The 57,671-nt window shown below is 59.4% G+C and carries 53 protein-coding genes (2 of these 53 running past the window's edge); 20 read left to right on the top strand and 33 right to left on the bottom strand.

The features are described 5' to 3' along the window. Positions 1-36, top strand: partial view of a DNA-3-methyladenine glycosylase gene (locus BTN45_RS22115; protein WP_004438534.1) — the end only. Its footprint begins 549 nt before the window's first position; the window shows 36 of its 585 coding nt (coding positions 550-585); its start codon lies beyond the left edge, outside the window; its stop codon occupies positions 34-36. On the opposite strand, the gene BTN45_RS22110 is transcribed toward BTN45_RS22115, so the two are convergent. From BTN45_RS22110 to BTN45_RS22100, 3 genes are all read right to left on the bottom strand, one after another. Continuing rightward, positions 33-191, bottom strand: a complete 159-nt coding sequence (locus BTN45_RS22110) for a hypothetical protein (RefSeq protein WP_004438532.1) — start codon at positions 189-191, stop codon at positions 33-35. The genes BTN45_RS22115 and BTN45_RS22110 overlap by 4 nt on opposite strands. A 230-nt stretch (positions 192-421) precedes the next feature. Then, positions 422-619: a hypothetical protein gene (locus BTN45_RS22105; protein WP_004438530.1), complete on the bottom strand. Its 198-nt coding sequence runs from the start codon at positions 617-619 to the stop codon at positions 422-424. Positions 620-792: 173 nt separating this feature from the next. Further along, the gene (locus BTN45_RS22100; RefSeq protein ID WP_037091219.1) at positions 793-1,806 is read right to left on the bottom strand and encodes a substrate-binding domain-containing protein; all 1,014 of its coding nucleotides are present in this window, start codon (positions 1,804-1,806) and stop codon (positions 793-795) included. Positions 1,807-2,076: 270 nt separating this feature from the next. Between BTN45_RS22100 and BTN45_RS22095 the strand changes: the two genes are divergently transcribed. The 6 genes from BTN45_RS22095 to BTN45_RS22070 all read left to right on the top strand — a co-directional run bounded on the left by BTN45_RS22095 (position 2,077) and on the right by BTN45_RS22070 (position 8,158). Further along, entirely contained in the window at positions 2,077-3,342 is a 1,266-nt protein-coding gene (locus BTN45_RS22095; protein WP_207591042.1) for an ABC transporter substrate-binding protein, read from the top strand. 63 nt (positions 3,343-3,405) lie between these two features. Beyond that, positions 3,406-4,380 (top strand): sugar ABC transporter permease, encoded by a 975-nt coding sequence (locus BTN45_RS22090; protein ID WP_004438520.1) that lies wholly within the window; start codon positions 3,406-3,408, stop codon positions 4,378-4,380. Continuing rightward, positions 4,377-5,210, top strand: a complete 834-nt coding sequence (locus BTN45_RS22085) for a carbohydrate ABC transporter permease (protein WP_004438518.1) — start codon at positions 4,377-4,379, stop codon at positions 5,208-5,210. Before BTN45_RS22090 ends, BTN45_RS22085 begins: the two co-directional genes overlap by 4 nt. A 10-nt stretch (positions 5,211-5,220) precedes the next feature. Then, a complete protein-coding gene (locus BTN45_RS22080; protein WP_207591040.1) occupies positions 5,221-6,249 on the top strand; it encodes an ABC transporter ATP-binding protein in 1,029 nt (342 codons plus the stop codon). Positions 6,250-6,304: 55 nt separating this feature from the next. Beyond that, positions 6,305-7,090 (top strand): ThuA domain-containing protein, encoded by a 786-nt coding sequence (locus BTN45_RS22075; protein ID WP_006698594.1) that lies wholly within the window; start codon positions 6,305-6,307, stop codon positions 7,088-7,090. An 18-nt stretch (positions 7,091-7,108) separates the two neighbouring features. Beyond that, positions 7,109-8,158 carry a Gfo/Idh/MocA family oxidoreductase gene (locus BTN45_RS22070; RefSeq protein WP_207591038.1) on the top strand — a complete coding sequence of 350 codons (1,050 nt, stop codon included), beginning with the start codon at positions 7,109-7,111 and terminating at the stop codon, positions 8,156-8,158. Between the two features lie 194 nt (positions 8,159-8,352). Here the strand turns inward: BTN45_RS22070 and queE are convergent, their stop codons facing one another. The 9 genes from queE to BTN45_RS22025 all read right to left on the bottom strand — a co-directional run bounded on the left by queE (position 8,353) and on the right by BTN45_RS22025 (position 16,604). After that, positions 8,353-9,108, bottom strand: a complete 756-nt coding sequence (gene queE, locus BTN45_RS22065; protein ID WP_207591036.1) for a 7-carboxy-7-deazaguanine synthase QueE — start codon at positions 9,106-9,108, stop codon at positions 8,353-8,355. Beyond that, positions 9,105-9,461 carry a 6-carboxytetrahydropterin synthase QueD gene (queD, locus tag BTN45_RS22060; RefSeq protein ID WP_004438504.1) on the bottom strand — a complete coding sequence of 119 codons (357 nt, stop codon included), beginning with the start codon at positions 9,459-9,461 and terminating at the stop codon, positions 9,105-9,107. The genes queE and queD overlap by 4 nt, the downstream gene beginning before the upstream one ends. Then, a complete protein-coding gene (gene queC / locus BTN45_RS22055) occupies positions 9,461-10,171 on the bottom strand; it encodes a 7-cyano-7-deazaguanine synthase QueC (RefSeq protein ID WP_004438501.1) in 711 nt (236 codons plus the stop codon). Before queC ends, queD begins: the two co-directional genes overlap by 1 nt. 151 nt (positions 10,172-10,322) lie before the next feature. Then, on the bottom strand, positions 10,323-11,456 hold the full coding sequence (locus BTN45_RS22050; RefSeq protein ID WP_004438498.1) for a Gfo/Idh/MocA family oxidoreductase: 1,134 nt from the start codon (positions 11,454-11,456) through the stop codon (positions 10,323-10,325). 23 nt (positions 11,457-11,479) lie between these two features. Continuing rightward, positions 11,480-12,244: a sugar phosphate isomerase/epimerase gene (locus tag BTN45_RS22045; RefSeq protein ID WP_207591034.1), complete on the bottom strand. Its 765-nt coding sequence runs from the start codon at positions 12,242-12,244 to the stop codon at positions 11,480-11,482. A 55-nt stretch (positions 12,245-12,299) separates the two neighbouring features. After that, positions 12,300-13,388, bottom strand: a complete 1,089-nt coding sequence (locus BTN45_RS22040) for an ABC transporter ATP-binding protein (protein WP_207591032.1) — start codon at positions 13,386-13,388, stop codon at positions 12,300-12,302. A gap of 5 nt (positions 13,389-13,393) precedes the next feature. Beyond that, positions 13,394-14,335 carry a carbohydrate ABC transporter permease gene (locus BTN45_RS22035; RefSeq protein ID WP_207591030.1) on the bottom strand — a complete coding sequence of 314 codons (942 nt, stop codon included), beginning with the start codon at positions 14,333-14,335 and terminating at the stop codon, positions 13,394-13,396. Continuing rightward, on the bottom strand, positions 14,328-15,230 hold the full coding sequence (locus tag BTN45_RS22030; RefSeq protein WP_004438488.1) for a sugar ABC transporter permease: 903 nt from the start codon (positions 15,228-15,230) through the stop codon (positions 14,328-14,330). Before BTN45_RS22030 ends, BTN45_RS22035 begins: the two co-directional genes overlap by 8 nt. A gap of 141 nt (positions 15,231-15,371) precedes the next feature. Continuing rightward, entirely contained in the window at positions 15,372-16,604 is a 1,233-nt protein-coding gene (locus tag BTN45_RS22025) for an ABC transporter substrate-binding protein (protein ID WP_207591028.1), read from the bottom strand. A gap of 221 nt (positions 16,605-16,825) precedes the next feature. On the opposite strand from BTN45_RS22025, the gene BTN45_RS22020 reads away from it, so the two are divergent. Next, positions 16,826-17,548, top strand: a complete 723-nt coding sequence (locus tag BTN45_RS22020) for a CPBP family intramembrane glutamic endopeptidase (RefSeq protein WP_207591026.1) — start codon at positions 16,826-16,828, stop codon at positions 17,546-17,548. Between the two features lie 58 nt (positions 17,549-17,606). Here BTN45_RS22020 and BTN45_RS22015 read toward each other — a convergent pair whose 3' ends face one another. Genes BTN45_RS22015 through BTN45_RS22005 form a run of 3 tightly spaced genes read right to left on the bottom strand, consistent with a single transcriptional unit; the run spans position 17,607 to position 21,744 of the window. After that, positions 17,607-19,037, bottom strand: a complete 1,431-nt coding sequence (locus BTN45_RS22015) for a mannose-1-phosphate guanylyltransferase/mannose-6-phosphate isomerase (RefSeq protein ID WP_207591024.1) — start codon at positions 19,035-19,037, stop codon at positions 17,607-17,609. Next, entirely contained in the window at positions 19,034-19,258 is a 225-nt protein-coding gene (locus BTN45_RS22010) for a hypothetical protein (protein WP_207591022.1), read from the bottom strand. The genes BTN45_RS22015 and BTN45_RS22010 overlap by 4 nt, the downstream gene beginning before the upstream one ends. A 56-nt stretch (positions 19,259-19,314) precedes the next feature. Continuing rightward, positions 19,315-21,744 carry a glucose/quinate/shikimate family membrane-bound PQQ-dependent dehydrogenase gene (locus BTN45_RS22005; protein WP_207591020.1) on the bottom strand — a complete coding sequence of 810 codons (2,430 nt, stop codon included), beginning with the start codon at positions 21,742-21,744 and terminating at the stop codon, positions 19,315-19,317. 399 nt (positions 21,745-22,143) lie between these two features. Here BTN45_RS22005 and BTN45_RS22000 point away from each other — a divergent pair, with 399 nt between their 5' ends. The 8 genes from BTN45_RS22000 (at position 22,144) to BTN45_RS21965 (ending at position 31,762) form a co-directional block, all read left to right on the top strand. Further along, on the top strand, positions 22,144-23,043 hold the full coding sequence (locus tag BTN45_RS22000) for a LysR family transcriptional regulator (RefSeq protein ID WP_081093338.1): 900 nt from the start codon (positions 22,144-22,146) through the stop codon (positions 23,041-23,043). A 160-nt stretch (positions 23,044-23,203) separates the two neighbouring features. Beyond that, positions 23,204-25,492 carry an NADP-dependent malic enzyme gene (locus tag BTN45_RS21995; RefSeq protein ID WP_207591018.1) on the top strand — a complete coding sequence of 763 codons (2,289 nt, stop codon included), beginning with the start codon at positions 23,204-23,206 and terminating at the stop codon, positions 25,490-25,492. A gap of 224 nt (positions 25,493-25,716) precedes the next feature. Further along, the gene (locus BTN45_RS21990; protein WP_207591016.1) at positions 25,717-26,556 is read left to right on the top strand and encodes a transporter substrate-binding domain-containing protein; all 840 of its coding nucleotides are present in this window, start codon (positions 25,717-25,719) and stop codon (positions 26,554-26,556) included. 187 nt (positions 26,557-26,743) lie between these two features. Next, positions 26,744-27,487, top strand: coding sequence for an amino acid ABC transporter permease (locus BTN45_RS21985; RefSeq protein WP_207591014.1), 744 nt, complete (start codon positions 26,744-26,746; stop codon positions 27,485-27,487). Next, positions 27,484-28,266, top strand: coding sequence for an amino acid ABC transporter permease (locus BTN45_RS21980; RefSeq protein ID WP_006698607.1), 783 nt, complete (start codon positions 27,484-27,486; stop codon positions 28,264-28,266). Before BTN45_RS21985 ends, BTN45_RS21980 begins: the two co-directional genes overlap by 4 nt. Before the next feature lie 12 nt (positions 28,267-28,278). Further along, on the top strand, positions 28,279-29,076 hold the full coding sequence (locus tag BTN45_RS21975) for an amino acid ABC transporter ATP-binding protein (protein WP_004438459.1): 798 nt from the start codon (positions 28,279-28,281) through the stop codon (positions 29,074-29,076). 4 nt (positions 29,077-29,080) lie between these two features. Continuing rightward, the gene (locus BTN45_RS21970; RefSeq protein WP_207591721.1) at positions 29,081-30,427 is read left to right on the top strand and encodes an MmgE/PrpD family protein; all 1,347 of its coding nucleotides are present in this window, start codon (positions 29,081-29,083) and stop codon (positions 30,425-30,427) included. An 18-nt stretch (positions 30,428-30,445) separates the two neighbouring features. After that, a complete protein-coding gene (locus BTN45_RS21965; RefSeq protein WP_207591012.1) occupies positions 30,446-31,762 on the top strand; it encodes an LLM class flavin-dependent oxidoreductase in 1,317 nt (438 codons plus the stop codon). 80 nt (positions 31,763-31,842) lie between these two features. Here the strand turns inward: BTN45_RS21965 and BTN45_RS21960 are convergent, their stop codons facing one another. Continuing rightward, positions 31,843-33,579 carry a PAS domain-containing methyl-accepting chemotaxis protein gene (locus BTN45_RS21960; RefSeq protein ID WP_207591011.1) on the bottom strand — a complete coding sequence of 579 codons (1,737 nt, stop codon included), beginning with the start codon at positions 33,577-33,579 and terminating at the stop codon, positions 31,843-31,845. A 318-nt stretch (positions 33,580-33,897) separates the two neighbouring features. On the opposite strand from BTN45_RS21960, the gene BTN45_RS21955 reads away from it, so the two are divergent. Next, entirely contained in the window at positions 33,898-35,151 is a 1,254-nt protein-coding gene (locus BTN45_RS21955; RefSeq protein ID WP_207591010.1) for an FAD-binding oxidoreductase, read from the top strand. Positions 35,152-35,201: 50 nt separating this feature from the next. On the opposite strand, the gene BTN45_RS21950 is transcribed toward BTN45_RS21955, so the two are convergent. Continuing rightward, positions 35,202-35,735: a hypothetical protein gene (locus BTN45_RS21950; protein WP_207591009.1), complete on the bottom strand. Its 534-nt coding sequence runs from the start codon at positions 35,733-35,735 to the stop codon at positions 35,202-35,204. Between the two features lie 66 nt (positions 35,736-35,801). Then, positions 35,802-36,026 (bottom strand): aa3-type cytochrome c oxidase subunit IV, encoded by a 225-nt coding sequence (locus tag BTN45_RS21945; RefSeq protein ID WP_004438441.1) that lies wholly within the window; start codon positions 36,024-36,026, stop codon positions 35,802-35,804. 413 nt (positions 36,027-36,439) lie between these two features. Between BTN45_RS21945 and BTN45_RS21940 the strand changes: the two genes are divergently transcribed. Next, entirely contained in the window at positions 36,440-36,979 is a 540-nt protein-coding gene (locus BTN45_RS21940; protein WP_004438438.1) for a TRAP transporter small permease subunit, read from the top strand. Between the two features lie 31 nt (positions 36,980-37,010). Beyond that, positions 37,011-38,492 (top strand): TRAP transporter large permease subunit, encoded by a 1,482-nt coding sequence (locus tag BTN45_RS21935; RefSeq protein ID WP_207591008.1) that lies wholly within the window; start codon positions 37,011-37,013, stop codon positions 38,490-38,492. A gap of 369 nt (positions 38,493-38,861) precedes the next feature. On the opposite strand, the gene BTN45_RS21930 is transcribed toward BTN45_RS21935, so the two are convergent. After that, on the bottom strand, positions 38,862-39,959 hold the full coding sequence (locus BTN45_RS21930) for a TRAP transporter substrate-binding protein (RefSeq protein WP_003510333.1): 1,098 nt from the start codon (positions 39,957-39,959) through the stop codon (positions 38,862-38,864). A 293-nt stretch (positions 39,960-40,252) separates the two neighbouring features. Here BTN45_RS21930 and BTN45_RS21925 point away from each other — a divergent pair, with 293 nt between their 5' ends. After that, on the top strand, positions 40,253-41,008 hold the full coding sequence (locus BTN45_RS21925) for a gamma-glutamyl-gamma-aminobutyrate hydrolase family protein (RefSeq protein ID WP_004438429.1): 756 nt from the start codon (positions 40,253-40,255) through the stop codon (positions 41,006-41,008). A gap of 81 nt (positions 41,009-41,089) precedes the next feature. Here the strand turns inward: BTN45_RS21925 and BTN45_RS21920 are convergent, their stop codons facing one another. The 14 genes from BTN45_RS21920 to BTN45_RS21855 form a co-directional block, all read right to left on the bottom strand. Further along, entirely contained in the window at positions 41,090-42,121 is a 1,032-nt protein-coding gene (locus tag BTN45_RS21920) for an ABC transporter permease (RefSeq protein WP_022563607.1), read from the bottom strand. 32 nt (positions 42,122-42,153) lie between these two features. After that, entirely contained in the window at positions 42,154-43,695 is a 1,542-nt protein-coding gene (locus BTN45_RS21915) for a sugar ABC transporter ATP-binding protein (protein WP_034498283.1), read from the bottom strand. Between the two features lie 237 nt (positions 43,696-43,932). Further along, positions 43,933-44,862, bottom strand: coding sequence for a sugar ABC transporter substrate-binding protein (locus BTN45_RS21910; protein WP_207591007.1), 930 nt, complete (start codon positions 44,860-44,862; stop codon positions 43,933-43,935). Positions 44,863-45,366: 504 nt separating this feature from the next. Beyond that, the gene (locus tag BTN45_RS21905) at positions 45,367-46,809 is read right to left on the bottom strand and encodes a M20 family metallopeptidase (RefSeq protein WP_207591006.1); all 1,443 of its coding nucleotides are present in this window, start codon (positions 46,807-46,809) and stop codon (positions 45,367-45,369) included. A 127-nt stretch (positions 46,810-46,936) separates the two neighbouring features. Continuing rightward, positions 46,937-48,481 carry an ABC transporter substrate-binding protein gene (locus tag BTN45_RS21900; protein WP_207591005.1) on the bottom strand — a complete coding sequence of 515 codons (1,545 nt, stop codon included), beginning with the start codon at positions 48,479-48,481 and terminating at the stop codon, positions 46,937-46,939. A 29-nt stretch (positions 48,482-48,510) separates the two neighbouring features. Beyond that, positions 48,511-49,353 carry a serine hydrolase gene (locus BTN45_RS21895; RefSeq protein ID WP_172965672.1) on the bottom strand — a complete coding sequence of 281 codons (843 nt, stop codon included), beginning with the start codon at positions 49,351-49,353 and terminating at the stop codon, positions 48,511-48,513. 13 nt (positions 49,354-49,366) lie between these two features. Further along, on the bottom strand, positions 49,367-51,001 hold the full coding sequence (locus BTN45_RS21890) for an ABC transporter ATP-binding protein (protein ID WP_207591004.1): 1,635 nt from the start codon (positions 50,999-51,001) through the stop codon (positions 49,367-49,369). After that, on the bottom strand, positions 50,998-51,816 hold the full coding sequence (locus tag BTN45_RS21885; protein ID WP_107340134.1) for an ABC transporter permease: 819 nt from the start codon (positions 51,814-51,816) through the stop codon (positions 50,998-51,000). Before BTN45_RS21885 ends, BTN45_RS21890 begins: the two co-directional genes overlap by 4 nt. Next, positions 51,813-52,757, bottom strand: a complete 945-nt coding sequence (locus tag BTN45_RS21880; protein WP_004438407.1) for an ABC transporter permease — start codon at positions 52,755-52,757, stop codon at positions 51,813-51,815. Before BTN45_RS21880 ends, BTN45_RS21885 begins: the two co-directional genes overlap by 4 nt. A 178-nt stretch (positions 52,758-52,935) precedes the next feature. Continuing rightward, on the bottom strand, positions 52,936-53,841 hold the full coding sequence (locus BTN45_RS21875; RefSeq protein WP_184287738.1) for a LysR family transcriptional regulator: 906 nt from the start codon (positions 53,839-53,841) through the stop codon (positions 52,936-52,938). Between the two features lie 104 nt (positions 53,842-53,945). After that, a complete protein-coding gene (locus BTN45_RS21870) occupies positions 53,946-54,890 on the bottom strand; it encodes an isoaspartyl peptidase/L-asparaginase family protein (protein ID WP_184287741.1) in 945 nt (314 codons plus the stop codon). Positions 54,891-54,934: 44 nt separating this feature from the next. Further along, entirely contained in the window at positions 54,935-56,473 is a 1,539-nt protein-coding gene (locus tag BTN45_RS21865) for a hydantoinase/oxoprolinase family protein (protein ID WP_207591003.1), read from the bottom strand. Then, positions 56,470-57,546, bottom strand: a complete 1,077-nt coding sequence (locus tag BTN45_RS21860) for a DUF917 domain-containing protein (protein WP_207591001.1) — start codon at positions 57,544-57,546, stop codon at positions 56,470-56,472. The genes BTN45_RS21865 and BTN45_RS21860 overlap by 4 nt, the downstream gene beginning before the upstream one ends. Before the next feature lie 116 nt (positions 57,547-57,662). Next, positions 57,663-57,671, bottom strand: partial view of an ABC transporter substrate-binding protein gene (locus BTN45_RS21855; protein WP_207590999.1) — the final stretch only. It continues 1,587 nt past the right edge of the window; only the last 9 of its 1,596 coding nucleotides appear in the window; the start codon falls outside the window, past its right edge; it ends in the stop codon at positions 57,663-57,665.

Genomic DNA, 57,671 nt, shown 5'->3' with positions numbered 1-57,671 from the left:
GTGAGCAAAAAATTCGAGTCACCCGATCCGGCCTAAAACACCTTCGGGGGCTCGTCGTTTTCGTCGGGATTGGGTGTGGGCACCTCGTCCGGCAAACGATCGGGCTCCGGCTCTTTGATCGGGGGGATGTCGGGCTGGGGTGGAACCGGCATCGGCGGTTCCGGATAGGGCTCAACCGGAATTGTCGTCATTGCGGTCTCCTGATGTCAGCGCCGCGGACCTCACGGAAGTCGCTGCTCTTGATCTATCGCGACACTGCGTTGCAACGCCGTCACTCAGACGGCGCAACACCCAGTTCGCCCATCGGTCATAAAGCCGGGAAGGTCCTCTGGATCAAGTTGCGTCGCCCTGCGGGTCGTAGAAAGGAAACGCAGGCGCGGTCCGTCCGTTCCGTTTTTTTTGAGGGAGACTTCGTGATCGCTCAGGCAAAACCGAGAGCGCCACGGGAAATGTCGCGATTCTCACAATAATCGCGTGAATGGGCTTCATGCCCGTGTTCGCGGGCCGTGGAACGTGTCAATTCCGGGCTCGTTACGTTGAGCAACGCATCGGCATAGGTGCCGGTCGCCTCGACGTCATCGATTACAGGCTGCTGTTGCGGTTTTAAAAATTCAAACATCCATCGTCCTCCATCGACACGTCCCTCAACGCGCCGGTCCGGGTCTCTGTTCCATGAACCCGATACCCTTCCGATTATACATGAGACGATGCTGTAGTATAGATGACGAAAGGCGAACGTTCTAAATCGGCGTTCACAAAATGGAGTGGAATCAGTGAGCTATGGCCCAAAGCTCAGGCAGGGCCGACCGATTCTCGCAAAATCAGCTCCACAGGCCACAGTTCCTGAACCTCGCGGACGGGGCGACCGCCGATGATCTGCAGAAGAAGGTCCGTCACCCTTATTCCCGCCATGCGCATGGGCGAGCGGGTGGTGGAAAGCGGCGGCATCATGCTTTCAGGCGTGAGGTAAGGAAACACATCGTCATGGGCGATGACGGAAACATCCTTGCCGATTGTCAGCCCCATCTGGGTCGCAGCACGGTAGACGCCCTGTGCCGTCATCATGGCACCCGCAACAAAGGCTGTCGGGCGCGGTGTCTGCTCCAGCAGCGAACGGGCAAAGCGGAACGCGGTCTCTTCGCTGAAGTGCTCGTTCATCATGAAGCGCGGATCGGGCGTAATGCCGTGGGTAGCCAGCGCCTCGCGGAAACCCTGTTCACGATCCCGTACGAAGGTTCGTCCGACCGGCCCATTGATGAGAGCTATACGCCGGTGGCCGCGCTCGAGAAAATGGATCGTCGGGCGATAGGTCACATCATGGTTGTCGATATCGAGCCAGGCATGTTCGAAGGGTGTCTTTGAGCGCCCGTGCACGATGAAGGGTACGCCGAGCCGGTTGAGCAGTGCGATACGCTCATCCTCCGGACGCGGTGAGTGCACGATAATGCCATCCACACGACCGCTCGCCGCCAGCCGGCTGAAAATAGCCAGCTCCTCATCGAGATTGTTGTCAACTGTCACGCTGACGAGAATGTCGGTCTCTTCCCGTTCCAGCCGGGTGGCCATGCCGCCCATGAATTCCGAAAAGAAATGTCCTCCGCCCGACCGGCCCATAACGACACCGATAGCGCCGGCCCTGCCGGTTGCCAACCGCACCGCGTTGGCATTCGGCAAATACCCGTATTTGAGCGCAGCCTGCATGACCCGCTGACGCGTTTCCTCACGCACTTCGGGATAGCCGCCCAGCGCTCTGCTAACGGTGGTGGGCGATAGGCCAACCTTTTCTGCGAATTCCTTGAGCTTCATATTTTTTTGCCAATTCGCCCCCTGCATGCGTCGCCGCTGCGGATTTTTCAAGTCGACAAAAATTGAAAACGATTTCAATTTCTTCCCACCTGAAACCTTACAGTCCATCATCTTGAAAGGCAAATGATGAAAATTTGCAGGCAAAAACGCCCGATTTTCGCTCGATTAGAAAGAGTATTGACAGATTGCCCGGCTTTTGCGAGCTTCCTTTTAGTCAAAAGCGCTTTCAATTTTGAGGACAATCGGGAGCGTCAACGGAGGAGTTTGACAATGAATATTTCCATGAAGACTTTGTTCCTGTGCGGCAGCGTACTTTCCGCCGCCGTTTCCGCGCAGGCGGCCGAGATTTCCATCGCCGCCAATTCCACCGGCAAGAACGTCGCATTCTTCAAAGAACGCATTGCGGCTTTCGAAAAACAAACCGGCCACAAGGTCAATCTCGTCACCATGCCATCATCCTCCAGCGAGCAGTTCAGCCAGTACCGGCTGTGGCTTGCCGCAGGTAACAAGGATGTCGATGTCTACCAGACGGACGTCATCTGGGCGCCGCAGCTTGCCGATCAGTTCGTGGACCTGACCGCGGCGACCAAGGATGTCATCGGAGATCATTTCCCCTCCATCGTCGCATCGCAAACCGTGGACGGCAAACTCGTCGCCATGCCGATGTTCACAGACGCGCCCGCGCTGTTTTATCGCAAGGACCTGATAGAAAAATACGGCAAGCAACCGCCGAAAACCTGGAAGGAGCTGAGCGAAACCGCGAAGGAAATCCAGGACAAAGAGCGTGAAGCGGGCAAGAAGGACCTGTGGGGTTTTGTCTTCCAGGGCAGCGCCTATGAAGGCCTCACCTGCAATGCCCTGGAATGGATTGCTTCCGCCGGCGGCGGCCATATTGTCGAAAGCAATGGCGATATCTCCGTCAACAATGAAAAGGCTGCTGCCGCCATCGAAACTGCCAAGGGATGGGTCGGCACCATCGCGCCGCAGGGCGTGCTTGCCTACAAGGAAGAGGAAGCGCGCGGCGTCTGGCAAACCGGCAACTCCGTCTTCATGCGCAATTGGCCCTACGCCTACGCGCTCGGCAATGGCGACGACAGCGCCATCAAGGGCAAGTTCGGCGTAACACCGCTCCCGGCTGGCGCCGAGGGCGAGGCACCGGCCTCAACGCTCGGCGGCTGGAATCTCGCCGTATCCAAATATTCAGCCAACCAGGAAGCTGCCATTGAGCTCGTGAAGTTTATCGCATCCAAGGAAACCCAGAAGATGCGCGCCGTTCAGCTTTCCAACATGCCGACGATCGCTTCGCTTTACGACGACAAGGATGTTGCGGCCGCGCAGCCCTTCATGCCGACATGGAAGCCGATCTTCCAGACCGCCGTCCCGCGTCCTTCCGCCTCGGCCAAGGTGAAATATAACGAGGTTTCGGCCAAGTTCTGGGGTGCGGTCCACAACACGCTCTCCGGCAACGGCACGGCCGCTGAAAATCTTGAGCTTCTCGAGGTTGAACTGACAGATCTCAAAGGCAACGGCTGGTAATCCGGCCCGCGCGGGAACGGTCTCGCCTGATCGTCTCCCGCGCCCCAACCGCGAGATATCCCCATGAACGACATCGCCCTTCAAAGACCGGTCACGGCATCCGGCACAGGTTCCGATCTACAGTCAGAACGCTTAAAATCCGCCTGGCTGTTCCTTGCCCCCACATTTCTCGTGCTGGCGCTGGTGGCGGGCTGGCCGCTCGTGCGCACCGTGTGGTTCAGCCTCACCGACGCCTCGCTCACCAATCTGGAGGGAGCACAATTCGTCGGCCTCAAGAACTATCTCACCTGGATCACGCTCAGCAGCGGCCGCACGATCTATCGAGGCCTTCTTGCAGATCCCGCATGGTGGGGGGCGGTTCTCAACACGCTGAAATTCACCATCGTTTCGGTCAGCCTCGAAACCGTGCTCGGCCTCATCGTCGCTCTGGTGCTGAATGCCGAATTCAAGGGACGCGGCCTCGTGCGCGCTGCCATTCTTGTGCCATGGGCCATTCCCACCATCGTGTCCGCGCAAATGTGGGCGTGGATGCTGAACGACCAGTTCGGCATCTTGAATGACCTGTTCCTTAACCTCGGGCTGATTTCCAACAAGATCGCCTGGACCGCCAACCCCGAGACCGCGATGATCGCCGTGCTTATCGTCGACATCTGGAAGACCACGCCCTTCATGGCGCTGCTCATTCTCGCCGGTCTGCAGATGGTGCCGAAGGACATGTATGAAGCGGCCAAGGTGGATGGCATCCACCCCGTCAAGGTGTTCTTCCGCGTCACCCTGCCGATGATCCGCCCTGCCCTGATGGTCGCCGTCATCTTCCGTATGCTGGATGCGATGCGCGTTTTCGACCTCATCTACATCCTGACGCCGAATAATGCCCAGACCCGCACCATGTCGGTGCTGGCGCGCGAGAATCTGTTCGATTTCGACAAGTTCGCCTATGGCGCCGCCGCCTCCACCATGCTGTTCCTCATCATCGCCTCGATCACGGTCATCTATATGTGGCTCGGGCGTGTCAACACCGATGGAGCCCAGCGATGACCTTGCCCAGCATCCTGAAGACCACCGCCTTTTATGCGCTGGTCGCCGTCATCATGGTGATTTCGGTATTCCCGTTTTATTATGCGATCCTGACCAGTCTGAAATCGGGCTCGGCGTTGTTCCAGGTTAATTACTGGCCGCGCGAATTTTCGCTCACCAATTACAGTTTCGTCATTGGCAACGGCACGTTCCTGCGCAATCTCGGCAATTCGTTGCTTGTTGCATCATCCGTCGTCATCTTGTCGCTGTTTCTGGCGGTCACCGCGTCCTATGCGCTGGCTCGCGTCCGCTTCAGGGGCCGCGCGTTGCTGCTGCTCACCATTCTGTCGGTTTCGATGTTCCCGCAGATTGCCGTTCTCGCCGGCCTGTTTGAACTGATCCGCTGGGCGGGCATCTTCAACACGCCCTTGGCGCTGATCTTTTCTTATATGATCTTCACCCTGCCTTTCACGGTCTGGGTCCTGACAACCTTCATGCGCGACCTGCCGATCGAAATCGAGGAAGCAGCCATCGTTGACGGTGCATCGCCCTGGGTCATCATCACACAAGTGTTCATGCCTTTGATGTGGCCGGCGCTCGTCACTACGGGGCTCCTCGCCTTCATCGCGGCATGGAACGAGTTCCTCTTCGCGCTCACTTTCACCTCATCGAACGAGCAGCGCACGGTGCCGGTCGCCATCGCGCTGCTGTCGGGCGGCTCACAGTTCGAAATTCCCTGGGGAACGATCATGGCCGCGTCCGTCATCGTTACCGCGCCCCTCGTCGTCCTCGTTCTGATCTTCCAGCGACGCATCATCTCCGGCCTCACGGCCGGCGGCGTCAAAGGCTAGGAGAAACATCATGACCACCATTCAATTGCGCGATCTTCGCAAATCCTTTGGCGCCTTCGATGTCATCAAGGGCATCGACATGGATATCCGCTCCGGCGAATTCATGGTTTTTGTCGGCCCTTCAGGCTGTGGCAAGTCCACGCTGCTACGCGTCATATGCGGGCTGGAAGAAATCACCGGCGGCACGCTCTCCTTCGACGGTGAGACAGTAAACCGCCTGCCGCCCGCCAAACGCGGCGTCGCCATGGTCTTCCAGTCCTATGCGCTATATCCGCACATGACCGTGTTCGAAAACATGGCTTTCGGCATGAAGTTGTCTGGCGCAGACAAAGAACAGCGCAAGAAGCGCGTCGAAGCGGCAGCGGAGATGCTGCAGCTCACGCCCTATCTGGAGCGCCTGCCGAAGCAGCTTTCTGGCGGCCAGCGCCAGCGTGTCGCCATCGGCCGCGCCATCGTGCGCGATCCGAAGGTCTTCCTGTTTGACGAGCCGCTCTCCAACCTCGATGCGGCGCTGCGCGTGGCCACGCGTCTCGAGATCGCCAAGCTGCATCGCTCGATGCATGACACGACGATGATCTACGTCACCCACGATCAGGTGGAGGCGATGACACTCGCCGACCGCATCTGCGTCCTGCGCGACGGTCGGGTCGAGCAGATCGGCACGCCGCTCGAGCTTTACGAAAGTCCTGTCAACACCTTCGTCGCCGGCTTCATCGGCTCGCCGAAGATGAACTTCCTGGCAGGCAAGTATGCGGAATCAAAAGGCGCAAAAACGATCGGTGTCCGGCCGGAACACATCACCATCGCCAGCGACGGCAGCGGTTGGAGTGGAGAAATCGTGCATTCGGAAATGCTCGGATCGGACAGCTACATCTATGTCGAGATCGGCGCCGGCGAGCCCGTTGTCGTACGTGAAGAGGGCGTGACCGGCCGCAAGGCGGGCGAGCGTATCACCATCGTGCCGGATACGGCGCAGATCCACCGTTTTGACGCCGAGGGCCGGGCCATTGCCCGCAACCCTGCTCGCGGCGCCGCCTGAACCTAACTTCCGCCGGGACAACCCAAGTAGCCGGCTTTCACCAAGGAGCATGAGAATGACCATCAACACCGTTGTATGGGGCGAAAATATTCACGAACACATCAATGAGACGGTGCGTTCGATCTATCCAAACGGCATGCACAACACCATCGCCGAAGCGCTGAACCAAAATCCCGAGATCAACGCCACCACCGCCACGCTGCAGGAGCCGGAGCACGGCCTTTCACAGGAGCGTATCGACAAGACCGACGTTCTCGTCTGGTGGGGCCACAAGGACCACGGCGCAGTTCAGGATGACATTGTGGAGCGCGTCGCCAAGCGCGTCTGGGAAGGCATGGGCCTCATCGTCCTGCATTCCGGCCACTTCTCCAAGCCGTTCAAGCGCCTGATGGGTACGCCCTGCGCGTTGAAATGGCGCGAGGCGGGCGAACGCGAACGCCTGTGGACCATCAATCCCCGCCACCCGATCGCCGCCGGCCTGCCCGAGCATTTCGAGCTGGAAAACGAGGAGATGTATGGCGAGCAGTTTTCCGTACCGGAGCCGCTCGAGACCGTCTTCATTTCCTGGTTCCAGGGCGGTGAGGTTTTCCGTTCGGGTCTCACCTGGCGTCGTGGTGCCGGCAATATCTTCTATTTCCGCCCCGGCCATGAAACTTATCCGACCTATCACGACGCCAATGTGCAGAAGGTCATCAGCAATTCTGTAAAATGGGCCTATAATCCGGTCGGCGCCCTGAAGAGTATTCACGACGCGCCGAATGTTCCCGTCGATAAGGCGCTTGAGCCTATCGAGGAACGTGGTCCCAAGCTGCATAAGGCAGGCGAAGCAGGTTACAGGTAAGGGCTTGGAGATACTGGCATGAGACTTCTCATTCTCGGAACCGGTGGCATGGCCAACAACCATGCCACATATTTCTCTCAGATCCCCGGCGTCGAACTGGTTGCGGCGGTGGATGTGGACGACGTGGTGGCACGGGCCTTTGCGCTGCGCCATAACATCCCGCTCTCTTTCACTTCGCTGGATGACGCCATTGCCTGGGGTGAATTCGATGCGGCGGCGAATGTCACGCCCGATGCCATCCATCACCCCACGAGCCTGAAGCTGCTTGCGGCGGGCAAGCACGTTTTCTGCGAAAAACCGCTGGCGGAAAACTACGCGAATGCCGCCGAAATGGCCGACGCGGCCGAAAAGGCCGGCCTCGTTGCCATGGTCAATCTCACCTATCGCAACGTCGCCCCCTTGCAGGCGGCGCGCGGGATGGTGCTGGCCGGCAAGATCGGCAAGGTTCGCCATCTGGAAGCCTCCTATCTCCAGAGCTGGCTCGTTTCCAAGGCTTGGGGCGACTGGATGACGGAGAGCAAGTGGTTGTGGCGGCTTTCCACCAAGCATGGCTCGAACGGCGTGCTGGGTGATGTCGGCATCCACATACTTGACTTCGCCTCTTATGGCGCGGGCAGCGATGTGCAACGCATCTTCACTCGGCTGAAGACCTTCGACAAATATGAGGGCAACAAGATCGGCGCTTACGATCTGGATGCAAATGACAGCTTCACCATGACGGCCGAACTGGAAAACGGCGCCATGGGCGTCATCCATGCCAGCCGCTGGGCGACGGGCCACCTCAACGAACTTCGTTTGCGCATCCACGGCGACAAGGGCGCACTCGAAGTCATTCACACGCCCGACTATTCCAGCCTGCGTGCCTGCATCGGCGAGGATGTGGAAAAGGCGATCTGGAAGACGATCGATGTCGATCCCGTGCCGACGAACTACGAAAAATTCGCCAAGGCCGTGATGGAAGGCGGCGTCGCCGATCCCGACTTCCGCCACGCCGCCAATCTGCAGAAGGTACTCGATCTGTCGATCATTGCGGATCGGGAGAGACGCGAGTTGGCCGTTTCGGCTTGATGTGCGAAAGTGCGGCGGCACAAGCCGCCGCATGGATTGCTGCGAAGGGCTCCTCGCTCTCCGTCACCCCGGACTTGATCCGGGGTCCAGCGCGATCAAGTCTTTGATCGCAAAAAACTCTTTTCACGGCGCAGACGCGCCTTGCCTGGATGCCGGATCAGGTCCGGCATGACGGAGGGAACTTATAACTCCCCTCAAACCCCGCGCTTGTTCCCCCACAACAGGACATGCAGCTGCGGCAGCACGCGGGCGGAAAACCAGCGATCTTCGCTAACCTTGTCCACCAGCCACAACATCCGGTCCATCACCCCATCGATATCGACACGCGCATCGTCGTCATCCGGCGGCGGCGGGGTGTGGTTGCCGGGCTGGAGGTAAACCGGCAAATGCGGGAAACGCGCGGATGCCGCTTTGGCATAGGCGTAATCCGCATCGTCAAAGACCACGATCTTCAGGGCCACCTGCGGCCCCTCGCCGGCAGCGGCAAGACAGTCTTCGAAAGCCTGCCAGTCCGTTCCCATGCCGCTCGATGGCGGCTTGGGGCTCAGAACCAGATGGTCGAGATCGGCAAACCAGTCTTTGGCGATACTGCCCTGCGTTTCCAGCGCGAAACGATAGCCTTCACCCTGCCCTTTTGCGATCAGCGACCCAAGCGGCTGGATGGCCGGATTGCCGCCAGACAGCGAGACCGTCAGCGGTACGCCACCGGAAAGCCGCCGCACCTCCTGCCAGATTGCATCGACCGGCATCGGTTTCCACGTGTCGCGATAATCGCTATCGACCGCGTGCAGCGTATCGCACCAGGAACAGCGATAGTCGCAGCCGCCAGTGCGAACGAAAACCGTCGGCAGACCGATCAGCAGACCTTCGCCCTGAATGGTCGGGCCGAAGATTTCACTGATGCGGATCGTGGTGTCCTTCGCTGCACTCTTTTGTTGGGCCGCCGTCATGGCCGGTATTCTGCCCAGGTCTTGGCGGTTTCGCTAACGCGGATGGCACTGGTTTCAGGCAGACGATCCTTGCACCAGTCATAGAAATGCTTCGCCAGGCATTCCGCCGTGACCCGGTCATGGCCGAGGACATCATTCAGGTGACGATGATCAAAATGATCGTCGATATAGCGCTTCAACGGTGCGAGCTCGTGATAGTCGCGCACGAAACCGTGCTCGTTCAGCTCTTCGCCTGACAGTTCCACTTCGACGATGTAATTATGCCCGTGCAGCCGATTGCACTGGTGATCCGACGGCAGGCTTTTCAACTGGTGCGAGGCGGAAAAGTGAAATTCCTTGGTGATGCGGAACATCAACGCACCTCCTGCGCCGCAAAAGCATGGGTCGCGGCCACCCAGAAATCCGGGTCCTCATAGTCTGTCGGATCGGTGACGCCGGCAAGATGGAAGGCTTCGCGCCGCTCCACGCAGGTGCCGCAGCGGCCGCAGTGACGCAAGCCGCCCTTGTAACAGGACCATGTTTCACCGAAGGGCGTTCCATATTTCGCGCCATCGGTCACGATGGCCGCCTTGGAAACGGTGACGTAGGGCGCAAAAAGTTTCACATCAGCATAGCCTTCAAGCGCATGCGCCTGCATGGCGTTGAAGCTGTCAATGAAGCCCGGCCGGCAATCCGGGTAGATGAAGTGATCGCCGCCATGAACGGCAATCGCCACTGCTTCCGCCTGTTGCGCGGCAGCCAGGCCGAAAGCGATGGTGAGCATGATGGCATTGCGGTTCGGCACCACGGTGGAGCGCATGGTCTCTTCGGCGTAGTGGCCATCAGGCACCTCCACATCGTCGGTCAGTGCGGAACCGGTGAGATGCGCGCCGATGGTTCTGATGTCGATGACATGATGCGGCACGCCGAGCCGTCTGGCGCAATCGGCGGCAAAATCCAGTTCCTTCCTGTGGCGCTGGCCATAATCGAAGGAGACGAGAGCTAAAAGTTCATGTTCCGCGGCGATTTTATGCGCAAGCGAAACGGAGTCCAATCCGCCGGAGCAGATGACGATGGTTTTCATAAGTTGGGATCCCTTGTTTTGACCGGGTGGGCTGCGACCGGATTACAGGGGCGGCTTTAAAGCAAAGCGGGGAATTTGTGAAGGCCCTAGCTGAAATCACGAAAAGCGGCAAAGTTACCTTCACCGCTTTTCAAGGAATGATCTTCCGTCCTCAGCGCAGCAACGCCTGCGCCTCCTCAATGCCGAGCGCGGCCGGCTGCGTGCAGGTCGTCGTCATCTCGATGAAACGGCCCTCTTCGCCGGACTTCAGGATCGACGTCATCACGTCGATACCGTGCAGGGAACGATCCAGCGAGCAGCGGGCGTCGCGCCCCTCCAGAATGGCAATCGCCATATCGGCAAGACCGGCCGTGCGGTAATTTGCACGCGGGCCGTTCGGGCTTTCCTGATTGGCGATGCCGAAGGGGTGCGCCCAGTCTTCCAGCGGCTGGATATTCTTGTCGCGACCGCTGGCTTCGACAACACCGCCGAAGAAATTCGGATCCGGCACGTAGATCGAGCCTTCCGTGCCATAGAGTTCCATATTGGCATGACGATGCGACCAGACATCCCAGCTCGCCGAAAGCGTGATCGTCGCACCATTCACGAATTCCAGTAGGGCATGGATATTTGTCGGGGTCTCGACAGGGATGACCTCACCGTTCAGCGGCTGGCTGGTCACCGTACGGGTCGGATTTGCCATCGAGGTGAGCGCGCCGACACGTTTCACCGGGCCAATGAGGTTGATAAGATTGGCGATGTAATACGGACCGAGATCGAGGATCGGCCCGCCGCCCTTGAGGAAAAAGAAGCCCGGATTGGGGTGCCACATTTCCATGCCGGGGCTCATCACATGGCATGTGCCCGACGTAATGCGGCCGACCTTGCCGTCATCGATATATTGCCGGGCAAGCTGATGCGCGCCGCCGAGGAAGGTGTCCGGTGCGCAGCCGACGGAGAGGTTCTTCTCGCGGGCGATGCGCCGCAGCTCCTCGCCCTCTTCCAGCGACAGCACCAGCGGCTTTTCCGAATAGACGTGCTTGCCCGCCTCGAGAATGGCTTTCGATACCGGAAAATGCGCGGCGGGGATTGTAAGGTTCACCACCACGTCGATTTCCGGGTTGGCGAGCAATTCCTCGATGGACTGCGCGACAACACCGAATTCTTCCGCTCTCAGTTCCGCTGCATTGCGGTTGAGGTCAGCGCAGGCGAGCACCTTTATGCCCTTGAAGAGCGGTGCCAGCGAAAAATAAGCAGACGAGATATTGCCGCATCCGATGATGCCGACGCCAAGATCTCTGGCCATGATGAAACTCCGAAATCTGAGACTTAATAGGTTTTGAACGACGCGATAGAACGGGTAATCAGCCGATCGATGTCTTTCGGGTTGTCGTGTTCGACCACGAAATGTTTCGTGGCGGATTTCGTCTTCAGCGCCGCGACGAGGCCTTTCCAGTCCACCGTGCCGTGGCCGACATCGGCCCAACCATCTTCATCCTTATTCTCCCCTGCGGGCGCGATGTCCTTCACGTGCACGGCGGTGATGCGCTTGCCGTAGCTTTCGATCCAGGCGAGCGGATCGGCATTGCCCCTGATAATCCAGGCGATATCCGCCTCCCATTTCAGGTCGGGGCCGCCGGCAAATATCTGCTCCTGCGGCGTCGAGCCATCGGCAAGCGTCTTGAACTCGAAGTCGTGGTTATGCCAACCGAAGACCAGCCCGGAATCCACAAAGGGCTTTCCGGCTTCCTGCAGGCGCTTGCCAAAGGCGAACCAGCCGGCGGCATCGTCAGGGCGCTGGTCGGGCATAAGGTAAGGGCAATAGATTGCCTCCACACCCAGAGCGCTGGCGATATTCAGCGCTTTTTTGGGATCGCCTTCAAGAAGATCGAGACCGAAATGACCGGTGGGCATGGTCAGGCCGTTGGCGTCCAGTTCGGCACGCAGACCTTTCAGGCCGGCTTCATCCAGCGAAGCATACATGGCGCCGTAACCTTCCACGTGTTTGTAACCCGCCGCTGAAAGCTTCTTCAGAATATCGGCAAAGGGTTGAAAATTACGGGCGCTGTAAAGCTGAAAACCGTGTTCTGTCATTGTCTCCTCCATAGAGATGTGGGTCTTGGGAATGTGTGGGAGTGGTCAGCGCCCTTTAGAGCCGTTCCTCGCCTTGCGCGTCGAACAGCGAGGCCATGGTCATGTCGAGGCCAAGGCGCACCTTGGTGCCGGGTGAAAACCGTCTGTGGCCGCCAACGCGCACGGACATGGTATGCCCGGCATGTTTAAGCCAGATCAGATTGTCGGCGCCCATCGGCTCCTCGATATCAACGATCGCCTCGTGCACCTCCCCGCCGACGATATCGGCATCAACGCGCACATGTTCGGGGCGAACGCCCAGAACCACCGCGCGACCGGCGACAAGCGGCGTTTCCGCATGATAACCGTCCAGTGCGAAAGTCACGCCATTGGTGGTGAAGACCACCTTGCCGTCTTTTTCGATCAGCTCGCCGCGCAGGAAATTCATCGAGGGCGAGCCGATGAAGCCCGCGACGAACAGGTTCCGTGGCTTGTTGTAGATGGTGACGGGGTCAGCCAGCTGCTGGATGACGCCGCTTTTCATGATGGCGATACGATCAGCCAGCGTCAGCGCCTCGATCTGGTCGTGCGTCACATAGATCATGGTGTTCTTCAGCGACTGGTGCAGCCGCTTGATTTCGACGCGAAGCTCCGAGCGCAGCTTGGCATCGAGGTTGGAGAGCGGTTCATCGAACAGAAAGACATCCACATCCCGCACCAGTGCCCGGCCGATCGCCACGCGCTGGCGTTGACCGCCGGAAAGTTCGGCCGGCTTGCGTTTCAGCAGCGGCTCGATTTGCAAGATGCCGGCTGCCCTTTTTACCCGGCGATCAATCTCCTCTTTCGGCACTTTGGCGACCTGAAGGCCAAAGGAAAGGTTCTTTTCCACCGTCATTTGCGGATAGAGCGCATAGGACTGAAACACCATGCCGATGCCACGATCCTTCGGTTCTTCCCAGGTAACGTTACGGTCCTTGATGAATATCTGTCCGTCGGTCGGCTCCAGAAGGCCGGCGATGCAGTTGAGAAGGGTCGACTTGCCGCAGCCGGAAGAGCCGAGCAGCACGAGGAATTCGCCGTCGTAAATATCGAGATTGAGGTCTTTCAGCACGGTAACGGCGCCGAAGGACAGCGAAAGATCGCGGATGGAAACGCTTTTGTTCATATAGCTCAACCTTTTACTGCGCCTGCAGCAATGCCGCGGACGAAAAGCCTGCCGGAGAGGAAATAGACGATCAGCGGCACGGCCCCGGTCAAAAGGGTTGCGGCCATGTTGACGTTGTATTCCTTCACGCCCTGCACGGAGTTGACGATGTTATTGAGCTGCACCGTCATCGGGTAATATTCCGGCCGCGTGAACACCACGCCGAACAGGAAGTCGTTCCAGATGCCGGTCACCTGCAGGATCATCGCCACCACGAAGATCGGCAGTGACATGGGCAGCATGATGCGGAAATAAATCTGCCAGAAATTGGCACCATCGATCCGCGCCGCCTTGAAAAGTTCCTCCGGCAGCGAGGCGAAATAGTTGCGGAAAAGCAGCGTCAGGATCGGCATGCCGAAGATGGTGTGAACGATGACGAGGCCGCTCAGTGTGCCGTAAATGCCCAGTTCGCGAAGCACGATAACGATCGGATAAATCATCACCTGATAGGGAATGAAGGCGCCGATGATGAGGATGGAGAAGAACAACTCCGATCCCTTGAACTTCCAGTTCGCCATGGCATAGCCACTGACGGAGGCGACGATGATGGAAATGACGACCGACGGCGCGAGGATGCGTACGGAGTTCCAGAAGCCCCGCGAAAGCCCGTCGCAATTCAGCCCTGTACAAGCATTCGCCCAAGCCTTGACCCAAGGCTCGAAGGTAATCTCCACCGGCGGTGCGAAAATGTTGCCTAGCCGGATTTCCGGCATGCCCTTCAGCGAGGTAACGACCATCACGTATAGCGGCAGCAGGTAATAGGCAGCAGCCACGAACAATGTGCCGTAGAGAATGATGTTGCGGCGGGAAAAGGTTTTCCTTGGCTTCTTGCCGCGCGGGCCGGAGAGCTCATTGGAAACCGCATCGTTGGCGGCAACAACCGTGTTCAATGTGCTGAGATTAGCCACGTTTCTTGCCTCCGAATTCAAGGTAGGCCCATGGAATGATGATGATCGCAACCGTCAGGAGCATCATAGTAGAGGCGGCAAAGCCCTGCCCCAGATTCTGCGCCTGGAACATGTAGTCATAGACATATTTTGCCGGGACCTCGGACGCGATGCCCGGCCCGCCGCTTGTCTGCGCCACCACGAGGTCGTAGACCTTGACGATGCCGCTGGCGATGATGACGAGCGTGGTGATGAAGACGGGACGCATCATCGGTATGATGATGAGGGTGTAGGTTTTCCACATCGGAATGCCGTCAACGCGCGTCGCCTTCCAGATGTCTTCATCAATGCCACGAAGACCGGCCAGCATCAGGCACATGACGAGCCCCGTGCCCTGCCAGAGCGCCGCGATCAGAATGCCATAGATAACGATCTCGGAATTGTAGAGCGGGTCGAACGTGAAGCTTTCCCAGCCAAGCGAACGGACAACGGACTGGATGCCAAATTCCGGGTTCAGCAGCCACTGCCAGACGAGGCCGGTAACGATGAAGGACAAAGCGAAAGGATACAGGAAGATGGTGCGGAACGCGTTTTCAAAACGTATTTTCTGATCCATCAACGCCGCCAGCACGAAGCCGATGACAAGGCTGAAAATTAGCGACAGGATGCCGTAAATCGCCAGATTCTGGATTGAGACGATCCAGCGCGGCGCGGCCCACAGCCGCTCATATTGATCGAAACCGATGAAGTTCGCCCGCGGCAGAAGCTTGGAATTGGTGAAGGAATAAACCACCGTCCAGACCGTGCCGCCAAGAAAGATCACCACGGCGGTCAGTATCATCGGAATGGAGGCAATCTTCGAATTGAGATTGCGGAAAAGCTGGTTGGGCCGCCGTGAGCGCGCTTGACCTGCCATGTTACCTCCTCCTGTAACGTTACAGTCAACGGCCGAGCACGGAGCTCGCCGCGTGAAACTCCGGCCATTGCCTGTTATCCTGGCATAGCCCGGACGTTGGAAGGGGAGCGGCGAACCGCTCCCGATCCGAAGAGATTACGATCAGTCAGCCGAACCGATAATGTCCGCGAAACGCTTCTGCCCGTCTTCCGCCGACATCGAGCCCGCGAAGAATTCCGCCATCAGATCTTCCTTCTGTTTCTGCGTATCGGCGGAAATCAGCTGGTCGGTGCTGGTCAGCGCATTGCCCTTGGCCAGAATTGCTAGACCCTTTTTCATGCAGTCATTGGCTGCATTCAGGTCGACGTCGCCGCGGATCGGCAGCGAGCCTTTCTTCAGGTTGAAGGCAACCTGCGTTTTCGGATCAACGATGGTCGCGGCAAGAACATCCTGCGCCTTGGTTTTCGCCTCGTCCTTCAAAACGGGGAAATAAAAGGCGTCGCCACCCGTGGTCAGGTATTCACTCAGGCCAAGGCCAGGAAGGCAGGAATAATCAGTGCCGGCTTTCTGGTTGGCGAGCTGGAATTCACCCTGGGCCCAGTCGCCCATGATCTGGCCGCCGGCCTTGCCGGTGATGACCATGTTGGTGGCCTGGTTCCAGTCCTGAACATTGGTGCCCTTGGCCATGTCGCGCGCCTCGACGGCAGCCGCGAAAATCTTTGCCATTTCAGGACCTGCCGCCGCTTCGGCATCCTTGTCGCCATAGACCTTCTGATAAAGGTCCTTTCCGCCGATCGAAAGCGTCAGCGTGTCGAACAGGCCGTTCGCCTGCCATGCCTGGCCGCCAAGCGCGAGCGGCTGGATACCGGCCTTTTTCAGCGCCGGCGCTGCCGCAACAAATTCCGTCCAGTTCTTCGGAACTTCGACGCCCGCTTTCTTGAACGCCGCATTGGAAAGCCACAGCCATTGCCACGAATGGATATTGACCGGCGCGCAATAGATCTTACCGTCGATGGTGCAGCTGTCGAGCAGGCTCGCCGGCTTGATGACCTCTTTCCACTTACCCTTCTCGGCAACGTCGGACAGGTCCCGCATCAGGCCGGCCTGCACGAGTTCTTCCGCCTGCCGGCCGTGGTTGAACTGGGTGGCGCCCATCGGATCGCCGCCGGTGATGCGGCTGATCATGATCGGCCGGGCCGTGCCGCCCGAACCGGCAATCGCGCCGTCCACCCATTTATTGCCGGTCGCGTCGAAAGCCTTGGCCAGTTCGGCCACCGCTGCGGCTTCGCCGCCAGATGTCCACCAATGGGTCACCTCAAGATCAGTCGCCCCGGCAATGCCCGCCGGAATCATCACGCTGGCCAGAAAAGCCGCAGAAATAACACGCATTCGCATGAGTCTCCTCCCTCACTGAAACGTTGCAGTTGGAACGTATGCGAAGATTTTTGATTAGGCAACCGCCTAAAATACGAATCTCGTTACTGCATTCAGCGGCGTCTCGAAGGATGGCAAAATTCGCCTGACAGGCGGACGGTAGAGGGGCTTGCGCGCCGTAATCCACACGCAATGCCACTGGTTTAAAAACCCTGCGCAGCAAGAAACAGGTGCAAGAGACAATGAAACGCTGGCATATTCTCCTGATCATCGGATTGATCGGCGTTGCATCGCTCTTACTCGCCGCGTTTGAGCAGCTCATACCGGGGCAGCAGGTTTCAATGTCGATGCGCCTGTTGATACTCCTCCAACCAGCAGTCCTGACCGTCGCCTCGGTCGCCACCGGCCAAGCCCTCGCCGCAAAAATCGGACTCCATGCGCCTTTGATCGATAGCTGGCTGACGGGCGGCGATCCGCGTGCGGTACTGCGAAAACAAGTGCCTCCTGCACTTGCTGCGGGTGTTGCCGTTGCCATTGTGACGATCGTCTATTCGTCGGCGATCCTGCCCTTGGTCACAGATGCAGCAACCATGGCAAATATGACCAGATTTGACATTCCCCTCGCCACCCGGCTTCTCTATGGCGGCGTCACCGAAGAGCTATTGACGCGATGGGGCATGATGTCGTTTTTCGCGTGGATTCTCTGGCGCTCTACAGGAGGCGGGCAGGTTCGAGCGTTCATAATGTGCGCCGCCATCGTGATCGCTGCCGCTCTGTTCGCCGCTGGTCATCTGCCGTTTTTGTTTACCATTGCCGCGCAACCCCGGCCGGCACTCGTCCTTGCAGTGCTGACCGGGAATTTTATTCCCGGACTCATCTTCGGATGGCTATTTTGGCGCCGGGGACTGGAGGCGGCAATTCTCTCTCATGGCTTTGCCCATTGTATAAATGCACTGGCGGCCTGAACCAAAAGGCGAAGCGGGCAGACGTCCGCTTCGCTTATTCTCTTGGCGTAGGTAACGCCTATTGCCTCTTGTAATCGTCCTCGATGCGGATGACATCGTCCTCGCCGATATAGGCTCCGGTCTGGATTTCGACCAGTTCGAGCGGGATCTGCCCCTCATTGGCAAGACGGTGCGGCTGGCCGATCGGGATATAGACCGACTGGTTTTCCGCCAGCAGCCGGGTCTCGTCACCAATCGTCACGGTGGCCGTTCCCTTGACGATGATCCAGTGTTCCGAGCGGTGATAGTGTTTCTGGAACGAGATGCGGTGGCCGGGATCGACGGTGATATGACCAACCCGATAACGCTCGTCCACATACATGTGCTCGATGTAACCCCAGGGCCGGTAAACGCGCTTGTGGGTCTGCGTCTGTGGCGCATGTTCGCCGTCCTTCAGCGTCTCCACCAGACCCTTCACGTCCTGCACCCGGTTCTTCGGCACCACCAGAACCGCATCCTTGGTGGCCACCACCACCATGTCCTTCGCGCCCACTACCGTCGTCAGCAATTGCGTCGAATGGATGAGGCAGCCTTCGGAATCGATGAAGACGCCGTTGCCTTCCAGCGCATTGTCATTGCTGTGTTTGTCGGCGATCTCCCAGATCGCGTCCCAGCTGCCGATATCCGACCAGCGAAAATGGCCGTGCACGACAGCCATGCGCCTGGTCTTCTCTATCACGGCATAGTCGATGGAATTCTTGGGCGAGGCTTCGAAGCTTTCCTGATGCAGACGCACGAAGCCGAGGTCGCTTTCATATTGCTCGACGGACTGCGTTACCGCGGCCAGAATTTCCGGCGCAAAGGCCTCCAGTTCGGCAATCATCACGTCGGAGCGGAACAGGAAGTTTCCGGAATTCCAGAGATAGCCTTTTTCGAGATAGGAGATCGCCGTCTTCATGTCAGGCTTCTCCACGAAGGCCTCGACCTTGCTCAGATCCTTTTCACCATCAATCGCCTCGCCCGGCTTGATGTAACCATAGGAGGTGCGCGGCTCCGTCGGCACCAGGCCGAAGACGACGATATTGCCCTGATCGGCTGCTTTGGCGCCGAGTTTCACGGCATCGGAAAACTTGTCGGCATCGAGCACCACATGGTCGGCAGCAAGCGCCAGAACCAGGCATCCGGGCTCGCGGCGCTCGGCCAGCACAGCGGCGGCGGCCATGGCGGCGGCGCTGTCACGGCGGGCGGGCTCAAGCACCACGGTGGCCGGCAGATCGATCTCCTCCGCCTGACGGCGGGCAAAAAAACGGAAATCCTCGTTGGTGATGACGAGTGGCTCGGAATAAAGCGTTTCGTCACCCACCCGCTGCAGGGTCTGCTGATAGGTCGAAAGATTGCCGACCAGCGGCTGAAACTGCTTGGGCAACTGATCGCGCGAGACCGGCCAAAGTCGGGAGCCAGCACCACCGGCCAGAAGAACCGGCGTGATCTTTCGAGATTGTTCCTTCACAATAAAACCTTTCCAACGTCAAAAAATTTCCCGGCGCGCCGGACAATATACATATTTCCCAATACCGCCATCACCGGTTCACGGGCGGACAAGCGCAAGTTCATAAATCCCCCTTGTGAAAGCTTGGTGAACGGCTGGGTGTCTGCCCCGGCACGCTTTCCTAACGCCACGCGACAGGTGAGGTTCCGCTCGATTTCTTCGCGCGGATCGATGCAGAGCAAATAAAAACCCCGGGATTGCTCCCGGGGCCGGCTTCAAGTGAGGCGTGACGCAAGCGTCAGCCCGGCAATGCATAGGCGATGACATAGTCGCCACGGTCAGGAGACTGGCGTGCGCCGCCAGCTGAGATGACGATATATTGCTTGCCGGTCTTCGGAGACTTGTAGCTCATCGGGCCGCCCTGGCTGCCGACCGGAAGGCGGGCCTTCCAGACTTCCTTGCCGGTCGCCGTATCGAAAGCGCGCAGATAATAATCCTGCGTGCCGGCGATGAAGACGAGACCGCCCTGCGTGGCCAACGTGCCGCCGAGCGTGGGCATGCCGATCGGGATCGGAAGGCCCATCTTGATGCCGAGCGGACCGGTATCCTCGACAGTGCCCACGGGCACCTGCCACTTGATCTTCTGGGTCTTCATGTCGATAGCGGTCATCGTGCCATAGGGCGGGGCCTGGCAGGGTATACCGAGAGCCGACAGGAAACGGTTCTTGTTCACCGCATAGGGCGTGCCCTTCATGGGAACGACGCCCATGCCGGTGTTGACGCTTTCGCCGCCACTCGCGACAGCCTTGGTCGGTGCCGCTTCCTGCATCTGGATCCAGAGACCGAGGCGCATGTCGTTGACGAAGATCGTGTTCGTGGTCGGGTCCGTCGAAAGACCGCCCCAGTTCATGCCGCCGAGCGAGCCCGGGAACGACAGGGAGAGGTCCGTGCCCGGCGCCGTATAAAGGCCCTCATAACGCATGCCCTTGAAGGCAATACGGCAAAGAAGCTGGTCAAACGGGGTCGCGCCCCACATGTCCGCTTCCGTCAGGGTCTGCGCACCGATCTGCGGCATGCCGACCGAGCGTGGCTGTGTCGGCGCGTAGCGCTCGTTCGGAATATTGGCGGGCTTGACCGGAACTTCTTCAACCTTGGTCAGCGGCTGGCCTGTCGCCCGGTCGAGAACATAGATCTGCGCCGCCTTGGTGCCGAAAACCAGTGCCGGAACAGTGGTTCCATCCGCTTTCGGGAAATCGACGAAGCTTGGCTGCATCGGCACGTCGAAGTCCCAGAGGTCGTTATGAACCGTCTGGTAGACCCATTTTTCGCGACCGGTGGTGGCATCGAGCGCCAGCATCGAAGCACCATATTTATGGTCGAGCGGTGTGCGAGTTGCGCCGTACAAGTCCACCGAAGGGCTGCCGACCGGCATGAAGACGGTGTTCAGCTCCGGATCATAGGACATGGACGCCCAGACGTTGGGTGTGGAACGCGTGTAGGTCTGTCCCTCGGGCGGAAGTCCGGTAATATCAGGGTTACCAGGGTCGAAGGCCCAGCGAAGCGCGCCCGTCACCACATCGAAACCGCGCATCACACCGCCGGGCATATCGACCTGAACGTTGTCGGCGATACGGCCGCCGACAACGACAGTCGTGCCGGCAAGCGTAGGTGCGGAGGTCAACACATATTGCGGGTCCGGCGCATCGCCGAGACCGATCTTCAGGTCGACGCGGCCGTTGGTGCCGAAATCAGGGCAAAACGCGCCGGTGTCGGCATCGAGCGCTATCAGTTCCGCATTAATGGTGTTCATCAGAATGCGACGCTGGCAAAGCGCGCCCTCGGCCACCACCGCCGGGGTAACCGGCGTGGAACCCGGTGCGGTCGGCTGCTTCAGCGGCGCCTTGGCGTCGAAATAGGCAAGACCGCGGCAACGCATCCAGACGGAAGATTTCGCGTTGATTTCCGTCTTCCACTTTTCTGCGCCGGTATCTGCATCAAGAGCGATGACATTGTTGTGCGGCGTGCACAGGAACACGGTGTCGCCAACCTGCAGCGGCGTTTCCTGATCTTCCGCACCATTCGCGCCGGGGCTGATCGGGGTATCGCCGGTGTGGTAGGTCCAGGCGACTTCGAGGTCCTTGACGTTGTCGCGCGTGATTTCATCGAGAGCGACAAAGCGGCTGCCGCCGGATGTATTGCCGTAATGTTCCCAGTTCTTCTGCTCCGTTTCCGGTGTGACAGGCGTCAGGGCTGCCGGTTCACCATTGAAGGCGACGGTGGGGTGCGGCACGAACATGCCGGCAAAACCCGCGCCGGCGGCGATGGCGAGAATGGCGGCAATGGCGAAAGAGGCGCCGTATGCCGGAGCCTTGCCGGCCGCGCGACGCAAGAGAGGATAGGAGAGCGCAACGACAATGGCGCCGACGCCCATCGCCAGAAGGCGTGAAATGAGCGGCCAGAAGTGCAAGCCGGCTTCCCACACCGCCCAGATGCCGGTGAGGACGAAGACAAGGCCGAAGAGAACCGCACCGGCAGGCTTGCGCAGCAGGATGAGCAGGCCCGAGACGATGAGCGCGATGCCCGCCATGACGAAATAGAGGCTGCCGCCGAGGGCCACAAGCTGGCCGCCGCCAATGGCGAAGAACAGGCCTGCCGCAACGATGACAGCGCCGAGCACCAACAGCCACAATCTGGCTGGGAGCGATAAAGAAGTTGCTGGATTACCCATGAAAGAATGTCCGGTTAGAAGAGCTGCCCCAAAAGGCTGAAGCCCGGTGATTGTTCAGCGTCCGGCGATGCCGGGACAGCCTGCGGCCGCAATGGCCAGGCGAAAATGCGCCGAAGGCGGCGCGGCTGAACGGGGAACAATGGTGGGGAAGACTTCCGTCGTGACTGTCATGCGTGACCCATTCACTGCAGGTAACCGCCGGCCCCATGGACGGCGGGCAAGATGCTTGAACAAATCCTCCCCGGTTTCTCCCATCAAAGTCTGCAAAGCGGCAAAGACGATCGAAACACTGGCTGCGGTATAACGTCGCCTGCGACAAGATAACAATGCGCAAGCTGGGCAATTTCGATAAGCTATGCTTATATCACATCACACCCGACAAAACAAAGAAATCTCCCAATGGATATTCGTCAACTCACGATATTCGTGGAAGCGGCAAGGGCGAGGAACTTTCGTGCCGCCGCCCTGCAGCTCGGCATTGCCCAGCCCGCCGTCACCCAGCGCATTCGACAGCTGGAGGAAAATCTGGGCTTCAAGCTCTTTCACCGCATCAATCGCGGTGTGGAACTTACCCCGGCCGGTCAGTCCATGCTCATCGAGGCGGAAGAAATCCTTGCACGCACCAAAAGTGCGCTGGAAAGGGCGCAGCAGATCCGCCGCGGCCAGCTTGGCACGCTGCGCATCGGTTACGGCACCAGTGTTATGGCCGAGCGTAAACTACCCGCGCTCATTACCCGCTATGGTGACGAGCACCCAGACGTGACGCTTGAACTGTTGCCCGGCATGACAATGGAACAGCTGATCGAGCAGGTGACGACCCGCGAGACCGACGTTGCCTTCATCCGCGCGCCTCTTCCCACGCTGCCGCAGACCTTGCGAACCATGCCGTTCGACCGCTCGAGGCTTTGCGTCGCTTTGCCGGAACGTCACGTACTCGCCAAGCGCCCGCAGGTTTCCGTCAGCGATATCCTGCACGAAAAACTGCTGCTGCCGGTTGACGAGATTGGCCTCGGCCTCAGCAGCAGCGCGCTTTCGCTTTTCGAAGATGCCGGCTGCACGCCGCAAGTCGGCATGCGCATCGCCAACGTCAATACGATTCTCGCGCTCGTGGAGGCCGGTGCAGGCATTTCCATCCTGCCGGAAAGCACGGTGCTTTCCGCAAGGGGCACTGCCGCCGTGTCACTCGATAGCGCGGAGGCATGGTCCGACTGCGTGCTGCTCGTCAGGCGCGGCGCGCTTGCCCTGCATGTCGAAGCTTTCGTGAATATGGCCCGCCGAGCCTACAGACTGAGCCTTTGACAAGCAAGACGCGGAATTAATCGATTGAATCGGTCGCAAATTTCATCCCGCTTAAATTTGCTGCACTGAACAACATTCAAGGCTTGGCAGGCGCGCGAAAAATACAATAACAACGGCGGATATTTTTACATTGTTATAGACACGAAAGCACACACAGCCCATGTCCGACACGACCAAGCCCGCCAGCACAAGAACATCGGTTACGGATCAGGAAGCCCTGGATTTCCACGCGGAAGGCAGGCCGGGCAAGCTGGAAATCACCCCGACGAAGCCGATGGCAACACAGCGAGATCTGTCGCTCGCCTATTCGCCCGGCGTGGCGGTGCCGGTGAAAGCCATCGCCGAAAATCCGGCGACCGCTTACGATTATACGACACGCGGCAACATGGTGGCCGTCATCTCCAACGGCACCGCGATCCTCGGGCTGGGCAATCTCGGCGCGCTGGCCTCGAAGCCGGTCATGGAAGGCAAGTCGGTCCTCTTCAAGCGTTTCGCCGATGTCGATTCCATCGATCTCGAGGTCGATACTGAAGACGCCGATGAGTTCATCAATTGCGTGCGTTACCTCGGCCCTTCCTTCGGCGGCATCAATCTGGAAGACATCAAGGCGCCGGAATGTTTCATCATCGAAAGCCGCCTGCGCGAATTGGTGGATATTCCCGTATTCCATGACGACCAGCACGGCACCGCCATTATTGCCGCCGCCGGCCTCATCAACGCCATCGAACTGACCGGACGTGACTTCAAGACCACCAAGCTCGTCTGCAACGGTGCGGGTGCGGCCGCAATCGCATGCATGGACCTCATCAAGGCCATGGGTTTCAACCCGGAAAACATCACGCTCTGTGATACCAAGGGCGTCATCTATCAGGGCCGCACCGAGGGCATGAACCAATGGAAATCCGCGCATGCGGTGAAAACCGACAATCGCACGCTGGCGGAAGCCATGAAGGGTGCTGACGTGGTGTTCGGCCTCTCACAGAAGGGCGCGTTCAGCGAAGAAATGATCCGCTCCATGGCGCCGAAGCCGATTATCTTTGCAATGGCCAATCCCGACCCGGAAATCACCCCGGAAGAAGTGTCCCGCATCCGCGATGACGCCATCATGGCGACGGGACGTTCCGACTATCCGAACCAGGTCAACAACGTCCTCGGCTTCCCCTATATCTTCCGCGGCGCGCTCGATGTGCGTGCCCGCCAGATCAACGATGCCATGAAGATCGCCGCCGCGCAGGCGCTGGCGGATCTGGCCCGCGAAGACGTGCCTGACGATGTGGCCGCGGCCTATCAGGGCAACCGCCCGCGTTTCGGACCGCAATATATCATTCCGGTCCCGTTCGATCCGCGCCTGATCTCCGCCATTCCTGTCGCCGTGGCAAAAGCCGCTATCGAAACCGGCGTCGCCCAGCGCGAAATTCCCGATCTCGACGCCTATGCCCGCGAGCTTTCGGCCCGTCGTGATCCGATGGCCTCGACCACGCAACGCCTTTACGAGCGTGTGCGTCGTTCGCCCAAGCGCGTGGTCTTTGCCGAAGCGGAAGAAGAACAGGTCATGCGCGCGGCGATTTCGTTTACCGCTCAAGGGCTTGGTACCGCCATCCTGCTCGGCCGTGACGATATCATCAAGGCCAATGCGGAGCGTGCCGGTATCGATCTCGACCGCGCCAATATCGAAATTACCAATGCTCGCCTCTCCAGCCGGGTCGATGCTTATATCGATTACCTCTATGCGCGGCTGCAGCGCGGCGGCTTCCTGCTGCGCGACGTGCAGCGCCTGATCCACAACGACCGCAACCACTTCGCCGCCTGCATGGTGGCGATGGGCGATGCGGACGCGGTGGTGACGGGCGTGACGCGCAATTATTCGACGGCGCTGGAAGATATCCGCCGTTGCATCAACACCAAGCCCGGCCATCGCGTCATTGGCGTATCCCTCGTTGTCTCGCGCAACCGCACCGTCTTCGTGGCCGACACGGCCGTGCACGACATGCCGAATGCCGAGGACCTTGCCGATATCGCCGAGGAGGCAGCCGGCCTCGCCCGCCGTTTCGGTTACGAGCCGCGCGTTGCCATGCTCGCTTATTCCACCTTCGGCCAGCCGGTCGGCGAACGCTCCGACAAGGTGCGCGAGGCGGTGAAAATTCTCGACAAGCGCAACGTCAATTTCGAGGTCGATGGCGAAATGTCGGCGGATGTGGCGCTGAACCATCACCGCATGCAGAGCCAGTATCCCTTCGCGCGCCTTTCCGGCCCCGCCAATGTGCTGGTCATGCCCGCCATCCATTCTGCCTCCATCTCCACCAAGATGCTGCAGGAATTGGGCGGTGCGACCGTCATCGGCCCTCTCCTCGTCGGCCTCGACAAGTCGGTGCAGATAACCTCGATGGGGGCCAAGGACAGCGATATCGTCAACATGGCAGCAATCGCGGCCTATAATGCCGGACGATAATTGAAACGCAGTGCGGCTTGCTTCTCGCCTCTTGGTTGAAACAAGCCGCACACCACTAAAACCTAAAGAACAAGATTCTACGATTTTAAATTATTAGGATATTTTTTCTGCCTGACAACATTATTGGAACTTGTTTCTATTCATAGTATTTTTTGCGCAATGCCAATTCTCGCTCTCTGCAAGTCCGTCATGTAGGTTCCAGCCACAAGCAAAAGGAAATACCCATGGCCTTCTCCCTCCCCAAGTTTGCCGCGAAACTCATCGCCGGAACCGTTGTCATCGCCTCGCTGGCAACTGCCGCTCACGCGGATGCAACGCTTGACCGCATCAAGGGTCGCGGCAAGCTCACCGTCGGCGTCATTCTTTCCGGCGCTCCTTTCGGCTTTATTGATCCAAAAACGCAGGAGCAGAAGGGCCTCAACATCGACGTCGCCAAGGCGCTCGCCGCAGGTCTCGGCGTTGAACTGGTGACTGAGACGGTGACCCCGCCAAACCGTGTGCAGTTCCTGCAGCAGGGGAAGGTCGATATTCTTATCGCCAACATGCAGTACACCGAAGAACGTGCGAAAACGCTCGACTACGTGCCCACCCCCTATGACCGTCAGGGCGGCGCCGCCATCGGTCGAAAAGACTCTGGCATCAAGGACTGGTCCGACCTGAAAGGCAAGATCGCCTGCGTGTCTCAAGGTTCCAACTACACTCAGCCGCTGATCGAGCAATATGGCGCGCAGGTAAAGGCGCTGCCGAGCCAGCCGGAATCGCTGCTGGCGCTGAAGGGTGGCAATTGCGATGTGTCCGTTCACGTCAACGGCACGCTGAGCCTGATGCTTCAGGACCGCGCTGATGAGTGGAAGGATTACGGCATCCTCATCCCCACAGATCTCATACCGTCGGATTCCGTGATCTGGCTGCGAAAGGGTGAAAGCGACACGCAGGCGGCTCTCGACAAGATCGTCAAGGAATTGCACGCTTCCGGCAAGATGCTGGAATTCGCTAAGGCAAACCGTCTGCCGAGCATCGGCTATATGGAAGAACAACAGAAGAAGCTGTCCGCCGCGCAGTAAAGGTCAGGCGCAGGGCTTTCCTGTCATCCCCCGTCACGCCGCAACGTGGTGAGGACGATGGCATAGAGATGGTTCCCATGATCATCAGGAACGGCCGGTTCACCTGCCGTTCTTTTCTGCTTTATAATGGCAGGCCATTCTGGCGCCGCCCGCGTGGCGGCACCCGCAATAACAGCATGGATTTCCAATGCAGGATTCATTTACAGCGCGCTTCATAGAACTGGCCGCGCATCTTGACCTCAACTATGATTTTCTGAACAGCGGCTATGAGGTTCAGATCTGGCTCGACGGCATGAAGATGACGCTGATCCTCGTTGCCGTCACCTTGCCGCTCAGCCTCGTCTTCGGCTTCATTTTCGCGGCAATGCTCACATCCGGGAAGACCTGGCTCGCCGGTCCCGTGCGCGCCTATGTGGAACTGACGCGCAACACGCCGACGCTGGTACAGCTGATGTGCGGTTTCCTCGTGCTCAACATGCTGATTTCCAATGCGCTGGGTGGCGCGCAGAACAATCCGCTGACACCGTTTTTCTGGGTCGTTGCGGTCACGGGACTGCACATTGCCGCCTTCCATGCCGAAGCGCTGCGCGGCGGCATCGAGGCAGTGCCCGGCACCACAATCGAGGCAGCGCGTGCAATCGGTTTCAGTTCCTTCGAGATTCTGCGTTATGTGGAGTTTCCGCTGGCGATCCGCACAGCGCTGCCCTCCATCATCAACAATCTCGTCAATCTGGTGAAGCTCACCACAGTCGGCTCTGCAATCGCCGTGGGTGAGATCACCTATGCCTCCATCCTGATCTGGACGCAGCGCGACAATGTGGTCGAGCTGATGATCGTTATCCTCGTTTTCTTCAGCGTCATCAATTTCATCGTCGCAAGGGCCGGTCTCTGGCTTGAACGGCGTCTTGCGGTTCCGGGGTTCGGTCAATGAGTGCGGTGGTTTCTCCGACACGGGCGGTGAAGAAGCCGCCTTTCGGCACCATTCTGCTGCTGGGCGTCCTGGTTGCAGTCATCCTGTGGCTGGTCCTCGATCCGTCGCTCGGCCAGGTGCTGCTGGAATGGCTGCCCTATCTCGCCAAGGGTTTCGCCATGAATGTGCTGATAAGCATTCTGGCGATCGCCATCGGCACATTTATCGGCGTTCTTCTCGGCATCATGGAGCTAGCGCCCTACCGTCTGGTTCGCGCACCGGCACTGACCTATGTGCAGATTTTCCGCAATGCCCCGCATCTGGTGCTGATCTTTGCCGCGACTTACATCTTCCCCTTCGAGATCGTAGCCTTTGGCAACTACATTCCTTTTCCGGACTGGATCAAGGCGGTTGTCGGCCTTGCCATTCCGGCCAGCGCCCATATCGCCGAAATCACCCGCGGCGCCATCCAGTCCATTCCGACAGCGCAATGGGAAGCCGCTCAGGGGCTGGGCTTTTCGCGCAACCAGACACTGCGCTGGATCATCCTGCCGCAATGCATAAAACGCTCCCTGCCGCCGTGGATGAACCTCTATGCGTCGATCACTATGGGCACGGCGCTCGCCTCGCTGGTCGGCGTGCATGAGCTTCTTCACGCCGCGACCGACGCCAGCACCGCCGTGCAGCGTAACGATTTCACCGTTGTGGTCTATCTCACCGTTCTGATGGCGTTCTTTCTGTTCTGCTATCCCGTCTCCCGTTTCACGCAGCGCCTCGAGCGGCGCTTCGCTTCCCGCTGATTGGAACAAGCCATGTCCGCATCCATCGCCCAAAACGCCCAGCCGCTTGTTGAACTCGAAGCAATCCATCTTGCTTTTGGTGACAACCAGGTTCTGAAAGGCATTGATCTCACCGTCAACAAGGGGGACGCCGTCTCCATCATCGGCCCTTCCGGCTCCGGCAAATCCACCATCCTGCGCTGCATCAACGGCCTGCTCATTCCGCAATCGGGCAAAATCACCGTTGGCGGCACGCGAGTAGACCAGCTGAAGACCGAGGCCGAGCGCATCGCGCTGCGCAAGCGGATCGGCATCGTGTTCCAGCAGTTCAACCTCTTCCCGCATCTGACGGTGATGGAAAACATCACCATCGCGCCGATCAAAATACTTGGTACGCCAAAAACGGAAGCGGAGCGCCATGCCCGCGAATTGCTGGAAAAGGTCCGCCTGTCCCAGAAGGTCGACGCCTATCCCGGCCAGCTTTCCGGCGGCCAGCAGCAGCGCGTGGCGATCGCCCGCGCGCTCGCCATGCGGCCGGAGCTGGTGCTGTTCGATGAAGTCACCTCGGCACTCGATCCCGAAACGGTTGGGGAAGTGCTCGCCGTCATCCGCGACCTCGTCAACGACGGCATGACGAGCATTCTCGTTACCCACGAAATGCGCTTTGCCGAAGAAATCAGCGACAAAATCGTCTTCACCGAAAACGGCCTGATCGTCGATCAGGGCACGCCGGAGCACATATTCTACAAGTCGACCAATCCGCGCATCAACGCCTTCGTCAAGGGCCTCGGCGGACAGGGCGCGCGCGTGAATGACGGCGAAGGGATCTGATACCATGGTCGCGGAGGAAAAACTCACACTTCGTCTTGCCGGAGCCATTGCCGCTTCCGATCCGCTACACGATGAAGAGGCGGTCACCATTGCCCGCACGGCACTGATCGATTTCTTTGCCTGCGTGCTGGGCGGCGCTGCCGACAGGAGCACGAAAATCCTGATCGACACCTTCACGTCAGGCACGCAAGGCGCAGCCGGCATCGTCGGCCACGATCTGCGTACGGATGCCTTCACCGCCGCCCTTATCAACGGCCATGCCGGTCACGTGCTTGATTACGACGATGTCCATGGCAGTGTGCGCGGCCACCCCACCGTCGCCATTGTTCCAGCCCTGCTGGCTGTTGCGGTCGAGGAAGGCTCGACGGCAGATGCATTCATCGCCGCCTATATCGTCGGGCTGGAAACCATGGCCCGCATTGGCCTGTCGCTCGGCACCAGACATTACGAAAATGGTTTCCACGCCACCGCCACACTTGGCCCCATGGGTGCCGCGGCGGCGATCGCCCATCTGCTGAAATTCGATCCGCAGACAACGGCCGTGGCGCTCGGCCTCGCCGCCACGCAATCGGCCGGGCTTCGCCTGCAATTCGGTTATGACGCCAAGCCGCTCCATGCGGGGCTCGCCACGCGTGCCGGCCTCACCGCAGCACGGCTGGCACGATCCGGCTTTCAGGGCGCGCCGGATTTTATGGAAAATTCCATCGGCTTTTATTCGGCCTTCGCCTTCGGCGCCGAGCAGCCGAAGCGTGTTCTCTCCGGCTGGGGCGCACCCTGGCAGATCGTCTCGCCGGGCCTGACTCTCAAGGCCTTCCCGTGTTGTACCGCGGCACACCCCGTCGCCGTGGGCGCGCTGGCGCTGCGCAGCACCCATGATCTGCAGCCGGAAGAAATCGAGGCAGTCACCATCACCTTCCCACCCGGCGGCGATGCCGCGCTTGTCGGCCCTGCCACGCCCGCAACCGGCATAGACGCGCGCTTCAGCCCCGAATATGTCTTCGCTGCGGCGCTGACGGACGGGTCACTGGGGATTAGCCATTTCGACGAACGCCCGGCACGCGCCGACCTGCTCGGCCTTTCTGCGAAAGTCTCGCGCCGGTATGACGAGACCGCTCGCCGCCTGTCGCCAGACCCAACCACCCGTTTCGTGGTGATAGATGTCACGAAGAAGGATGGTACGGTCCTATCGCGCCGCGTCGACGGGCTTCCCGGCATTGATGACCCGGCCGAAAAATTTGCCGACGTGACCGGCGGCAGTGAAAAATTCGCCGGTATCCCGGCCTTGGTGCGGTCCATGAAAACCGCAGCCGACCTCAGGAAGCTCGAAATGCTTCTGGTATCGCCAATATAACTCGACTGACATGAAGGCATGATCCCCATGACCACGACCCGCAAAAGACAGATGCATCTCGGCCTTTTCCTGCAGGGTGCCGGACACCACGTTTCCGGCTGGCGTCACCCCGATGCGGAGGCCGGCAGCGAAAACCTCGATCTGCTCACCCGCGTAACGAAAATGGCCGAAGCGGCGAAATTCGACATGGTTTTCCTGGCTGACGGCCTGACCAGCGGCGTCGACGCCCATCCTTCGATGATCGCACGTTTCGAGCCGTTGACCCTGCTTGCCGCGCTGGCAATGGTGACGGAGAAGATCGGGCTGGCCGCAACCGCCTCCACCACCTATGGCGAGCCCTATCACACCGCTCGCGCCTTCGCCTCCATAGACCATTTAAGCCATGGTCGAGCGGCCTGGAACATTGTCACCACCTCCTACGCAAGAACGGCAGCAAATTTCTCCAAGGACCACCCGGAGCATGACGAGCGTTATGCGGTGGCGGAAGAATATGTGAACGTCGTTCGCGGCCTTTGGGACAGCTGGGATGACGACGCCTTCATCAAGGACAAGCAGGCGGGCCGCTACGTCGATCCCGAGAAAGTCCATGTTCTCAACCACGAAGGCAAATATTTCACCGTCAAGGGACCGCTCAACATTCCGCGCTCGCCGCAGGGCCATCCGGTTCTCATCCAGGCCGGTTCCTCCGGGCCGGGTCAGGATCTCGCCGCACGCACCGCCGATATCGTCTTCACCGCCCAACAGGCGATTTCCGAAGCGCAGGCTTTCTACTCGAGCCTCAAGGCGCGCGTCGAGAAGTTCGGCCGCGATCCCGCCAGCGTTGCCGTGATGCCCGGCTTCATGCCGATCATCGGCAGGAGTTTCGGGGAGGCGAGTGAAAAGCTGAAGGAACTGAACCGCTGGACGGACATCAAGAGCGCGATGCCGCTGCTCGAAGAGCGCATCGGCCACAGCCTGGCCGACTATGATCTCGACGGGCCGCTGCCCGAACTTCCCATCTCCGACCAGTTGCGCAGCCGCGCAGAGTTGCTGACCGAGCTGGCACGGCGCGAAAAGCTCACGATCCGAGAACTGGCGTTGCGCGTCGCGGCCGGCCGTGGCCACCATATCGTCATGGGAACGGCGAGCGATGTTGCCGACAGGATGCAGCAATGGTTCGAGAACGGCGCAGCCGATGGCTTCAACGTCATGCCACCGTTCTTCCCCGGCGGGCTGGAGGAGTTTAATCGCGAGGTGGTACCGCTCTTGCAGGAACGCGGCCTGTTCCGCCGGGAATATGAGGGCTCCACATTGCGCGACCACCTCGGCATCACGCGCCCGGCCTTGCGGGGATAACCGCGCGCAGATGCCCTATCAAAGGCATCCGCCTCAATTGATGATTAGCAATAAGCGGGGCCGGCGAAAGCCGGCTCCCTTCATGCTGCGGCGCGCCCGACTTCCTGATCTTGCCGAGCGGCTGTCGAAAAATCAGACCGTATAGAGGCGCCATCCTCACGCTGAACCGTGCGGCGATTCAGTTTGAACAGGCTGACAAGCTGGGCCAATGCATCCGCACCCTGCGCGAGCGTGGTGCTGATTACGGTGGTGCGTGCGCTCATGGCGGCGTTTTCCTGCGTCATCCGGTCCAGCCGGTTGACCGCCTTGTTGATCTCACTGATGCCGACGGCCTGCTCGTCCGCTGCCTTGGCGATCATGTCAACGTTGCCGTCAATATGTCTGACCAGCGCGTCGATCTGCTTCAGCGCTTCGCCCGTTTCACCGACGAGCCTGACCCCTTCGAGGACCTCGCTGCCGGAATTGTTGATCAGCGCCTTGATTTCCTTGGCGGCACCAGCGGAACGCTGTGCAAGTTCGCGCACCTCCTGCGCCACCACGGCAAAGCCCTTGCCGGCTTCACCCGCGCGGGCGGCTTCCACACCCGCATTCAGCGCCAGAAGGTTGGTCTGGAAGGCGATCTCATCGATAACACCAATGATCTGACTGATTTCCCGCGATGCTGTCTCGATGCGCTGCATGGCATTGACCGTGCGCTCAACAACCTCGGTCGAGGCCGCGGTGGATGTGCGTGCACTCTGAACCAGCTTGCGTGTCTCTTTCATGTTTTCCGTGGATGAACGAACCGTCGCCGTGATTTCCTCCAGTGCCGCAGAGGTTTCTTCGAGCGCTACGGCCTGCTCGCGCGAACGTTCGGCCAGATTGACGGAAGCCTCGCTGACTTCCTGGCTGCTGCGGGTGAGATCGCCCGTCTGGCCGAGAACATTCTCCAGCGTCTTCTGGAATTCGGCGATGGACTTGTTGAAATCGCGCCGCAGGCTCTCAAATTCACCCACGAACGGTTTGTCCAGCGTGACGCGGATGTTGCATTGGGAGAGCCGCTCAAGCGCCGCGCCAAGCTCCTCCACGGCATACATGCGGTCCGTCACGTCAAAGGCAAACTTCGCCACCTTCAAGACACGGCCCTGCTCATCCAGTATCGGATTATAGGAGGCCTGGATGAAAACGCGTTTGCCGTCCTTTCCGAGCCGCATGAACTGCCCGGCAGAGAAACGGCCGCTCCTTAGCTCCTGCCAGAAATCGCGATATTCCTGGGACTGGGCATAAGCTGGCTCACAGAACATCGAATGATGCTTGCCTACAATTTCCTGCGCCGTGTAACCAAGCGCCGCTAGGAAATTCTCGTTGGCGCTGAGGATCTTCCCATCTGGTGTAAATTCGATCAGGGCCTGCGCGCGGGAGAGAGCGGCCAGCTTGCCGTCATCTTCCATGCTCTTGCGCTTGATCGCGGTAATATCGGTTGCAACCTTGACGATCTTGTAAGGTTTACCAAAACGAAAGACGGGATTATAGGAAGCTTCGATCCAGATTTCGTCGCCGTTTTTTGCCCGGCGCCGATATTGCCCCTGATCATATTCGCCGCGCGAGAGTTTCGCCCAGAACGCCTTGTATTCCGCATTGGCAGCCTCTTCGGGAGCGACAAACATGCTGTGGTGCCGTCCGATGATTTCGGACTGCTGATAACCCACCGCTTTGCAGAAATTGTCGTTCGCCTTCAGAATTTTCCCGGTCAGATCGAATTCGATGATGGCCTGCGAACGGTTCAGGGCGTCAAGTACCGCAGATGCATCCAGACCGAGCTTGGAAAAGTGAGACATGCCTTTAAAACCCCCAAATTAACCGCTGCGCAGACCCAATGCCCCTCCCAATGAGAAGGAATGAACATGGATGGGCCTGACTGCACGCGAAACTAGCCAGACACTGTTAAATAGCGATTAATAATGGCTCATAACTATCTAAGCCGCGACCTAGCCGATGGGCAAAACGCACTGATGTGCATGGCGGCCTCCCCCACCGCGGAACCGCTTATTTGCCACAGTGCTGATATTTCTATCGCCGCAGCGTGATGCGACCTTTCATACCCTCTGCATTCATTGTTATGGCGGGCTTGAGAGATTTGTATTGCAGGAGCGCCGATGACCAAAACCCTGAAATGCGACGTGCTGGTGGTCGGCACCGGCATTATCGGTTCCATGGCAGCGCTTTATCTGCAGAATGCCGGGCGTGACGTCGTGCTTCTTGAGCGTGGCGACATCTCCCGCGGTGCGAGTTCCGGTAATGCCGGCATATTGGCCTTTCCGGAAATCATCCCCATTCCCGCGCCCGGTATCATGAAAAAAGCCCCGCGCTGGCTTTTTGATCCGCTCGGACCGCTCAGCGTGCCGCCGGCCTATGCACCAAAGATCGCCCCATGGCTCTGGCGTTTCTGGCGCGCCAGCGCCGAACGCAATTTCCGCCATGGGCTGAAATCACTCACGGAAATCAACCGGCTGGCGGCCATCGAAATGGCCCACATCGCTGCCATGCCCGAGCTCTCGCCCTTCATTTCAAAAACCGGCACGCTTGATATTTATGATAGCGAGGCGAGCCTCAACGCCGCCCGTAGGGATTGGGACGAAAAGGAAAAAGCCGGCTTCGCATTCCAGCGCGTTGACCGCAACGAAATCGAAGAGCTGCAGCCGGGCCTGGCGCCGCAGTTCCGCCATGCGGTGTTTTCGGCGGATGGCCTGCAGGTCTCCGATCCCTATGATTTCACCCGCGCCATATTTGATCTTGTGATCTCACGAGGAGCCAGCCTCCGCAAAGGCGAAGCTCAGCGTATCGACGCAGTGGGCGAAAGTACGATCGTCACGCTGGAGAACGGCGACAAGATCGACGCCGACAAAGTGGTGATCGCCTGTGGAGCATGGTCCAAAAAACTTGCGGCGACGCTTGGCAACATCGTGCCGCTGGAAACGGAACGAGGATACAACACGACCCTGCCTGTCGGTGCTTTCAACCTGACACGCCAGCTTTATTTCAACGACCACGGCTTCGTCGTGACCCTCTTGTCGACTGGCATCCGCGTCGGCGGCGCCGTCGAACTCGGCGGACTGGAACTGAAGCCGAACTTCCGCCGCGCGGAAGCCATGTTGAAAAAAGCGGAACGTTTCCTTCCCGGCCTCAAACTGGAAGGCGGACGGCAATGGATGGGGTTCCGCCCCTCCATGCCGGACTGTCTTCCCGTCATTGGCACCGCGCGGGCGACACCCTCCGTTATCTACGCCTTCGGCCACGGTCATCTGGGGTTGACCCAGTCGGCAGCCACAGCCCGGCTGGTGACGCAGATGGCAAACGGCGACGAAACGTCGATCTCGGTCGATCCCTTCCGCCCGGGACGTTTTTCCTGAAATGGGGTAGCACTGGCAACACCAGGGCCCGGCCTCGCCAGCAATACGGGTTATTTCACCGTCTGCGTGGAATCGTCAGGGAATTCCACCGTCGCGAAGGACGGGTAGACCTTTCGCAGGATGGTCACCTGCTGCTGATCGCTCACCCGGAGCAAATACCAGTCCGAACCGTCGATCAGCGCCAGCGTGTGGGACTTCGCCTCTATGGTCTGGCCGCCGGTTTCCATCACGGTTTTTGTCGGAATGAGCGCATAGGGCGTGCCATCCGGCGTCTCAGTCAGGCTGATCGCCCGCGCGTCCATGGTGAATTCGGTTATCTTGACCGCCGCGAGCGCCATCTGCATCTGCGCCGTCAAGGCACTCCGCAACTGCTCCATGGTGACACCCGCGTCACTGGCGATGAACTCGAAGATTTTCGGTGGCACAGTCTTGCCGACCGTTTCGAAATCCTGCGCATTCAGGGCGGTGCTGAAACGCTCGATCTGGGCACGCAGCCTCTCCTGCTCGGCAGGAGAGAGATCACGCGCGGAGACGGGACATGCAACCGCAATCAACAGAAGCAGACAGGATAAAAGGCGTTTCATGCCCGGCCTTCCCGGTTGTGCGGCAGAACCCTTACCCGTAAGGGTAACAGCGCGCAAACGGTTCGATCAGCGCAGCAGAACGAAACCGGCCGCCGACAGAACGAGAAAGACAACGAGACCGCCGAGGAAGCCCGCGGATGTGAAAAAACCGGCAACCATGGCCAGCATCAGCACGCACAGCATCATCGTGCCGTATTTGGTCAAGGCCAGAAAACCGTTATAGGTCTTTTCGTGTTCGGCGTAGTTCATTTCAGCGCCAAGTTCGACCGGACCTGTATGGTGTTCGCTCATTCCACTTCCCCTTTGCTCCATCCGTCATTCCCGTCCCGCGGGGAAATCTGCCCCGCGGACGATCACGGGCCATGCCGGATTCTCCGGTGCCAGAGGTAACATAAAGTGGTCGAAAAGCGCAATGCGTTCCGCACGAAAGTGTCACGCCGCCATCCGTCGGACCGGCTCTCAAGGACAATACTTGCCTTCCGGCAACATTCTTTCGTTAATAGTTGAAAAGGGCCACCGTTCTTGCTCTTTGCGTGCGGTTTCGGTTGCTTTTCGAACCGCCTACCCATACACGGATTCTGTGGGGAGGAACTCCGGAACCGATGAGTGCGGACGCGCGTGGAGGCGCGGCCGTTGCAGGGGTATCGGGCTTTGCTCTCCGCCATAAACCCGCAAAGGGCCCGGCAAGGGAAGAGGGGAAAGTCATGAAATCGCTTTTAAAAATAAGTGCGTTGATAGATTCTGCGAGCGAGGCACTGGGCAAGGTCGCCGGTTATCTCGTGCTCATCTGCTGCCTCGTCAGCGCCGGTAACGCGATGGTCCGTTACGCCTTGAACTACAGCTCCAACGGCTGGCTCGAAATCCAGTGGTACATGTTCGCCTTCATCGTGCTGATCGGCGCTTCCTATACGCTGCGCATGAACGAGCATGTTCGGGTCGACATCATCTATGGTGCGATTTCGCCACGCAGCCGCATCTGGGTGGATATTATCGGCATTGTGCTGTTCCTGCTGCCCGGCTGCCTTTATCTAGCCTGGCTGTCCTGGCCCATGTTCACGCTGTCCTGGAATCAGGGCGAAATGTCTTCCAATGCCGGCGGCCTGATCCGCTGGCCCGTGAAACTCATCATCTTCGCCGGTTTCGCCCTTCTGGTTCTTCAGGGGTTTTCCGAACTCATCAAGCGCATAGGCGCCCTCAACGGGCTTTATGCGCTCGATACGAAGTACGAAAAACCCCTGCAATGATCGCGCCGATCTGAACCTTCAGGATATTCCCATGTTTGAATACGGTATTCTTCCGCCACTGATGTTCATCGGCATGATTATCTTCATGCTTTACGGATTTCCGGTGGCTTTCTCGCTTGCCACGGTCGGCCTCGTTTTTGGCGTCATCGGCATCTTCACCGAGCATTTTTCACCGGCTTTTCTTCAGGCCCTGCCCCTGCGCATCTTCGGCATCGTTTCGAACGACCTTCTGCTGGCCATTCCCTTCTTCACCTTCATGGGCGCTATTCTGGAGCGTTGCGGCCTTGCGGAAGACCTGCTCGAAGGAACGGGGAAGCTTTTCGGCGCTATACCGGGCGGACTTGCCTATGCCGTCATCATTGTCGGCGCGATCCTGGGCGCGATCACCGGCACGGTTGCGGCCTCGGTCATCACCATGGGCGTCATCTCGCTGCCCATCATGCTGAAATACGGCTATAATCCGCGACTTGCCACCGGCGTCATCGCCGCCTCGGGCACGATCACACAGGTCATTCCGCCCTCGCTGGTGCTGATCGTCCTTGCCGACCAGCTCGGTAAATCCGTGGGCGACATGTATCTCGGCGCGATCGGTCCGTCGATCCTGCAGGTGGCGATCTTCATGCTCTTCATCCTGCTGATGTCGATCGTGCGGCCCAAGGACCTTCCGGCTTTGCCGCCGGAGGCACGCGGTGAGCTTAACCGGGCGCTGGTGTTGCGTGTGCTGGCGGGCATGATCCCCTCCATCGTGCTCATCTTCCTCGTGCTCGGCACCATCTTTCTCGGCCTCGCAACACCGACGGAAGCCGGAGCGCTCGGCGTTGTCGGCGCGATGGCGCTGGCGGCGGCACATCGGCGGCTCAGCTGGGACCTCGTCAAGCAGGGAATGCATTCCACCATGCACATCACGTCGATGGTGGTGTTCATCCTGGTCGGCGCGACCTGCTTTTCGCTCGTTTTCCAAGGCATGGATGGTTCGCTTTGGATCGAGCACATGTTGTCGGGCATTCCGGGCGGTCCTATCGGCTTCCTGATCTTCGTCAACATCTTCATCTTCTTCCTCGCCTTCTTCCTCGATTTCTTCGAAATCGCCTTCATCGTCATTCCAATGCTGGCGCCGATAGCCCAGTCGCTCGGCATTGACCTCATCTGGTTCGGCGTGCTGATCTGCATCAACATGCAGACAAGCTTCATGCACCCGCCCTTCGGATTTGCATTGTTCTACCTGCGTTCCATCGCGCCGCGCACCGTCAAGACATCGGATATCTACATGGGCGCCATTCCCTGGCTCGGCATGCAGCTCATCCTCGTCGCCATCGTGATATTCTGGCCGGAATCCGTCACCTACTGGATAGACAAGGCTCCCGACGTCGATCTGAATTCCATCAAGATCGAGGTGCCCGCCTTCGGTAATCAGGGTGGCAACACCATGCCCAATTTCGGCTTGCCAGGAGGCCAGCCAGGAGGAATGCCGGGCATGCCAAATCTGAGCGAGCCGCCGAAGATCGGGCCTTGACAGGCATCCTGTAAGGGAGCGGAAACGCCTGTGATTGCGAAGACGAGGCACGCCCCCGCCTTCCGTTCATTCTCTTTAGAAACGGACCCGGGCAGTCACTATACTGCCTGTCCGGTTCTTCTTGATGACGAATGCAACGCTCAGCATTTTCCACATCGCGTCACGTCCACAATTGAGACCAATGGTCGGGGCTGGGGGCGCCGATCTCAGCCGGCACTCCGGCTGGTCGCCCATCCTGCGATTGTGCTCCGAAGGACCCGATCATAAACCATCCTTTGTTGTCGAATGCATGAGGGTACGCGCGCAACAAAAACCCCGGAGACCGAAATCTCCGAGGCCTTTGCCCGGTCCGCCGCCGTTACTGAATAATCAGAGCTTGCCGTTACGCTGCTGGATCATCATGAAAGTATCGAAGGTGTATTCCGCCAGCTGCATCCACAGATAGCCTTCGCGCTTGAAGGCGACCTGGTCCTCGTAAATCTTCTTGAAGTCCGGATTGGAAGCCGAAATATTGGCGTATACCTCAAGGGCCGCCTTATAGCACGCTTCCAGAATTTCCTGGCTGAAGGGTCTGAGTACCGCGCCTTCAGAAACGAGCTGCTTGATGGCAATCGGGTTTTTGGCGTCGTATTTCGCCATCATGCTGGTATTGGCGAAGGCGCAGGCGTCCTGCAGCGCCGTCTGGTAGTTCTTGGGCAGGCTGTTCCACTTGTCCAGATTGACAAAGGAATGAATGACCGGGCCGCCTTCCCAGAAGGCCGGATAATAATAGTACTTTGCGACCTTCTGGAAGCCGAGCTTGTGGTCGTCATAAGGGCCGACCCACTCGGCGGCGTCGATGGTGCCCTTTTCCAGCGCCGGATAGATATCACCGCCGGCGATCTGCTGCGGCACGACACCAAGCTTTTCAACCACTTTGCCGGCAAGGCCGGCAATGCGCATCTTGACGCCTTTGAAATCGTCAACCGTGTTGATCTCCTTACGGAACCAGCCTCCCATCTGCGCGCCGGTATTGCCCGAAATCATGCCGTAGAGGTTATGTTTGGCGTAGAATTCATTGAGCAGTTTGTTGCCGTTGCCTTCATAGAACCACGAATTGGTCAGGCGGGCATTCAGGCCAAAGGGTATCGCCGTCCCGATCGCGAAGGTCGGATCCTTGCCGACATAATAATAGGAGCAGGTATGGCACATTTCCACAGTGCCTGACGATACGGCATCGGCCGCCTGCAATCCGGGAACGATTTCCCCGGCGGCAAAGGGCTGGATGGTAAAATTGCCGTCGGTGGCGGCAGCGACGTGCTTCGCAATATCCTCGGCACCGCCATAGATCGTATCAAGCGATTTCGGAAATGACGACGTCAGGCGCCAGTTGATCTTGGTATTCTGCTGCGCAATGGCGGGCGCGGCAAGGGCTGCAGTGGCAGCTCCCGCGAGCGCACCTTTTTTCATAAAGGAACGGCGATCCATCTATATCCTCCCAGATATGAACGCTGCCTGCAGCTTTGAATTCCCCTCGTTGCTGTTCAGGCATTGTAGCGAAGTAAGCACGGTTATCGCCCGACTGACAAGCACCCGCACCAAGAATTAATCGCGGAAAAACGCCGTGTTTCCGGGAATTTTCTTCGCATTTTATATTCAACTGAAATATCTCGGCATCGCCTTATACTTTAGGCGCATGCCGGATCAGCAGGAGGCAAAGGCATGCTTGACTTGGTTCGCCGGCGGTCGCACATATTTCGAAGATTCGTTCCGGAGCCGCCATGCCAAAACCCATCATCGCCGTCCCCGCCGACATAAGGCATTTTACCGGAGCCGACTGGCACGCCGCGCAGAACCAGTATGTTTCCGCCGCCCTGAAAGTGGCTGGTGTCATGTCCTTCATCGTGCCGGCCTTTGAGGACGGAAACGACGTGGACGCCATTCTCGACCGGGTGGATGGCCTGCTCGTCTCCGGCTCCGCCACCAATGTGCACCCTTCCCTCTACGGAAAGGAGGCGCGGGAGAGCGACGGCCCGTTCGACCAGGCCCGCGACGCCACCAGCCTGCCGCTCATTCGCCGTGCGATCGAGCGTGGCATTCCGATGCTGGCCATCTGCCGAGGAATACAGGAACTGAATGTGGCGCTGGGCGGAACGCTGGCGTCCGAAATTCAGGAGCAGCCGGGCATATGGGACCACCGCAAGCCGGAACATGACGACCGCGACGTCGCCTTTGCCATCCGCCAGCCAGTGCATGTGCGCGAAGGCTCCTGCATTGCACAGCATCTCGGCATGTCGGGCGAAATCCAGATCAACTCGCTACACAGGCAGGCCATTGCCGAAACCGCGCCGCGCCTGCAGGTGGAGGCGACGGCCGCCGATGGTACAATAGAGGCGGTGTCTGTCATTGACGCAAAAGGATTTGCTGTCGGGGTGCAATGGCATCCGGAATACTGGGCCGAGACGGACGCGCCCTCCCGCGCCCTGTTCGAGGCCTTCGGCAAAGCCGTTCACGACTATCGAAACAGCAAAGCATGAGCCGCTGCTGATCCCCTCGCCGCATGAGGACACAAAAAAGGGGCAAGCCTGAAGGCCTGCCCCAAGGTCTGGGAGGAGGATTTAACGCTTGGCGCGCTTCTTCTGCCGGTAGACGTCAGCGACGACGGCCGCCACGATGATGAGACCTTTGACGATCTCCTGATAGTAGGCGTCCACTCGGAGGAAGGTGAAGCCCGATGTCATGACGCCGAGAATGATCGTACCGATTACCGTTCCGGTGATGCGGCCGGCGCCGCCGGATAGCGAGGTGCCGCCGATGACGGCCGCGGCGATGGCGTCAAGTTCATACATCACGCCCATGCCGGCCTGCGCGGTCTGAGCGCGGGCTGCGGTGACAACACCGGCGAGACCGGCGAGCATTCCGGCGATGGCATAGACCTTGATCAGGTGTGCCTCGATATTGATACCGGATACACGTGCGGCCTGCTCATTGGCACCGATGGCATATGTGAACTTGCCATAGCGGGTGTAACGCAGCGCGACGTGGAAAATGATTGCCACGAGCAGGAACACCACGACTGGCCAGATGCCTGTGCCAATGAAATTGAAACCGTCGGTCAGGCCGGAGATCGGCTGACCCTTCGTATACCACTTGGAAATGCCGCGCGCGGTCACCATCATGCCGAGAGTGGCAATGAAGGGCGGGATTTTCGTGCGGGCAATGAGCTGCCCATTGATGAAACCGGCCAACATGCCGGCGAGAATGCCGACAGCAAGCGGGATGATGAACGGCAGGTCGGTGAGCCCGGGATAAAGGGCCCGCGGCCAGGTTGAGGACTGCGCCATGCTAGCGGACAACATCGCCGTGAGGCCGACGACCGACCCCGAGGACAGATCGATGCCGCCGGTAATGATGACCTGTGTCACACCTACGGCTATGATGCCGATCACGGAGACCTGCAGGATCATGATGGTCAGTCGCTGCTGGTTCATCAGGAAGCTCTGGCCGATGAATATCCAGCCGAGAATCTCGTAAATCAGCGCTATGCCGATCAGAATGAAGAAAATATTGGCTTCCGGCGGTATGCGCCGGTGCGGTTTGCGTCCGGATTTGGCATCCAGCTCCGGAGTGGCGGCGGCGTTGCTATTCATATCTGTTCCTCCTCGAGAAATCCCGGCGCGCCTCACCGCGATGCGAGATCCATCACCTTAACCTGCGTGGCTTCACTTCTATCAAGGAAGCCGGTCACCCGACCTTCATGCATGACCATGATGCGGTCGCTCATTCCCAGAACCTCCGGCATTTCGGAGGAAATCATGATGACGGCGACGCCCTGGCGCGCCATCTCACAAACGAGCTTGTGAATTTCCGCCTTGGCGCCCACATCGATGCCGCGCGTCGGCTCATCGAGGATCAGAATGCGCGGCTTGGTCAGCATCCAGCGACCGATCAACACTTTCTGCTGGTTGCCGCCCGAAAGATTTTCGATGCGCTCGTAAAGATGCGGGGTTTTCACCCTCAGCTTGCGGCACATTTCCTCGCAGGCGTCCGACAACGCGTTTTCCTGCACGAAACCATTGGCGACATATTTGTCCTGCAGAACGGCGATCTGCATATTTTCCAGAATGTTCAGGATCAGCAGACATCCCGTGTCCTTGCGATCCTCGGTCAGAAACGCCATGCGATGACGAATGGCTTCCGTCGGGCTGGTGACTGAAACGGGTTTGCCATCGATGCTGATCGTCCCGGAAGACGCGGGCGTCACACCGAAGACTGTCTCTGCAACATTGGAACGACCGGAACCGACCAGGCCCGCGACGCCGAGAATTTCACCGGCGCGAACGTCGAAGGAAATATCGTGGAACACGCCATCAAGCGTCAGGTTTTTGACCGACAGCACAACGTTGCCGATAGGAACCTCTTCCTTCGGGAACATCTGCGTGATCTCGCGGCCCACCATCATGCGGATGATGTCGTCGCGCGTTACATCGGTAGAGGCATGCGTGCCGATATATTTACCGTCCCGGAAAACAGAGAACTCGTCGGCGATTTCGAACAGCTCGTTCATCTTGTGGGTGATGTAGACGATGCCGATACCGCGTTCCCTGAGATCGCGAATGATGCGGAAGAGATGCTCCACCTCGCGCTCCGTCAGCGCGGATGTCGGCTCATCCATAATGAGAACGTCGGAATCGTAGGAAACCGCCTTGGCGATCTCGACCATCTGACGGCTGGCGACGGAAAGCTCACCGACCCGCGTTTCCGGATCGAGATCGATACCGAGGCGATCCAGCAGGGCTTCGGTACGGCGGTACATCTCGCCATGGTCGATTAGGCCCAGCCGGTTCTTGGGTTCCCGCCTGATCCAGATGTTTTCCGCGACCGTCATGTAAGCCATCAGGTTCAATTCCTGATGGATCATGGCAATGCCGTTTTCCAACGCATCAAGCGGGGAATCGAGACGAATGTCGGCGCCTTTCAGGCGAATTTCGCCGCTGTCTGGCTGGTAGATGCCAGCCAGAATCTTCATCAGAGTCGATTTTCCAGCGCCGTTCTCGCCCATCAGCGCGTGCACGGTGCCGCGCTTTAGCTTGAACTGCACATCATCGAGCGCTACCACGCCGGGAAACTCCTTGCGTATGCCTTCGACGGCGAGAAGGTATTCCGCATTCGGCACGGCGCCGCTGGCGCGCACGGCGGCCATTGTCGATGGACTGACGACCATCTCATCCTCCACAATAGACAAAATTGACCGGAAACAGGCTTCGCCCAATGGCGCACCTTGCCTCCGGGGAGGCTTACAGCGCCATGTCCACCACAATATGCAGGGCGCTGCAACACTTTGAATTCACTGGAATTCAATCACGATCCGCTCATGCGCCGGAGCTTGTTCGGCGCCGTCGGGAACCGGCATCTGCCTCCAATATCAATCTGAACGGGCGCAGATGCCGGAAGGCGGCCATTAGTTCTTGGCCACGTAGTCCTTGACGTTTTCAGGCGTGACGAGCTGGAAGGGAATGTAAACCTTCTTCTCGACCTTCTCGCCCTTGACGAGCTGCAGCGCGGCATCAAGTGCGCCCTTGCCCTGGCCTGCCGCATCCTGGAAGACGGTGGCGTCGAGATCGCCCGCCTGCATGGCGGCGAGAGCATCCTGCGTGGCGTCCACACCGGCGACGACATAATCCTTCATGTCCTTGCCAGCGGCCTTCAGAGACTGAATGGCGCCGATCGCCATTTCGTCGTTATTGGCGATGACGGCGTTGAACTCGATGCCGCTCGACAGCCAGTTGGTCACGAGGTCGGAACCCTGCGTGCGCTGCCAGTTGGCGGTCTGCTCTTCAACCACGGAAATGCCTTTGCATTCGTCGGTTTTCAAGACATCCTTCGCAGACTGCGTGCGCATGCGCGCCGCCTGGTTCGAGAGCTCGCCCATCATGATGACGGCATTGCCCTTGCCACCGAGGAGGCGGCAAACCTCTTTCGCCTCAAGCGTACCAGCCACCGTTTCGTCGGAGGCGACGAAGGCCTGTCCGTCCGGCAGGCTGTCGACGTTCACCGGCTGGCGGTTGACGTAAACGAGCGGAATCTTGGCGTCGGCCGCGAGCTTGGACATGGCCGCCGTCGCATCCGTGTCCACAGGGTTGACGATGATTGCGTCGACCTTGGAAGCGATGAAGTTCTGGATCTGGCTCTGCTGCTTGGCGACGTCGTTCTGCGCATCCTCGACCTGCAGGGTGACGCCCTTCAGCTCCTTGGAATAATCCTGCATGCCATTGCGGAGCACGGTCAGGAAGTTGTCGTCAAACAGCGCCATCGAGACACCTACGGTTTCCGCATGTGCCGCAGTGCCGAGAAGCACAGACATAGCTGCGCCGATGATAAATTTCTTCATTGTTTTTCTCCTCCGTGGCGTCCGGCGCCGCCTCTCCCAGCCGGAGGCGAACCCGAAAGCCCGCCGCAACCTCCTCACATCAGAAAACGGAATAATGAAACCGATTTTCTGCCTGTTCGATATATTTATTCCATTTTTGGTTCGAACGTCAATGTTTTCTTCGCAGCCCCGCAGCGGAGTGGTGCACAAGGCTGTGATGATGGGAAATTGCGGAGAAAGCGCCTTCCGGATCGCATAGCCGTGGAAGATGCAGAGGCTCGCTCGGCCTCGTTCCCAACCGGGAGGCCGGGATCCATAAGCCGTTGAAATTATGGTTTGCGGCTCGAAATCGGGAAGAACTCGACTGAGATGGAAGATTTATTCCAAACCGGCATTCACCGGCTCTCCTTGGAGAAGGCCGGCGGCGCATCGGCTTTTATTCCGCTCGAAACAGCCAGGGGGTCTTCCATGCCACCTGTGGAAATACGGCGGCACGGGGCAGCGGCAAAAGTGGTGCGTAGCGCCTTACCGGTGGGAGCCCGGCATGACATCGGCGGGAATCGGGCAAACATATTTGCTGCCTTCCGTCTTTTCCTGCCATTCCTTCCTGGCACTGGCGAGCAGTTCCGGCGATGTCATCAGTGAAAGACCTGTCGCTGCAAGCGTTTTGGCGGCATGCACCATGGCCTTGTGGGCGGCAGGAGTTTTGCCTTGTGCCACCACTTGCCAGGTATGCGGATTGGTCCCGATCGCCCAGGCGGGTGTCCAGCATTGTGCCGTCGGTGTCACCCAGCTGACGTCACCGACATCGGTGGAGCCGGCCCGAAAATGCGAATGCCCCTCGAAATCCCGCAAGCCGAGATGCAGGGGCGTCGAGCCGTCGATCTTACGGTTGGAAAAGACATCGCCCTTTATCTGGTAGAGCCGGATGCTGCTTTTGATCGCCTCGTCGGTGAAAGTGTCCTGGATGCGTTTGGCAAAAGCGATATCCGCTTCGTCGAAAGCGACGGGGCCAAGCGCCACCATGTTTTCATGCATCGCCGTTTCCAGCGCGATGTTGGGCAGGAGATTGGTGGAGGCGGTATCAAAGACGATCTCCACCTCGGTCTCGGTCATCAGTGCCGCACCGCGCGCCACCTTGTCCACCCGCGCGGCGAGATCAAGCGCCTGACGCATTTCCGGAGCGCGGATCAGATAAAGGACTTCCGCCTTGGCCTGCACCACATTGGCCGCCTTGCCGCCAGTGTCAGTGATTGCATAATGTACCCGGCAATCCTGCGGCATGTGTTCGCGCAGGAAATTGACGCCGACATTCATGAGTTCGACGGCATCGAGCGCCGAGCGGCCGAGATGGGCTGCATTGGAAGCGTGGGCCGCAACACCCTTGAAACGGTAAAAATATTCCAGCACGGCCAGATTATTGGTCGAGCGTACCCCGTTGAACGGTGCCGGGTGCCAGGTCAGCGCAGCATCTACATCGTCAAAAAGGCCGGCACGCACCATGAAGGTCTTACCGGAACCGCCCTCCTCGCCGGGGCAGCCGTAATAACGCACGGTGCCGGGCATATTATTGGCCTTCAGATGCCGGGCGAGCGCAATAGCGGCCATCAATGAGCCGACGCCGAGCAGGTTATGGCCACAGCCATGGCCGGTGGCGCCCTCCTCTCGCGGCTGCACCTTCGCCACATCAGCCACCTGGCTCATGCCGGCCAGCGCATCGAATTCACCGAGGAAGGCGATAACGGGCTTGCCCCTGCCAAATTCGCCGATGAAGGCGGTTTCCATGCCCGCCACACCGCGCCGAACCGCAAAGCCATTTTCCTCAAGCGCGGCGGCCAGAATGCCGGCAGATTGCCGTTCTTCAAATTTGAGTTCGGCAAAATCCCAGATGCTGTCGCTCAAAGTGGTGAAATCACGCTTCATCGCCTCGATTTCGGCGGCAATCGACATCACGGCATCACGGTTCATGGCTTTTCCTCGCATTTCCGCCCTTTTCGGGCACGCGCAGGCGCTTCGGCAGAGGTACCGCCAAATTACCGCGCTTAATAATGGAAAGCCCGCGCCGGGGTCAGCCGCCGGCGCGGGCAAGGGTGGGTCAGTTGTCGACCGAGACCTCCCAGAGGCGAGCGTTCGACTGCCAGACAGGCTGGCCCTTCAGCTTCTTCGTCGCGCCCCAGACATCGACCATGTCGTAGAGGAAGATACCCGGCATTTCCTTCAGCATCAGCTCATGGAACTCATCGAAAATCTTCTGGCGTTTCGTCTGATCGGCCTCAACATAGGCGGCCTTCATCAGTTCGATCGCCTTAGGATCATCCCACATCAGGGAAGCGTTCTTGTCCTTGTTGCCGACATAAAAGGCATACATCAGCGCCGGGTCGAGGCGCGGAGCGACCGACTGCGAGATCACCTGATAATTGCCGGAGCGGCGGCGATCCACCTGGGTGGCATAGTCCAGCACCTCGATCTGCACGTTGAGGCCCGCCTGCTGCATCATCGCCTGCGCCATGACTGCGGCCGGGAAGCTCGGCACGTTGCCACGCTTGTTGGCGATGATCGAGATTGGTTCGCCCTTGTAACCGGCCGCCTCAAGCTCCTTCTTGGCGGCCTCGATGTCATAGGCCGGACGCTTCTTCTGGGTCTCACCATAATATACAGAATCTTGCGAAACCATCGAACCGTTGGCCTCGCCCGTGCCGTTGGATGCGGCGGCAACCAGTTCATCAAGATCGAGTGCCATCGCCATGGCGCGACGCACGCCGGGATTGCTCAGCACCTTGTCACGGGTCTGGATGTAGAACAGGTTCTTGCCGTTGTTGCGGGAAACGATGAGCTGCATCTTTTCGTTGGTCTTGAACTCCGGAATGAGATCGGGAGAAATCTCGGCCGTATCGAGCACGCCGGATTCAAGACCCGCCTTCACGGTCGAGGCATCGGGGATGACCATGAACTTGACGCCATCGGCCAGCGGCCGCTTGGAGCCGACCATGCCGTCAGGCTTGCTGTCATTTGCCGGCGAAACGTAGTCGGCAAACTTGGCGAGGCGGATATACTCGCCCTTCTTCCACTCGTCCCACTGAAAGGGCCCCGTGCCGATCGGCTTGACGAAACTGCCGTCGGAAGCAACCGATTCCGGTGAGATCATGCCCGTATAACCGCATTCCGGCCGTGACATGAGGCCCAGGAAAACGCCGGATGGTTTTTCCAGGGTGATCTCGACAGTGGAAGCCTCCGTGGCCTTGACGCCAGTGACGTGTGCTGCGCCGCCCTCGACGAAATCGTTGAGGCAGGCCCATTTGGTTTCCGGCTTCAGGTAACGCGTCCAGTTCCAGACGACATCCTCTGCGGTGAGCGGCTTGCCGTTGTGGAATTTCACGTCCTTGCGCAGCTTGAACGCATAGGTCAGGCCATCAGGGGCGACCTCGACGCTTTCTGCGAGAAGCGGCTTCACCTCACCGGCATTGTTATAGCCGACGAGACCCTCGACGATATGCAGGATGACCCCATCCGTATTGCCATCGCGGTTCACCCCCGGGTTGTTGCTGCGCAGATCCGAGCTCTGCGCAATGGTGATGTCGCGTGCTGCGGTTATGTTGGCCGTTACGAGCAGGGCAACGCCTGCGAGAAGAAGTTTTTTCACTGTTCTACCCTCTCTGTTGTCGTTGATTGTTATTGATGAAAGCCATCCCAGCACGCCTGCGCCAGCCGGCCGATCGTTTCGAGCGCGATGGTATATCCCGGCGTGCCGTCAGGCATGGTTTGCGGCACCTCATCGGTATAGGCGGTGATGATGAAGGACGGCGCGCCGTTTCTGTAGACGATACCGGCATCCATACGCCCACGCTTGCCGCGCCCACTCTTGCTGGCCACCACAGCCTCGAAGGGCAGGCGGGAGCGAATTCCATAACGCAAAATCTGGTTCTTCAGCGTCTGCATGGCCCATTCGCACAATTGCGGGCTGCATCCGAGCTTCGCCTGCGCTTGCCGCGAGGACTGGGCATCGAGAATGGTCTGCAACAGCAACACCTGGTCCGCCGCCGACGTCGTGGTGACGGTTTTAAGCGGATGGTCCGCCGCCAGAGCCAATGGCGGAATGAGAAAACGATGATGGGTGTTGGACATGCCGAGCGATTTGCAATAGCCGTCCACCTCTTCCAGCGTCAGCCTCTCCAGCACCATCTTGGTGCAGACATTATCGCTCAGCACCATCATGCCGGCGACGGCATCGCGTAGCGAAATCACGATACCCGGCGTCATGTAGCGGAACATGCCGCTCGCCACCTCTTCCGCCAGCCGCTTTTCGTAGATGACGGGCTGGTCGAGATCGATCCGACCTTCGCTGGCGGCCTTGAGCACGGCCATCATGATCGAAGTCTTGCGGGTGCTGCCCGATGGCGTCTCCTCGTTTTCTCCCCGCCCGATTTCTTCACCGGTCAGGAGATTGCGCACCATGAAGCGCGTCACGAAAGGCTGTGCATCACAGATCGCATTCAGTCGGGCAGCCACTGTCATTGTCATCTTCCTGTTAAACTTCATCTTCCAGACGCCATTTCAGTGTCACGCCGCCCTTTTCATTCTGGTCGAGGGCGGGAATGGCCGAGAGCAGCCGGCGCGTATAGGCCTCTCTAGGACTGTCGAAAATCGTGTCGCGGTCACCCTCTTCGATGATGCGCCCGTCCTGCATGACGACGACACGGTCGGCCACCTGCTCCACCACACCGAGATCATGGCTGATGAACAGGCAGGAAAAACCGTAACGTTTCTGCAGATCGGAAAAGAGATCGAGCACCTGCGCCCGTACCGTGACGTCGAGTGCCGAGACCGGTTCGTCGGCAATCAGGAACCGCGGACGGCGGGCAATGGCGCGGGCAATCGCCACGCGCTGGCGCTGGCCGCCGGAAAGCTCGTGCGGATAACGGGCGGCGTAGTCAGCGCCGAGCCCCACTTCCTCCAGTGTTTCCAGCGCCCGCTTGCGCTTGGCGGCCTGATCGAGGTCAGGCATGAGGCGCAATGCCTCCTCCACCAGCGCCTGAATGGTCATGCGCGGATCAAGCGAGGAATAGGGATCCTGAAACACCATCTGGCAATTCAGGCGATAATCCTTCCAGTCCTCGTTGCGCTCGCGGCCCTGAAAGCGGATATGCCCTTCGCTTTCCTTGACGAGTCCGGCAATGGTGCGGCCAAGCGTCGTTTTGCCGGAACCGGAACCACCGACGAGCGCCACGACCTCACCCTCATGAATATCGATGCTGACGCCATGCAGCGCCCGCTTCGGTTTGGCTTTTTTCAGCAGCGATTTGCGACCGGCATAATCCACAACGATATCGCGGGCCGAAACCATTGGCGCCTTGGAGGTGTCCATACGGCGCGGCTCGCCGCGGAACGGCAGGGAGGAAAGCAGCTTTTTCGTATAGGGGTGCTGCGGCGCGTCCAGCAGGTCCTCGGTACGGCCCTGCTCGACAATCGCGCCTTTTTCCATGACCACGATGCGGCTGGTATAACGCGCCACCATCGGCAGATCATGGCTGATGAGCAAAACGGCGGTGCCTTCCGCACGTGTCAGCTCCACCATCAGTTCCATGACATCGCGCTGGATGACAGCGTCAAGTGCCGTCGTCGGCTCGTCGGCAATCAGCAAAGCGGGTTTCAACAGCATGACCGAGGCCAGCATGATGCGCTGGCGCATACCGCCGGAAAACTCATGCGGATAGGCCGTCAACGCGCCTTGGGGATCGCGGATGCCGACCCGGCTCAGCATGTCGAGAATTCTCGCGCGGCGCTCTTCTCCCGACAGTTTCGTGTGAAGGATCAGCCCCTCTTCCAGCTGCCGGCCTATCGTCATTGATGGATTGAGGGAGGTCATTGGCTCCTGAAACACCACACCGATCTCTGCGCCGCGCAGACTTCGAAGCGCCTTCACCGGCAGAGACATCACATCCTGCCCCTTGTAGACGATCGACCCGCCGGTGACAGCGATGGCCGGTGGCAGAAGCGAGATGAGCGCGCGGGTGGCGAGCGTCTTACCCGAACCGCTTTCACCGACGATGCCGAAGATTTCGCCCGCGGCTATATCGAAGGAAACATCCTTGACCACCCGATGGCCGGTTCTGGCGACTTCGAGCGAAAGGCCCCGGACGGTGAGAAGTGTATTATCAGTCATTTGAGACCTCTCATGCGCGGGTCAAGCCTGTCGCGGAGGGCATCGCCCAAAAGATTGATGCCGAGCAGCGTCAGCGCGATGCAGAGACCGGGGAAAAGACCCAGCCACACGGCCTGCTGGATGAAGGGTCGGCCGGCGGCCAGCATATTGCCCCAGGTGGGGGCCGGCGGCGGCACACCAAGGCCAAGGAAGGAGAGCGCGCTTTCCGACAGAATGGCCCAGCCAAACATGGAAGTGGCAAGAACCGTGATCGGCGCGATGCAATTGGGCAGGATGTGGCGGAACATGGTGTAGATTTCACCATTGCCCATCACCAGCGACGCCTCGATGAATTCACGCTCACGCAGAGAAAGCACGGCACCGCGCACCACGCGGGCCATGGATGGCGTATAAGCGATACCTAGAGCGAAGATGATGCCATACTGGTTTGCGCCGAACACCGCGAGCAGGCCCAGCGCCAGCAGAATGCCGGGAAAGGCGAGAAGCGCATTGTTGATGGCCATGATGATGCCATCCACCCAGCCCCGCGCATAACCGCTGACAAGGCCGATCAGCGTGCCGCAGATCGTCGCGAAGCTGACCGTCAGGAAGCCGATCCAGACGCTGGCACGTGCGCCGACCATCAGGCGGCTCAAAACATCGCGCCCGAATTCATCGGTGCCGAGAAGATGGCTGGCGCTTGGACTGGCCAGACGCGAGGCGAAACCGAGCTTCATTGGATCATAAGGTGTCCAGAACAGGCCGGTTGCGGCGGTAATGAGCAGGAGGGCGATGAGAAAGCCGCCGATAAGCCCGTTGAGTGTGAACTTTTTCATTCGGCAACCACGCGCGGATCGAAGAGGGGATAGAGGAGGTCGACGAACAGGTTGACCAGAACATAGGAGAGCGAGACGAACAGCAGACAGCCTTGAATGACCGGATAGTCGCGGGCAAAAATACTGTCGACCATCAACCGCCCGAGGCCCGGAATGGTGAACACCGTTTCGATGACGGCGATGCCGCCGAGAAGATTACCAAGGATGAGGCCGATCATTGTCCAGGTCGGGCCAAAGGCATTCTTGAAGGCGTGCCGCCAGAGAACGGCGCTTTCCGAAAGGCCCTTGGCGCGGGCGTGGGTGATGTAATCAAGCCGCAGAACCTCCAGCGTCGAGGCGCGCGCCATGCGGATCAGAACACCCATTTCGTGGATTACCAGCGTCATGACGGGCAGGACGAGATAAAGCATGCCGCCGACGAGATTGTCGCTGATCGACACATATCCGAGCACCGGCAGCCAGCCGAGTTTCAGGCCGAAAAACAGAAGAAGCAGAAGGCCAAGCCAGAACGTGGGAATGGACAGAAGCAGCGTCGCCGTTCCGACCAGCGCGAGATCAGTCAGGCTGTTCTGTTTCCAGGCGGCGATCACGCCTGCCGGAACCGCAATCAGGCTGGCGAGAAGCACCGCGACCACGACGATCTCGGCGCTGACGAGAAAGCGCGAGACGACCAACGGCAGCACCGGCTCGTCATTGACGATGGAGCGACCGAAATCGCCCTGCACCACATTGCCGGCCCAGATGACGAACTGTTGCGGCATGGACTTGTCGAGGCCGAGCTCGGTCCTCATGGCTTCGATCTGTTCCGGTTGCGCCATGTCGCCCAGCATCAGGGCGGCCGGATCGCCGGGAATGAAGCGGATGAGCGCAAACACCGTGATCGACACGAATGCGATCGTCGGCAGCGCCATCAAAAGACGGCTCAGTATGAATCTTATCATCGGTTCCCCACGATTGATGGCAGGTAATGACAGCCCGCCTCTATCGGTTTCATTGCTGGCGACTATGACGGATTGAGAAATATCACGCAATATTATGCATAAACGTCATACATCTATGCAGAATGACGGCGCGGTCATCCTGATGAGGACAAGGACATCTTCCGCCCAAAATCCCGCTTCAGACGATCTTTTGCGAGAGCTGAATTTCCCGCTTCAAGGCATCGCTCAGCGCCTGCGCAGCGATGGAGAGCGGCGCTCCGGAGGCGCGGGCAAGACCGAACTCCTGCGTCGCCTGCGGGACGAACGGCCTCGCGACAACGGGCAGGTGCCGATAGAGGTTGGCATAAAAACTGCTGATGATCGTTACCCCTAACCCGTGCGCCACATAGGCGCAGGCGGAACTATTGGTGTGAGTCTCGATCTTCACCATCGGTTTGACGCCAGCCTTTTTGAACACCTGATCGAGCGCCATGCGATTTGGCCGCTGGCGGCCAATCAGGATGAGCGGAATGTTACGCAGGTCCTTCACGGTAATTTCGTCAAGCGCTGCCAGCGGATGATCCTCCCGGACCACGCACACACTGTTGCCGGTCGCGACACGCTCGACATCGATGCCCGGCCCGATCTCACCTTCCATCCGCAGGAAACCGAGATCAATCACCCGCTCGCCGACAAGCTTGTTGATGGCGGTCGTCGTCTCGAAAAAAGTCTCGATGCGAACGCCGGGAAAATCCCGGACATAGTCGATCAGCATGGCGGGAGCGAAATTTTCCCACATACTGCTAGGCAGCCCGATGCGCACGATTTCCGGACCAGCCGCACCATTCCGCAAATCTTCCGCATGACCGGACATGCGGTCGACCGCAAGCAGCACGTTTTCCGCATCCCGCGCAAGCAGCACCGCCTCCGGTGTCGGAATGAGCCGCCCTTTGTCGCGGGCAAACAGCGTCAGAGACAGGTCGGCCTCAAGCTGCGCCAGCAGCCGGCTGATGCCGGATTGGCTAAGCCCCATTGCCTTGGCCGTGGCGATGGTCGAGCCGGTGGAAAGAAGCGTGCGAAGAACTTCGAGCTGCTTGATGTTCATGAGGCCAGCACCATGGATGAAGAGACAAGCCGGTTTCGGTTCTGACGTTTTGCCGCCGATAACGCTTCATGTCACCGGTTTTTTATCCCGCACGCGGCAACTGCCTACAGTTCCACCGAATACACGGTGTCATGGGTGGCCACGCAAGCATCACCCGTGGAGGTAACCCAACCGCGGAACATGCCGGGGGTATTGTAGGGCGCTGCAATCCCGCCTTCGGCATCGATAGCCACAAGACCCGCGCCAATATCGTAGGGCGCCAGATCCTTATGGACGAGATTGCCAGCAGCAGTCTCCAGATCCTGACCGAGATAGGCGACGCGGGATGCGATCTCGTGACCGACGACGTAGCGGATGAAAAATTCGCCCTTGCCGGTGCCGGAAACCGCGCAGGCCCCATCCCGTGCATAGGTGCCTGCCCCGATCACCGGGCTGTCACCCACCCGGCCATCGGGCTTGTTGGTGTAGCCACCTGTCGAGGTGGCCGCGGCAAGATGGCCCGCCCCATCGAGCGCCACCGCACCCACGGTTCCGTGTTTCTCGTTTTCCGTCGCTTCTGTGCCAGCGGCGGCATGGCGCTTCATCGCCGCCAGTGCTTCACGGCGCTTTTGAGTCGTGAAATAGGATTGCGGCTCGGTCGCGAGCCCCTTTTCCTCCGCAAAGCGGTCGGCCGCCTCCCCCGTCAGATAGACGGCACGGTCATCCGCCATCAGTGCGCGGGCTGCTTTCACCGGATTGCGAATGGCGCGGGACGCGCTGATCGCGCCCGCTGCCAATGTGGCACCATCCATGATCGAGGCATCGAGTTCGTGGATGCCGTTCTCGTTCAGTGCGGCACCATGCCCTGCGTTAAAATGCGGGCTGTCCTCCATGACAACGACCGCCGCCTCGACCGCCTCAAGCGCGGTTCCGCCAGCCTTCAATACGCCATAACCGGCACGCAGCGCCGCTGCCAGATCATCGCGCGCAGCGGTCCACTCCTCTGAAGTCATGCTGTCTTCCGGCATAACGCCGCAACCACCGTGAATGGCCAGTGCGATCTTCGTCATGTTCTCTCCCCTCGTCGCCCCGCCAACCGCAGGGCCTCTTACCATCAATGAAAGGCGATATCGCCGATGACCCGCACGCGAACCCGCCGCGCGCAGCCAGGCAGATAGGCAATCGGGATATCTTCCACCTCGAGCGTCTTCAGGCTCGCTCGCTCCGCTCCAGAAGCAATCGCCGCGTTCTGCGCCTCGGTCTCTGCTTTCGCAAGGGCCTCCTCGCGACTCAGGCCGGAAAAGACCTGGTCAACCTCGCCGGAAACCTGCGCCATCGCCGCGCCCAGCGCATTGGCAACGCCGGCATTTTCCACACGCAGCACTTCCGACGCACCCGGAACCGTCTCGGGAATCAAAAACGCCCCGCCGCCGACGGCAACCAGCGGCACATCTTCCGCCGAGGTCTTCATCTGGTCGAAACTGTCGGCCACCATGTCACGGATGCGTTGGAGTGTGGCCTGCACGAAAGCCGGATCGAGGCCTTTGACACGGTCGCGGTCACCCATCTCGATCAGGCCCGCCGCTACGGCGATGTCCGATGTCGTGAGCGTCTCGCCGCCGAAAACACGGGCCTGCGTCAGGATGCGATAACCGACCGAGCGCGGACCGATCTTGCCCGTCTCAGGATCAACGATGGTGCCGCCGCCGAGTGCAATCGGCAGAAGATCGGGCATGCGGAAGAGCGTGCGCACCCCGCCAATATGAACGATATTGTTCGCTTCCCGCGGAAAACCGCCGACAAGGCAGCCGATATCGGAAGTCGTGCCGCCGACATCCACCACCATGGCATCGGTTAGCCCGGTGAGGAAGGCAGCACCCCGCATTGAGTTCGTCGGGCCGGAAGCGAAGCTGTGCACCGGGTTGGCAGCGGCGACATCCGCGAGCGCCACCGTGCCGTCATTCTGCGTCAGATAGAATGGCGCCTTCACACCTGCTTCGCGCAACGCATCCGAAAATGCCTGAACGGTTGTCCTGCCAAGGGTTTGCAGTGCCGCGTTCAGCAGGGCGACGTTTTCCCGCTCCAGAAGCCCGATGCGGCCAAGCGTATGGGAAAGCGTGATGCGTGCATCGGGAATGACCGAACGGACGATTTCCGCCGCCCGCACTTCGCATTCCGTTGTCAGCGGCGAGAAGGTTGCCGAAATTGCGATGGAAGTGATGCCCGCATCGCGGATTTTCATCGCAGCCTCCCGAATTTCATCGGGAATCATCGGCACCAGCGGGCTGCCGTCATATTCATGGCCACCATGGACCATGAAAATCAACGGATCGACAGCATCGTACAAATCTTTTGGCCAGTCGCACATGGGCGGCAGCGAAGAACCGGTCGGCAGAGCGATGCGGATGGCTGCAACCCGTTCCAGCCGGGCGCGCTCCACCACTGCATTGGTGAAATGGGTGGTGCCGATCATCACCGCGTCGATCGGTCGATCCGTCGCGCCGACATGGCCGGACACATGGGCGAGCGCTGCTTTTACGCCCGACAGGACATCCTGCGTGGTCGGAACCTTGATGGAGGCGACGATGGTGTCTCCATCGATCAGAACGGCATCCGTATTGGTGCCGCCAACGTCAATACCGATGCGTTTCATGGGAATACCGATCTGAAGTCAATGTCATAACCGAAGGCGCGCGGGCCGACGGCGGCGATGCCGGCAGGCGTCGTCAAAAGCTCGGGTGCCGGCAGGGCGACAACCGTCACGCGCTGGCCGTAACGCACCGTTTCCGTACCGATGGCGCCGCCGGAAACCGTATCGAGAAGGCAAAGCAGGTCCGGCGTCATGGCGACTGGCTGGCCATCGCGGAAGGCAACGGCCCACTCATTCTGGAATGCGAGCTCCATGCGCGAGCCACGGTCGGCATCAATGCCTTCAATGGTGGTGCTGCCGCGCAGGAAACCACCCGTGGTCTCGCGGGCCACATCCACCACCTTGCCGCGAAACAGCTGCTTGCCGCCTTCGTGGTCGAGAACCGCCTGAACGGGATCGTCATGGCGCGCACGCGCCTCCATCACCGCGCGCCCGAGTTCGGTCGCCTTGGTGACGGTATAATGAATGCCCCACTCCTTCACTTCCTTGCCGGTGCGCGGCGCCTTGCAGGTGGCGGCGGTGGAGCCCACTTCGGTGCAGACCTTACGCGAGATACGCTCCATCCATTTCCATGAGGCTGCCCGCGTTACGATCACCTCATTGTCGCGCACATCGACCAGCGACAGCGGAAACATCGGCAGGTTGCCGATGGCGAAGGATGTCATCTGCGCTTCGGGATAGGCACGTCCCATGGCGTCGGCATTGACGACCGGCCGGTCGAGGACGGCGGCAGCGAGGAAAGACGAGAGCGCGTTGGAGCCGCCGATCTCCACACTCATGATCGCCCGGAACGGCTTGCCGAGATAATCCTCCATGACCTCGACAGCGCGGGCAAGATGCACGGGGTCTCCCAGCCGTTCCTGACCGACAAGCGGGGCACCCATCTTGGAGACGACGGCAACCATGTCGTCATCGGCAAGCGCCATGGGATCCATGACCTTGACCCGTCGCCCCTCGGCATAGAGACGCCGCAGATTGAGCGTCGAGATATAGGGATTGCCGCCGCCCCCCGTTCCCAGAATCCAGGCACCGGTGGCCAGAGGTTCGATATCGTCTTCGGAAAATTCCTGGATCATGCGTCATCCTCGGGCATGCCGCAGCCTTTCCGGCCGCAGGCGATGCTCCTTCCCTTTGAAGTTCCAAGTCTGCCAACCCCGCCATCTGGGCGGGGTCGGTTTTCATAAGGTAAAGATCACTCGGC

The sequence above is a fragment of the Rhizobium sp. ZX09 genome (genome assembly GCF_017357485.1).
Taxonomy (GTDB): domain Bacteria; phylum Pseudomonadota; class Alphaproteobacteria; order Rhizobiales; family Rhizobiaceae; genus Agrobacterium; species Agrobacterium pusense.
This window is presented reverse-complemented; position numbering and strand designations above follow the sequence as displayed.

Bases quoted from the DNA above. Each gene is read 5' to 3' on its own strand.
- BTN45_RS22085 (WP_004438518.1), top strand. From the start codon at position 4,377: ATGACCTTGCCCAGCATCCTGAAGACCACCGCCTTTTATGCGCTGGTC.
- BTN45_RS21860 (WP_207591001.1), bottom strand. From the start codon at position 57,546: ATGATCCAGGAATTTTCCGAAGACGATATCGAACCTCTGGCCACCGGT.
- BTN45_RS21885 (WP_107340134.1), bottom strand. From the start codon at position 51,816: ATGAAAAAGTTCACACTCAACGGGCTTATCGGCGGCTTTCTCATCGCC.
- BTN45_RS21985 (WP_207591014.1), top strand. From the start codon at position 26,744: ATGCAGGATTCATTTACAGCGCGCTTCATAGAACTGGCCGCGCATCTT.
- BTN45_RS22020 (WP_207591026.1), top strand. From the start codon at position 16,826: ATGAAACGCTGGCATATTCTCCTGATCATCGGATTGATCGGCGTTGCA.
- BTN45_RS22095 (WP_207591042.1), top strand. From the start codon at position 2,077: ATGAATATTTCCATGAAGACTTTGTTCCTGTGCGGCAGCGTACTTTCC.
- BTN45_RS21930 (WP_003510333.1), bottom strand. From the start codon at position 39,959: ATGGATCGCCGTTCCTTTATGAAAAAAGGTGCGCTCGCGGGAGCTGCC.
- BTN45_RS21880 (WP_004438407.1), bottom strand. From the start codon at position 52,757: ATGATAAGATTCATACTGAGCCGTCTTTTGATGGCGCTGCCGACGATC.
- BTN45_RS21935 (WP_207591008.1), top strand. From the start codon at position 37,011: ATGTTTGAATACGGTATTCTTCCGCCACTGATGTTCATCGGCATGATT.
- BTN45_RS21925 (WP_004438429.1), top strand. From the start codon at position 40,253: ATGCCAAAACCCATCATCGCCGTCCCCGCCGACATAAGGCATTTTACC.
- BTN45_RS22005 (WP_207591020.1), bottom strand. From the start codon at position 21,744: ATGGGTAATCCAGCAACTTCTTTATCGCTCCCAGCCAGATTGTGGCTG.
- BTN45_RS21890 (WP_207591004.1), bottom strand. From the start codon at position 51,001: ATGACTGATAATACACTTCTCACCGTCCGGGGCCTTTCGCTCGAAGTC.
- queE (WP_207591036.1), bottom strand. From the start codon at position 9,108: ATGACGGCGGCCCAACAAAAGAGTGCAGCGAAGGACACCACGATCCGC.
- BTN45_RS22110 (WP_004438532.1), bottom strand. From the start codon at position 191: ATGACGACAATTCCGGTTGAGCCCTATCCGGAACCGCCGATGCCGGTT.
- BTN45_RS21980 (WP_006698607.1), top strand. From the start codon at position 27,484: ATGAGTGCGGTGGTTTCTCCGACACGGGCGGTGAAGAAGCCGCCTTTC.
- BTN45_RS21955 (WP_207591010.1), top strand. From the start codon at position 33,898: ATGACCAAAACCCTGAAATGCGACGTGCTGGTGGTCGGCACCGGCATT.
- BTN45_RS21965 (WP_207591012.1), top strand. From the start codon at position 30,446: ATGATCCCCATGACCACGACCCGCAAAAGACAGATGCATCTCGGCCTT.
- BTN45_RS21940 (WP_004438438.1), top strand. From the start codon at position 36,440: ATGAAATCGCTTTTAAAAATAAGTGCGTTGATAGATTCTGCGAGCGAG.
- BTN45_RS21865 (WP_207591003.1), bottom strand. From the start codon at position 56,473: ATGAAACGCATCGGTATTGACGTTGGCGGCACCAATACGGATGCCGTT.
- BTN45_RS21875 (WP_184287738.1), bottom strand. From the start codon at position 53,841: ATGAACATCAAGCAGCTCGAAGTTCTTCGCACGCTTCTTTCCACCGGC.
- BTN45_RS22000 (WP_081093338.1), top strand. From the start codon at position 22,144: ATGGATATTCGTCAACTCACGATATTCGTGGAAGCGGCAAGGGCGAGG.
- BTN45_RS22045 (WP_207591034.1), bottom strand. From the start codon at position 12,244: ATGACAGAACACGGTTTTCAGCTTTACAGCGCCCGTAATTTTCAACCC.
- BTN45_RS21870 (WP_184287741.1), bottom strand. From the start codon at position 54,890: ATGACGAAGATCGCACTGGCCATTCACGGTGGTTGCGGCGTTATGCCG.
- BTN45_RS21920 (WP_022563607.1), bottom strand. From the start codon at position 42,121: ATGAATAGCAACGCCGCCGCCACTCCGGAGCTGGATGCCAAATCCGGA.
- queC (WP_004438501.1), bottom strand. From the start codon at position 10,171: ATGAAAACCATCGTCATCTGCTCCGGCGGATTGGACTCCGTTTCGCTT.
- BTN45_RS22080 (WP_207591040.1), top strand. From the start codon at position 5,221: ATGACCACCATTCAATTGCGCGATCTTCGCAAATCCTTTGGCGCCTTC.
- BTN45_RS21895 (WP_172965672.1), bottom strand. From the start codon at position 49,353: ATGACAGTGGCTGCCCGACTGAATGCGATCTGTGATGCACAGCCTTTC.
- BTN45_RS21960 (WP_207591011.1), bottom strand. From the start codon at position 33,579: ATGTCTCACTTTTCCAAGCTCGGTCTGGATGCATCTGCGGTACTTGAC.
- BTN45_RS22100 (WP_037091219.1), bottom strand. From the start codon at position 1,806: ATGAAGCTCAAGGAATTCGCAGAAAAGGTTGGCCTATCGCCCACCACC.
- BTN45_RS22040 (WP_207591032.1), bottom strand. From the start codon at position 13,388: ATGAACAAAAGCGTTTCCATCCGCGATCTTTCGCTGTCCTTCGGCGCC.
- BTN45_RS21905 (WP_207591006.1), bottom strand. From the start codon at position 46,809: ATGAACCGTGATGCCGTGATGTCGATTGCCGCCGAAATCGAGGCGATG.
- queD (WP_004438504.1), bottom strand. From the start codon at position 9,461: ATGTTCCGCATCACCAAGGAATTTCACTTTTCCGCCTCGCACCAGTTG.
- BTN45_RS22075 (WP_006698594.1), top strand. From the start codon at position 6,305: ATGACCATCAACACCGTTGTATGGGGCGAAAATATTCACGAACACATC.
- BTN45_RS22030 (WP_004438488.1), bottom strand. From the start codon at position 15,230: ATGGCAGGTCAAGCGCGCTCACGGCGGCCCAACCAGCTTTTCCGCAAT.
- BTN45_RS21915 (WP_034498283.1), bottom strand. From the start codon at position 43,695: ATGGTCGTCAGTCCATCGACAATGGCCGCCGTGCGCGCCAGCGGCGCC.
- BTN45_RS22050 (WP_004438498.1), bottom strand. From the start codon at position 11,456: ATGGCCAGAGATCTTGGCGTCGGCATCATCGGATGCGGCAATATCTCG.
- BTN45_RS22105 (WP_004438530.1), bottom strand. From the start codon at position 619: ATGTTTGAATTTTTAAAACCGCAACAGCAGCCTGTAATCGATGACGTC.
- BTN45_RS22025 (WP_207591028.1), bottom strand. From the start codon at position 16,604: ATGCGAATGCGTGTTATTTCTGCGGCTTTTCTGGCCAGCGTGATGATT.
- BTN45_RS21945 (WP_004438441.1), bottom strand. From the start codon at position 36,026: ATGAGCGAACACCATACAGGTCCGGTCGAACTTGGCGCTGAAATGAAC.
- BTN45_RS21950 (WP_207591009.1), bottom strand. From the start codon at position 35,735: ATGAAACGCCTTTTATCCTGTCTGCTTCTGTTGATTGCGGTTGCATGT.
- BTN45_RS21910 (WP_207591007.1), bottom strand. From the start codon at position 44,862: ATGAAGAAATTTATCATCGGCGCAGCTATGTCTGTGCTTCTCGGCACT.
- BTN45_RS21970 (WP_207591721.1), top strand. From the start codon at position 29,081: ATGGTCGCGGAGGAAAAACTCACACTTCGTCTTGCCGGAGCCATTGCC.
- BTN45_RS21995 (WP_207591018.1), top strand. From the start codon at position 23,204: ATGTCCGACACGACCAAGCCCGCCAGCACAAGAACATCGGTTACGGAT.
- BTN45_RS22070 (WP_207591038.1), top strand. From the start codon at position 7,109: ATGAGACTTCTCATTCTCGGAACCGGTGGCATGGCCAACAACCATGCC.
- BTN45_RS21990 (WP_207591016.1), top strand. From the start codon at position 25,717: ATGGCCTTCTCCCTCCCCAAGTTTGCCGCGAAACTCATCGCCGGAACC.
- BTN45_RS22090 (WP_004438520.1), top strand. From the start codon at position 3,406: ATGAACGACATCGCCCTTCAAAGACCGGTCACGGCATCCGGCACAGGT.
- BTN45_RS21975 (WP_004438459.1), top strand. From the start codon at position 28,279: ATGTCCGCATCCATCGCCCAAAACGCCCAGCCGCTTGTTGAACTCGAA.